The following is a 57,671-nucleotide window of genomic DNA, read 5'->3' on the forward strand; positions in this document are numbered from 1 at the left end:
CGGGCGTGTCGCCCGAAACGCCGAAGGAGAGACCGTGGTGGCAGGAAGTGTCGACGAGACCCGCGGGACGATGCCCGCGCAGCTTCTCAGGGGCCAGAAGGCGCTGGTGACCGGTGCCAACTCCGGGATCGGCCTGGCGACCGCCGTTGCGCTGGGGCGGGCCGGAGCGGATGTCGTGGTGAACTACGTCGTCGGTGCGGACGAGGCCGAGAAGGTCGTGGCGCAGATCAAGGAGTTCGGGGTCCGCGCCTACGCCCACCAGGCCGACGTGTCCGACGAGGACCAGGTGGTTGCGATGGTCGCGCGGATGGTCGAGGAGTTCGGCACCATCGACATCATGGTGGCCAACGCGGGCCTGCAGCGGGATGCGCCAGTGACGGAGATGACGTACGCGCAGTGGAAGAAGGTGATCGACGTCAACCTGACCGGCCAGTTCCTCTGCGCGCGGGAGGCCGCCAAGGAGTTCGTGCGGCGAGGCGTGGTGGAGGAGGTGTCCCGGTCGGCCGGGAAGATCATCTGCATGAGCTCGGTCCACCAGATCGTCCCGTGGTCGGGCCACGTGAACTACGCCTCCTCCAAGGGCGGTGTGGGCATGCTGATGCAGACCCTCGCCCAGGAGCTGGCCCCCAAGGGCATCAGGGTCAACGCGGTGGCACCCGGCGCCATCCGCACCCCCATCAACAAGGACGCCTGGTCCACGCCCGAGGCCGAGGCCGACCTCCTGCGCCTGATCCCCTACCGCCGCGTGGGTGATCCTGACGACATCGCCAACGCGGTCGTCGCCGTGGCGTCCGACCTGCTCGACTACGTGGTCGGCGCCACGCTCTACGTCGACGGCGGCATGACGCTCTTCCCCGGCTTCGCCACCGGCGGCTGATCTCCTGGGAACAACCGGCAGCGGCGCTCGGCCGGTTCACGCTGCGACGGAGCCGGCGGCGGGTGGCACGTCCACCCGCCGCCGGCTCTCGCCGTGTGCGACACCCCGTCAGCGCAGCCGGGCGGCGATGTGGTCGCCGACCCGCAGGGCGTTGGCGATGGCGGTCAGTGACGGGTTCACCGCGCCGATGCTGGGGAAGAAGCTGGTGTCCACGACGTAGAGGTTGTCGAGGTCGTGGGCCTTGCAGTTGACGTCGAGGGCCGAACTCTTCGGGTCCTCGCCGAAGCGCACGGTGCCGGCCTGGTGGGCGGTGGCGCCGATCGGCATGCCCTTGTGCAGGTAGATGCTGTGTGACAGGAGGTGGTGCTCGTGCATGCCCAGGTGCCCGAGCATCCCCTGCAGCTTGTGCTGGAGGCGCTTCAGCCCGGCGATGTTGTTCTTCTCGTCCAGGGCCAGGTGGATGTCGCCGTTGTCGTCGAGGGTGACGCGGCTCTCGGGCAACGGGAGGTCCTCACCGCACAGCCAGAAGTCGACGGCGTGGTGGGCCAGCGTCTCGAACGGCATGTCGGGTGAGACCGAGCCGGCCCAGCGCGGTGCTTCGCCGTGGATCTGGTCGGCGTCGGATTTGCCGAGCATCTGGATGCCGCCGAGCGGGTAGTCCCAGTCGTCCGCGCCGAGGTACCAGTCGTGCAGGGCCAGGGTCTTCTGGAACCTGGTGGGGTTGGGCTCCTTGGAGACCGCCATCAGCGCCAGGTTGTTGTGCCGCATGTAGTGGCGTCCCACTACGTCGGAGCTGTTGGCAAGGCCGCCCGGATGCTTGTCGTTCGCCGAACGGAGCAGCAGGACGGCCGAGTTGACCGCGCCGCAGGCGACCACGACGATGTCGGCGGCGAACCCGGTGGTGGTCCCGTCCGTCAGCTCGGCCACGACCCGGGTGACGGTGCGTCCGGTCGGGTCGGTCTCCAGCCGCCGCACGTCGGCGTTGGTGATCATCGTGACGTTGTCGTGCTCCAGGGCGGGGTCGACGCAGATCACCTGGGCGTCGGACTTGGCGCCCAGCAGGCAGGGGAAGCCGTCGACCCGGTCGCAGCGGATGCAGGCGCTGGTGCGGGTGGCCCGGCCGTCCTCGTCCTGGGTGAGGTTCACGCCGATGGGCAGGTGGAAGGGGTGCAGTCCCTGCTTCTCCAGGTCGTCGCTGAGCTGCTGGATGCGCGGTTCGTGTTCCACCGGGGGGTGTGGGTACGGGCCGCCGGCCGGGCCCTCGGTGGGGTCTTCGCCGTGCCGTCCGTGCACGAGATAGAGCTGCTCGGCCTGGGTGTAGTACGGCTCCAGGTCCTCGTAGCGGATCGGCCAGGCGGGGGAGACGCCGTCGTGGTGGCGCAGCTCGCCGAAGTCCTCGGGGCGCAGTCGGAAGAGCGCGGCGCCGTAGAACTTGGTGTTGCCGCCGACGTAGTAGTTGACCTCCGGCGGGAACTGGTTGCCGTGCTTGTCGTACCAGAACTCGGGAGCACGGTACTTGCCCTTGACGAACACCGCGGTGGAGTCCCAGTTGTCCCGCTCGCGCGGCAGGTAGCCCCCGCGCTCCAGGATCAGGATCCGCTTCCCGGTGGGAGCCAGTCGATGCGCGAGCGTGCCGCCCCCCGCGCCCGTACCGATGATGATGACATCGTAGTGCTGGTCGTCAGCCACGCTGGACCCCGTTCCATTTCCAGGACATTCACTGCCAATACGGAAGCTATCGGGCAGTCCTGGTGGCGGCGACCGAGCGAAGGCTGAACGCGGTTGCGTTCACCCCATCGCCCGCACGGCTCTCAGCGCATCCTCGACGATCGTCTGCGGAGCGGCCGTCGCGTCGACGGTCAGGCCGGGTTCGTCAGGCTGCAGGGGTTCCAGGGTGTCGTACTGGGAGCCGACCAGCCGCGCGGGCATGAAGTGGCCCAGCCGTCCCGCGACCCGCCGGTCGGCGGTCTCCCGGTCGAGTGTCAGGTGCAGGAACCACACACCCGCGCCGGCCAGGCGGAACTGGTCCCGGTACGTGCGCTTGAGAGCCGAGCACGCCATCACCCCGCCCCGGCCGGTATCGGCCGCCTCCCGGATCCAGTCGGCCAGGGACCGCAGCCACGGCCGGCGGTCATCGTCGTCGAGCGGGTGGCCGGCGGCCATCTTGGCGCGGTTCGCGGCCGGATGCAGGTCATCGGCCTCGACGAAGGGCACCATGAGCCGTTGCGCGAGCAGTCGGCCCACGGTGGACTTGCCCGATCCGGAGACGCCCATGACCACCACGATCGTGGGCGCCCGGGTGGCTCCCGCCATGACGTTCCTCCCGGCGTGGTGCGCGGCCGACGTGAGCCGACGGTACGTCAGGGATCCGCCCGGCCGGCACCGTGCCGCTCCGCACGTCCTGAACGAAGCCCCCGTACCACCGAACGGGCGGCGGCCGAATCGGTGGACCCGGTTTACCGCAACCTCACCTGACCTGCGCTTTCACGGGGGAGGCCGACAGCTCGGTGAGAGTGCTCCCCGGTGAGTCGATGCCGACGTGCTTGCCTGGGCGGAGATCATCCCGGGATCCGGGGCCGCCCTGGTGGCATCGACGCTCACGGATTGGGAGCAGAAATGAGTCAGCTCGACCTCGCCCGGCTGCAGTTCGCGATGACGTCGATCTACCACTTCCTGTTCGTCCCCGTCACCATCGGCCTGAGCTTCCTGACCGCGCTGCTGCAGACCGCGTGGCACCGTACCGACCGCCCGGAGTACCTCCGGCTGACCCGGTTCTTCGGGACGCTTCTGGTGATCAACATCGCGGTCGGCGTGGTGACCGGCCTGGTCCAGGAGTTCCAGTTCGGCATGGACTGGTCGGGGTACTCACGCACGGTGGGAGACGTCTTCGGCGCCCCGCTGGCGATGGAGGGGCTCGCGGCGTTCTTCCTGGAGTCGACCTTCCTGGGGCTGTGGCTGTTCGGCTGGGACAAGCTGCCGAAGCGGGTGCACCTGGGGACGATCTGGGCCGTGGCCGTCGGCGGCGCGCTGTCCGCGGCGTTCATCATGGCGGCCAACTCCTGGATGCAGCACCCGGTCGGATACACGATCAACTCGTCCACCGGCCGCCCGCAACTGAACGACGTCTGGGCGCTGTTCACCAATCCCGTGTTCCTACGCGGCTATCTGCACGTCCTGCTGGCCTCGCTGGTCACCGGAGCGATGGTCATGCTGGCGGTCTCGGCCTGGCAGCTGCGCAAGGGGGCCGACCCCGAGGTGTTCCGGCTGTCGGCGAGGTTGTCGCTGGTGCTGCTCGTCCCCGCGCTGCTGTTCGCCATGCTGGTCGGGAGCGAGCTCGGGGTGACCGAGGGCAAGTACCAGCCGATGAAGATCGCCGGCGCGGAGGCCCAGTGGCAAACCTGCCAGCCGTGCTCCTTCTCCATCTTCCAGGTCGGCGGCGGCAAGAACGACCAGACCCCCACGAAGATCATCGCCATTCCCCACCTGCTCTCGCTGCTGGCCACCAACCACTGGAACGGCCAGGTGCTCGGGCTCAACGCCGTCCAGAGCCAGTACCAGCAGCGTTACGGGCCGGGCGAGTACGTGCCCGACATCTTCATCCAGTACTGGTCGATGCGCGTGATGGCCTATCTCGCCACCATCGCCCTCCTGGTCGGCCTCTGGGGGCTCTGGCTGCTCAGACGCAAACGGCTCGCCGAGTCACCCTGGTTCCTGCGGGTGGCCGTCTGGTCGGTCGTCCTGCCCTTCCTGATCAACACCGCCGGCTGGCTGCTCACGGAGAACGGCCGTCAGCCATGGATCGTCCAGGGCATCCAGCTCACCAGGAACGGGGTGTCACCGTCCGTCAGCACGACCACCGTGGCGATCAGCATCCTGGTCTTCTTCCTGCTCTATGCAGCACTTGCCGTCGTCGCCGCCGTGGTGATGACGCGCTACGCCCGCAAGGACGCCGCCGAGGCTCCGAGCGAAGACCAGCCCGTACCGGCCGTGACCTACTGAGGTCCCGAATCACTCCGAGGTCGCGATGGCACTCGCCGTCTTCTGGTTCATCCTCATCGCCGTGCTGTGGACGGGCTTCTTCGTCCTGGAGGGATTCGACCTGGGCGTCGGCATGCTGCACGCGGTGCTGGTGCGGGACGAACCCGGGCGCCGGGCCGTGATCAACACGATCGGGCCGCTGTGGGACGGCAACGAGGTGTGGCTGATCACGGCCGCCGCCGCCATGTTCGCGGCGTTTCCCCCTTGGTACGCGACGCTCCTCTCCGGCTTCTACCTCGCAGTCGTCCTGCTGCTGGTCGGGCTCATCATCCGCGGGGTCTCCTTCGAGTTCCGCGGCAAGATCGACAGTGTCCGCTGGCGGCGGACCTGGGACGTGCTGCTGACCGCCGGAAGCCTGATCGTGCCGCTGGTGATCGGGATCGCCCTGGGCGACCTGCTGCACGGCGTCCCGATCGGGAGCGACCAGGAGTTCGCGGGGAACTTCGCCGACCTGTTCACCGGCTACGGCGTGTTCACCGGTATCACCCTCGTGGTGCTGTGCGTCCTGCACGGGGCGACGTTCATCGCGCTCAAGACCACCGGCGGCGTCCGCCGCCGGGCCGGCCTGCTGGCGCGCCGGGCGGCCCCGGTGACCGGTCTGGTGGTGCTGGCCTTCGTGACCTGGACACACTCCACAGCCGGCCGGGGCATCCTGATCAACCTCGCCGAACTCGCCGCAGTGCTGGCCGTGTTCGCCGCCGCATGGCTGATCGCCACCGGGCACGAAGGGTGGGCCTTCGCCGCCACCACACTGGCGATGGCCACCACCGTGGTCTCGATCTTCGTCGAGCTCTACCCGCGGGTCATGGTGTCGAGCACCAACTCCGCGTTCGACCTGACCGTGCACAACACCGCCTCGGGCCAGTACGCGCTCAAGGTGATGACCATCGTCGCCATCGTCCTGCTCCCGGTCGTACTCGCCTACCAGAGCTGGACGTACCACGTGTTCCGGCTCCGGCTGACAACCGAGCACTTCCAGGGTCCCGAGGGCTCCGGTGGCTCGGGAGCGTCGGTGGCCCCGCAGCCCGAGGCCTGAGCCGTCACAGGACGGCGATCGGATTGACCGGTGAGCCGGTGGCGTCCGGCAGCCTCAGCGGGGCGATCACGCACAGGAACGACCAGCGCCGCTGGGCCTCGCAGAGCGGCGCCAGGTCCTCGAACTGCAGGTAGTCCAGCAGGTGCAGGCCCATGGCGTGGATCGCCAGTACATGCACGGGGAAGTCGACGCCTTCCGTGGAGCTCGGAGCGGTGTCGTTGTTCCCGTCGCCGCCGAGCACGGCGACCCGCCGGTCGGCCAGGAACTCCAGCGCCGACGGGTGGAGCCCGGCGCGCGTGCTCGCCGCGTGCCAGGCTCCCCGTTCGGCGCGGCGGCGTCGGTGGCCGACTCGGACGAACAGGAGGTCGCCCTCGGCCACGCGGACCCGCTGAGCGGCTTCGGCCGCAGTGAGGTCGTCGGCGGTCACGTGGTCACCCGGTTCGAGCCACGGCACGCCGCGCAGCCGCGGGATGTCCAGCAGTACACCGCGCCCGACGATCCCGTTGTGGGCCGCCTCGATGGAGAGTGCCGTGGCGCCGCCCGCCGTGACGCTGCTCGCCGGCACGCCGCCGTGCAGCGTGCCGTCGTAGATCACGTGGCACAGGGCGTCGATGTGGCTGTCGGCGTCGCCGTGCACGTTCATCGCGAAGCTGTCCATCGCGAAGTGCAGCCCACTCGCGGTGTCGTCGCCCTCCCGCTGCCCGCTCATCCGGTGTCTCGCGGGCTCCGGATTGTCCGGACCGGGCAGCGTCTCCACCGGCGCGGCGAGAGTGACCGTCCGGCCGGTCCGCACCTCGCGGGCGGCAGCCAGCACTCGGGCGGGGGTGAGGGCGTCCAGCGCACCCCGGTCACCCGCGGCCCAGGCGGCGCGCGCGAGCAGGCTCCGGTACAACGCGCCGAACTCGTCCCTGGTCAGCCGTGGCGGTCCCGCCGGACCGGCATGCGTGACCATGGGTCAGCGCCCCTCCTCCGCGTCGAGTGCCCGGTCGAGGGTGGTGGCCGCCATGATGAGCGACAGATGCGTGAACGCCTGGGGGAAATTGCCCAGTTGCTCGCCGCTCGGACCGACCTCCTCGGCGAACAGCCCGACGTGGTTGGCGTAGGTCTGCATCTTCTCGAAGGTGTAGCGGGCCTGGGACAGCCGCCCCGCCCGGGCCAGCGCGTCGACGTAGAGGAAGGTGCACAGACTGAAGGTGCCTTCCGAACCGCGCAGCCCGTCCGGCGATGCCGCCGGGTCGTAGCGGTAGACGAGGCTGTCGGAGACCAGCTTGCGGTCCATCGCGTCGAGCGTGGACAGCCAGGTGGGGTCTCTCGGAGAGATGAACTGGACCATCGGCATGAGCAGCAGCGAAGCGTCCAGGACGTCGCCGTCGTAGTGCTGGACGAAGGCGCCCTCCTTCTCGCTCCAGCCGCGTTCCATGACCTGCTCGAAGATGGCGTCCCTGGTGTAGCGCCACTTCTCCAGATCGGCGGGCCGGTGGAAGTGCTCGGCCAGGGTGAGCCCGTGGTCGAAGGCGACCCAGGCCATCACCCGGCTGTAGGTGAAGTCCTGGCGGCCGCCGCGGGTCTCCCAGATGCCCTCGTCCGGCCGGTCCCAGGAGTCGGCGAACCAGTCCAGTGCCCTGGTCAGTGCCTTCCAACCCTGGTAGGTGGCCTGCTGCGCGAGCTCGCGGCCCTGGGACACCGCGTAGATTGCCTCGCCGTAGATGTCCAGCTGGAGCTGATCGGCGGCCCCGTTGCCGATGCGGACGGGGTAGGAGCCGCGGTAGCCCTCGAAGTGTTCGAGTGTCTCCTCCGGCAGGTCGGGGTCGCCGTCGATCCGGTACATCGTCTGGAGCGGCTCGTCCTCCTTGCCTTCGCGCTCATGCAGCCTCTGCACGAGCCAGTGGACGAAGGCGATGGCTTCGTCGGCGAAGCCGAGGTCCAGCAGGGCCCGCACCGACAGCGCGCCGTCGCGCACCCAGGTGAACCGGTAGTCCCAGTTGCGCTCCCCGCCGACCTGCTCGGGCAGGCCCGTGGTGGCTGCCGCGATCAGGGCGCCGGTGGGGGCGTAGGTGAGGAGCTTGAGGGTGATGACCGAACGGTGCACGCGCTCGGGCCAGCGGCCCCGGTAGCGGGACTGGCGCAGCCAGTTCTGCCAGAACAGGCCGGTCTCCTCGGCCTGTCTGGCGAGGCTGTCGACCGAGGGGGGTGTGGGCGCCTGGCCGCCGGACGCGCAGACGGTGAACACGGCGCCACCGGCTTCGCCGGCGCTCAGCGTCACCCTGCCGCGTACGTCCTGGCCGTCCCGCTCCAGCGGGAAGGTGGCCTGCAGGTGCGCGTCCATCCCCGGGGCCCGGAACAGGCCGCGGTTCCCGTCGAGTTCCAGCTGGTGCTCCGCCCGGCCGTAGTCGAAGCGCGGCCGGCACTCGAGGGTGAAGTCGACGGTTCCCCGCACGGCACGCACCACCCGTATCAGGGTGTGGCGGTCGGTAGCGGTGCGGGTCCGGTCCGGCGGCATGAAGTCCACCACCTCGCCCACGCCGTCCGGCGACATGAATCGGGTCACCAGCACGGCCGTGTCGGGGTAGTAGAGCTGCTTGCTGGTCCCGTCGGGGCTCTCGGGGGCCAGCCGCAGGTACCCGCCGCGGTCATGGTCGAGCAGGGCGGCGAAGACGCTGGGCGAGTCGAACCGGGGAGCAGCGAACCAGTCGACGACGCCCTGCGACGAAACGAGCGCCGCGGTCTGCAGGTCACCGACCAGGCCGTGCTCGGCGATGGGAGGGTAGCGGTCCATGGCTGCTCCGAAATCTCGGAAGATGCCCCCGTCTCCACTATCCGATGGGTCGCCAGTCCCCGCCACGTTGCAGCGGTCGATGGCCGCTCGCCCAGGGCCGGCCGCGACGGCGGCCCGCGGACCTGCGCCGATGCGACCGTGACCGCTGGCGCCGAGTGCCGCACTCGGCTTGCCGACGGCACTGCCGGCGGGCGTTACTGACTGGGTCGGCCGGGCAATGGTGCGCGGGCACCGCGGGGCCTGGGCGCGGCCGCCGGCCGGGCGATGGAGGTTGTGCATGGAGATGATCCACGTCCGACTGGTGAGCCCTGCTGATCTCACTCCCCGGGCAGTCGGGCTGCTGACCGCCGACCGCTACGTCTTCAACCTGGTCGTCCTTCCCGACCTGGTGCGCAATCCCGACGGCGACGCGGTCGAGTGCGACATCCTGGCGGGTGCGGCCAACGCCGTGCTGCACGGTCTGCGCGAGCTGGAACTCGACCGACGCGGATCCATCGTCATCGAGCCGGTCGAGATGGCCTTCTCCGGCCAAGCGGCCGAGGCCGAGCAGCAACAGCTCGGGGCGCTCGCGCACGCGCCGGTCTGGGAGGAGGTGGAAGCGCGCATTCGCGCCGAGGGCACCTATCTGCCGAGCTTCTACGTCTACCTGGTCATCGCCGGCGTCATCGGGGCGGTGGGAATCATCACCAACTCCCAGATCCTGATCGTCGCGGCCATGGTCGTCGGACCGGAGTACGGCGGCATCACCAGCGTCGCGCTGGGCATCGACCAGCACAAGGGCTCCAGGATCCGGCAGGGCCTGTTCGCCCTGACCGCGGGATTCCTGCTGGCCATCGTGGTGACCTTCCTGTTCTCGTGGATGGTCCGGGGCCTCGGCCTCCAGCCCAGGGCATTCGACCTGGGCATCAGGCCGGTCTCCAGTCTGATCGACGCCCCGAACTTCTTCTCCGTCGTCGTTGCGGTGCTGGCCGGCATCGTCGGGATCGTGTCCCTGACCCAGGCCAGGACCAGCGCGCTGCTCGGCGTCTTCATCTCGGTCACCACCATCCCGGCCGCCGCCGACATCGGCGTCTCCTGCGCGTTCTCCAGCTGGCACGAGGCGCGCGGATCCCTGGTCCAACTCCTGCTCAACATCGTGCTGCTGATCGCGGTGGGGGTGCTGATGCTCAGATTCCAGCGGGCTGTCTGGCGGCGCATCGGCCGGCGGCGCGGCCGCTCGGCCGGCCGGTGAAGCCGTCGTCCCGCCCGGAAGGCGGGGGAGCGCCCGGGTGCCGACCGGGGGGTGGGGCGCGGGCGCGCCGATGGCTGCTGCCGTGGCCCCGGCGGGCGAACCCGCCGGGCGATTCCACCCCCGGGAACGTGTCGCGCTTGACCGGGCCGGTGCGGGGCCGCACGCTCCCGGTGAGGAGGCCGCACCGCAGGCCACCACCTCGGTCCGCGTCCGAGGACGCCGACCGGGCGGACCGAGGAGGCCACGCGTGCAGGAGAGACCCACCGGACGGCAACTGTCCCTGCGTCACGGCGCGCACAGTGCCGTCATCGTCGAGCTGGGCGCGGCGCTGCGGTCGTATGCGGTCGGTGGACGTGCCGTGGTCGACGGATTCGCCGAACAGGACCGGATCACCGGGGGTCGCGGCCAGCTCCTGGTGCCGTGGCCCAACCGGATCCGGGACGGCCGGTACCGCTGGGACGGGCAGGACCTGCAGCTGCCGCTCACCGAGCCGGCCGGCGGCAACGCGATCCACGGGCTGCTCCGGTGGGTCGCGTGGCGGGTCGTGGAGGCGAGCGGCAGCCGGGCGGTCCTGGAGGTTCCGCTGTGGCCGCAGCCGGGCTACCCGTTCCACCTCCACGTCCGCGCCGAGTACGCCCTCGGAGAGGGCGGGCTCGAGGTCGCCGTGACCGCGCGCAACGTCGGCATGGGCGCCGCACCCTACGGCTTCGGCCAACATCCCTACGTCACTGCGGGCACCGCGGTGGTCGACCAGGCGGTGCTGACCGTCCCCGCGCGGACCTGGCTGCGCACCGACGAGCGCGGCCTGCCGGTGGCCGCGGAGCCGGTCGCCGGGACGGCGTACGACTTGCGCACGCCACATGCTGTCGGGGCGCTCCGACTGGACACCCCGTTCGGCGACCTCGACCGGGGCACGGACGGGCGGGCCGTGGTGCGCCTGGCCCACCCGTCGGGTGCGTTCGGTACGGACGTGTGGCTCGGTGAAGGCGCCGACTACGTACAGCTCTACACCGGCGACACCCTCGCACCGGGGGAGCGCCGTCGCGCGGTCGCCATCGAGCCGATGACCTGCCCGCCGGACGCCTTCCGCAGCGGCACCGGCCTCGTCAGCCTCGGCCCCGGCGAGCAGCACACGGTCCGCTGGGGGATCGCGCCGTGGGGCGACTGACGGCGGCATCGTGATCGTCGCCTGGCGCTCCTCGGTGCCGAGTACCGCGGCGACGCCATCACCGGACTGGCGACCGGAACCCTGCAGCTTCACACGTACGCCACGGGAAGATCGCTACTAGGGCTGTCACGCCGAGGGCTCCACGGTCTCTGCCTGCAGCCGGCCGGTTGTGACCGCGTCGAGGAGCGCCTGATGGTCGCGCTCGTTCTGGTCGGCGTAGGACTCGGCGAAGGCCGCAAGCGCGCGGTCGAAGGAGTCACGGCGGCCGAGGTAGGCGGCGATGGCGATTCGGTCGCCGGACCTGGCGTGCGCGCGGGCCAAGGTGGCGCCGCACAACTCGCCGAACGCTCGCATGCCCTCCGGCAGCATCTCCTCCGCCACGGCGATGCCCTTCCAGTCGCGCAGTTGGCGGATGTAGAAGTCGCGGCGCCGGCCGTCGATGCCGTCCACCCGCTCCCAACCGAGGAAGATGTCGCTCGCGGCCTGCATCAGCCGCTGGCCGGAGACCACCCGCTCGCCCTGGTTGCGGTACCGGCTCGCCCCGACGTGGGCCGCGAGCACCGAGTCGTCGGCCTCCTTGGCCTGCAGGAACAGGGGGTCCTGGCCGTCCCGGCCGAGCAGCAGCAGGATCCAGCACCGGGTGCCGACACTGCCGACCCCGACGACCTTCCGGGCAATGTCCACGAGGTGGTACTGCTCCAGCAAATGGCGCCGGTCCGAGGCCAGGGTGCGACTGTAGCGTTCGACCAGGCCGTGGATCTCCTGTTCCAGTTCGCCGCGGGTCACGTCGGGGAGCAGGTCGGAGAGCGGTACCAGCAGCGGCGGGTCGGCGGCGATGCGGACCTGGTCGTCCACGCTCTCGGTGAGCTTCTCGAAGGCCTGGAGGCTGTCGCGGGTGCGGGCCTTGGCCAACTCGCGTGCGAGGGCCTTCCGGCCGTGCTTGTGGATCCGGCTCGCGGCGAGCTCCTGGAGACGTTCCGCGTCCATGCGCGCATACCAGACGTCCAGGTTGCGCATCTGCGCGAACCGGGCCATCGCCTCGCGGTACGACCGCACAGTGGCCCGAACGATGTCCGCTCGCACGGCGTCGTCGAAGCCGTTCGCGCGCCCGGCGATGACCAGGCTGGCCGAGAGCCGCTTGACGTCCCACTCCCAGGGCCCTGGCAGGGTCTCGTCGAAGTCGTTGATGTCGAACAGCAGTTGCCGCTCCGGGGAGGCCAACAGCCGGAAGTTCAGCATGTGCGCGTCGCCGCACAGTTGGGCCCTGAATCCGGAGTCGGGCGAGCCGGCCAGGTCGGAGGCCATGATCGCGGCGGCGCCCCGGTAGAACCGGAAGGGGGACTCGCTCATTCGGCCGTAACGGATCGGCACGAGTTCCGGGACCCGGCGGGCGGACTGGGCCTGAAGGATGTCCACGGGGTCTGGCCGGTCCTTCGGCGGCCGGTACTCCGCATGGCTCGACCGGGGCACGCGGCGACGGGCATCCCGGCCGCGTGCCGCGCGCTCCTCGGGAGGGACGTGCACCGCCCGGCGCGGGGCGGCGGCTGTCTCCTGCGGCATCCAGGGCCTCCTGACTGACTGGTGACCGGAACGGACAGAGCACCTGCTCTCCAGGCCGATCATCGCGGCCCTGGCCCGATCCGGCATCACGAGATGGCTGAGCCGCGAGGCCGCCGGGTCGGCGCGGCCTCGGGAGGCGCAGGTGCAGCACCCGTCGCACCGACGCCCGCCGGGCAGCGGGCGGCAGGGGCTCCACAAAACCCGGTTCGGCTCATAAAGTGATCATCGGCTCGCCCGTCCCCGGCAGTTGACCACGGCTCAGCACGTGCCGGGTCGGTTCGCAGACCACCACCCCAGGAGTCGCACCCATGACCACACCTGAAGCCGCCACGGAACGGGAGACGTTCGAGGCCTTCCTCTCCTCCCTCGGCGCCGACGGACCTGCGGCCGGACCCGAGTGGCTCAGGAGCGTGGGCGAGGCGCTCTTCGAGGCGATGGAGGCCGACGCGGGGAGGGACTGGGCGCGCCGGATGCACCGTGAGCTGGTGCGGCTGGACGGGGAGGTGCCCTTCAGCGTCGTCCACGACTGGCACCACCTCAGCGTGCGGCCGGTCCTGGCCGAGGCGAGCGAGCGGCGCGGCGGGGTCCCCGCTGGGCACCAAGCCGTGGCAGCCCTGCACGAGCGGGCGTCCAACGGCGAGCGGATCGGCGAGCCGGCCTGGACCGCCGCGCTCGGGCCCGCGCTGCGGGAGCTGTACGGGTACGCCTACCCCTATGCCGACGCCCATGCCGCGGCCGCGTCGGCGGCGGGCACCTACGCGTTGGCGAACGGTTACGGCGAGGCCGAGGCCGCCGCGTACGGCGCGAGCTATGCCGAGCTGAACACCGAGGCCAACGCGCGGGCCCACGCCGACGCGAACGCCCTCGCGAACGCACCGGCCGTGGCGCGCGCGTTGGCGGCCACGGACCCGGTGGCCTACGCCGCCACGTACCCGGCCGCGCGGGTCCGGGCCGTCGTCCGGGCCCACGCGGAGCAGGACCGGACGAGGACGAGGGATGTTGGCGCGCGGCTGGCCGAAGGCCTCGCCGACAGCCTGGCCCGAGTCGCAGCGGCCTGACGGCGAGCGGCGGACCGAACCCGCCCGAGCGGCCTCAGCCCTTCAGCGGGCCGCCGTTGATCGCCACGCGCTGCCCGTAGCGCGTCAGGGGGTGGTAGTCGTACGTCGCGTGGTGCTGGACGCAGCGGTTGTCCCAGAAGACCAGCGTGTTGGGGGTCCAGCGGACGCGGCAGTGCAGCAGGGGGCGCTCGGATATGACCTTGAAGAGCATGTCGAGCAGCGCCCTGCTCTCCTCGGCCGACAGCTGCGGAATGCGGCCGGTGTAGGCCCGGTTGACGTAGAGGACCTTGCGGTCGGTCTCCGGATGGCGCACCACCAGCGGGTGTTCGCTCTTGGGGATGACGTAGTCGGCCGGCGGGGTGTAGCCCTGGAGGGCGATGCGGCCGTCGTGCACGGCGGTCAGGCCGTCCAGCAGCTCCCGCATGGTCGGCGACAACATCTCATAGGCCAGGTGCATGTTGGCGAACAGGGTGTCGCCGCCGCTGCCGCCCTCCGGGACGCGGGTGATGTAGAGCATCGACCCGAGGGACGGTTCCGCGTCGGCGGTGCCGTCGGCGTGCCAGCCGTTGCCGGCCACGTTCTCGGCCTCCGGGCTGGTGCTGATCTCCAGGATGTACGGATCGGCGTCCACCGGGGGCGGGTTGACGGGGCGGAGCTCGCCGAAGTGGGCGGCGAAGCGCTTGTGATCCTCGGGCGTGATGATCTGGTCGCGCAGGACCAGCACGTGGTGGTCGAGGAAGGCGGACTTGAGCTCCGCCAGCTGCTCCTCGGGTAGTACCTGCGAGAGGTCGACGCCGGTCACCTCGGCGCCGATGACCGGGGTGAGGGACCTGACCTCGATGGTCCGGTACTTCCGCGCCGGCCTCGTGGTGAGCTGCTTGACGGCGTCGAGTTCGTACTGCTCCATGGGGTCCTCCTGGGCGGGGTGGGGGGATTCGGATCGGGAGGGCAGAACTACAGGCCGTGCTCCAGCAGTTCGGCCAGGATCAGGCGGCCGAAGGCGAGATTGCCGTGGATCGCGTCGTCGGGTTCGCACAACTCGGGCCGCTGGAAGCCGTGTTCGTCGGTCGTCCGGGCCCGCAGATCGACCATCTCGACGCCGAGGCCGGTCAGCGCCTCCCGGATGACGTCCTGCGCCGCCATGAAGACCAGCGGGTCGGCGTGCGCCGGTACGCGTTGCGGTGGCATCACGGCCAGCACCCGCAGGCCCAGGCCGAGCGCGTGGCGGTAGAAGGCCAGCGCCGCGCGGACCGAGGCGCGGACGATGTCGCCGAACAGCGCGCTGGACAGGAAGCCGGGCATCAGACCGTTCGGGCCCCGGTAGATCTGCCAGTTGTCGGCGGTGGCGACGAAGTGGGCGCTGAGCCCGAGGGTCGAGACCACCGGCACCGCAATTGCTCCGAGTTCCGTCACTTGCAACCCGCGCAGGAAGCCGCGGTAGTGCTGCTCCGCCTCGGGCCCGCGGAACACGACGTCCGCGTCCCGTGGTTCGAAGAAGTCGTCGGTGAACTCCCGTCCGGCGCCCAGCGGTCCGCCGTCGAAGGGCAGGCCGGCCGCGCGAGCGGCCCGTCCGATCGGGCCGGCGTGCGAGTCGCCGAGCAGCAGGAACCTAGCGGGAGCGGTAGTAGTCGAGGACGGCGTCTTCACAGGGGTCTCCTCCCGGTTCTGCGGTGGGGGTCGGTGACGGTCGCGGCCCGGGGCCGGGCGCGCCGAACGCGGCCAGGAAGTGGCGCAGGACGAAGTCGACGCCCTCGGCTGTGACGGTCCGCAGATTCGGCTCGTACCAGGAGCCCTTGAAGGGAGCTCCGGTGACGAGCTCGTACGACGGGAAGTAGTCGACGTGGGCGTGGTCCCGTGCCAGCTGCCCGGCGACGGCGCGCAGGACGGACTTGGAGTGGCTGTTGGCGCTCAGCACGTGCTCACCGGTCGCGGTCGCGGTCAGTGGGACCGGCGAGACCGTGAGCAGGATCCGCAGGTCCGGATTGGCTGCGCGGGCCACGGCGATGGCCGCCACCAGGTCGCGGTGCACCTCGTCGAAGGTGGCGTGGTGGAAGACATGCCGCTCGGCGTCGAAAGTGCCGCGTACGGTGCCGGGGCAGACCGGGTACGTCGTGCCGTCGGTGCGGTCCCGCCACGCCTCGGTCAGCCCCAGGGTGAAGACCAGGCAGCTCGCCGTGGTGATGCCACGGTGGATCGCGGCGAGGGTCGCCTCCCGGGCGCCCAGCATCTCCTCCTCGGACGCCCAGCCGTCCGGCTCGACGGCCGGGCGGTAGGGGTCGTAGTACCGGCCGTCCTCCAGCCAGGCCGTGCGGGGCGCGGGGGTGTGGCCGAAGGCCCAGGACAGCCACTGGTGCAGGACGGCAGGGGTGTAGATGTTGCCGGTGCGAAACGAGAACAGGCCGTAGTGGCGCTTCCTCCGCTGCTCCCCGGTCAGCCCGGGAGGGGCCGGTTCGGCGTCGTGCCAGTTCATGCCGCGCTCCAGCAGGGCGCGACCGAGGTGGGCGGCGAAGCAGGAGCCGGCGGTCAGGACGGGATCGTCCTGGCCGAGGGCGAACTTCGGCGTCCAGAGGCCGTCGATGGCGAGCGGGTCGGGCTCGGCCACGGCAGGGCGCCAGAAGGAGCGAACCGGCAGTGACCGGTAGGGGTTTGCGGGGCTCACGGCAGTGCGCCTTTCGATGGTGGGGCGGCCGGGCGGGGGCAGGTGCGGACGGTGGGCCGAGGTCTCATGAGGACTCGGTTAGCTGGTCCAGGGCCGCGTTGATCGCGGCCGTCACCGCGTGCACGTACGGCGGCCGGACGACGCCGTAGTGGGTGGTGGCGAGCCGGTGCCGACTGCTCGCTGCCGGGAAGTGCCGCTCCCACAAGGCCAGTTGCTCGTCCGGCGTGCCCTGTCGCGGGAGTCCCGCCACCGGCTGCTCCGCCAGCCACAACTGGCCCGGCGTGGCGGACAGGTGCGGCAGCTCGTGGTCGGCCATGCTCGCCAGGTTGGCCCGGCAGCACTGCGCGAGCCGGTCGGCGTAAGCCCTCGCCTCATCGGTGAACGCGGCGCCGCCGTCGCCGAGTTCGTGGGCGAACACCGCTTCGAGCTGCGCCTCGTCGTAGCCCTGGAACAGCGGCCCTGAGCCGGGTGCGGGAGGGTCGAGCAGGTAGAGCCCCTGCGCCGGCCGGCCGGCTGCCTCCGCCTCGGCCGCCATTCCCATCGCCGCCCAGGCGCCGAAGGACCAGCCCGCCAGGTACAAGCGCTGCCCGCTGTCGGCGAAGTGATCGCGCAGGGCGGTGTGGTAGCGGCGGGCACGTTCGGCCAACGACCAAGTGGGCGGGGCGGGTTGGTGCGGGCCGGTCCGGCGCAGGGCGGGGTCGGCGATGAGGCAGACGGTCAGCCGCCGGTCGAGCGCGGACACCAGGGAGCGATACGCCTGGATGTCGCCACCGACCGGGTGCACCAGGCACAGCACGTCGCGCCCGGTACCCTCCTGCCAGATCTCCACCGTCACGTCGTCCGACTCGCCCGCCCCGCGCGGGGTGGCCTCATCGAGCCGGGTCAGGATTTCGTTGACGGAGACCTGGTGGCTCAGTCGGGACAGTTCCAGCTCGACCCCGAAGTGCTGTTTGATCGCGCCGATCAGGTCGAGCATGGTCAGCGAATCGGCGCCCAGGTCGTACAGGGCGGCATTCGGATCGATCCGGTCGACGCCCAGCCACTCGCAGAGGCGGCCGGTGAGGAGGGCGGCGGGGGAGAGGGCATCCTCGGCCGTCGTGGCGGGCTGCGGGGCCGGAGCCGGGGCGGGCGCGGTGTAGAACACCCGGGACTCCTCGATATCCGTGGTGGAGACCAGGAGTTGGGGAAGCTGGAGAGCCACGGCCCGGGCGAACACCCGCTTCCCCTCGTCGATCGTCAGACCGGTCGCCAGATGGGCAAGGTGGCGGGCGTCCGTGGACGGCACCCGCACGGCCATGCCCGCCTGGCGCCACACGTCCCAGTCGATGCCGAGCCGCGCGGTGGCCTGCGGACCCGTGTCGGTGCCGCCGGCCCGGTGGTGGGCGAAGCCGTCGAGCAGGCCGTTGGCAGCGGCGTAGTCAAGCTGGCCGACCCCGCCCAGCAGGGCCGACATGGAGGAGCAGTAGACCGCGAGCGCCGGTGCGTACCGCTCGATCAGCCGCTCGACCAGCAGCGCGCCGTTGAGCTTGGCCGCCTGGCTCGTCGCTGCGGCGTCGCGTCGGACGATCATGCTGCCGGTGCCGACACCGGCGGCGTGGACCACACTGTCGAGCCGCGCGGTGCGGCTGCCCACCCGCCGCAGGATGTCCTCCACTCCGGCGTCGTGGGCGAGATCCCCCTCGATCAGGTCCACCCGGTCCGCCCAGCGCGCCAGTTGGGCCGGCAGTTGCGGCCGTCTGGCCAGCAGCAGCACCCGACCCCCGGTCTGCTCCAGCAGCCAGGCCGCCACGCTCGCGCCGATACCGCCGGTACCGCCCAGCACCAGGTGGACGCCGTCCCCCCGCGGGATCACCGGAGCAACGGCCTCGTCCAAGGCCACCGGCGAGACGACCTGCTGCCACCAGTACCCCTGCCGCAGGGCCAGCTGCCTGATGCGCCCGGCGCCGTCCCCGGTGAGCAGGGCGGTCAGTGCCACCGCCCAGTCGGCCAGGACGGCGCTGGGCAGATCCACCCAGCGACCGTCCACGGGGGTCTCCTGCGGAGCGACCTCGCTGATCCCGGTGAGCAGGCCCGACTCCGGCCGCTCGACGGCTCCTTCGACGGGCCTGGCTCCGTACGACAGCCACCACAGGCGCGGTCGGAGCGCTCCTGGCATCCCGGCCAGCGCCTGGACGAGGGCGGCGGGCGCGTCGACGCACGCCCAGCGGGCCTGCTCCAAGGAGCGCCCTGTGACCGGGCCCGCTATGCCCAGGGGCAGCGCGTGCAGCCAGTCGACACCCCCCTGCCCTGCCTGCGCGGTCACGGCGTCGAGCAGTTGGAGCAACGAGGCGGGGTCGGCCGCATCGACCTCGAAGACGTCGTCCCCGTGCCGGACGAAGGCGTCTGCCGCGCTGACCCGCACGACCCGGGCGTAGGCTGCCTCGAACACCCGGATCGCCGCAGCGGGCGCCGGGCCGTCCGTGACCACCACCAGTACCGCCGATCTGCGGGCACTGCTCGCGGTGTCCGCGCGGCGCAGCCGTACCCAGTGCGGCTGGCTCAGCCAGTCGCACTCCGCGAGCCGCTGCGGACCCTCGGCGGTGACCGGTTCGGGGCTGGCCGCCATGGCCGTGGCACGCTCGAAGTCGTACTCCGCCAACTCGAAGGCCGGCGGCGGAAAGTCCCACGGCGCCTGTGCCGGCCCCTGCGGCCAGTCGATGTCGCACCCGTCCACCCAGGCGGCGGCCAACTCGGCCGCCGTCCGACCAGCCGTGGACACGGACACCTCGTCCGGTCCCACCGGCGCGACCGGTACGGCTGTGCGCAACCACCGGACCGCGGCCGACGCGTCAGGGCAGACCGCCGCCAGGCGCCACCGTCGGGCGGGTCGGCCGGCCTGCAGGTGCCGCACCACCCCGTCGTAGGCCTCGGGGCGGGCCGTCAGGTAGTCGGCGATGCGTGCGGCGTCGGTCCGCAGGGCAGCCGCACTGCTGCCGGACAGCACGAGGCAGCCGGGCGGGGCCGCCGCCGTGGCGCCGGGCTCCGGGACCGTCGGTGTGACCGCCTCCAGCACCACATGGGCGTTCGTGCCGCCGATGCCGAAGCTGCTGACCGCCGCCACCCGGGGACGGTCGGCGGGCCAACTGCGCGCCGTGGTGGGGATGTAGAAGGGAGTCGGGTCGGCGGCTATGTGCGGGTTGAGAGTGTGGAAGTCGACATTGGGCGGGATGACGCCGTGGTGGACGCTCAGGGTGGCGCGGATCAGGCCTACCACGCCGGCGGCGGCACCCAGGTGGCCGATCTGGCTCTTGACCGAGGTCAGCGCGCAGCGGCCGGACTCGGCGATGTCGAACGCCTGCCGCAGGGCGTCGACTTCGACCGGGTCGCCGAGGCGGGTGCCGGTGCCGTGGGCCTCGACGTAGGCGAGGTCCGCGCCGGTGCGACCGCTGCGGCGCAGGGCGGCGCGGATCACCTCACGTTGGCCGGCGAGCGAGGGCGCGCTGTAACTGAGCTTGTCGGAACCGTCGTTGTTCAGTGCGGAGCCGGTGATCACCGCGTAGACGGTGTCGCCGTCGCGCTGCGCGAGCCGCAGTGGCTTGAGCACCACCACGCCGACGCCGCTGGCACCGATCGTGCCGGTCGCGTCGTCGCTGAAGGGCCGGCAGTGGCCGTCCACGGAGAAGATGTGCTGCGGCTGGTAGCGGTAGCCGCCGGTCAGGGTCGGGTCGGCGAGCACACCTGCGGCGAGCATCACCTCGGCGTCGCCCTGGCGGAGCAGGCCCGCCGCGAGATGGACGGCGACCAGCGAACTCGCGCAGGCGGCCTGGGCGGTGAAGGCCGGGCCGGTCAGCCCGAGGTGGTAGGCGGCCTTGGTGGCGAGGAAGTCCTTCTCGTGGTGCAGGGCCAGCCGGAAGCCGTCGGGCAGCCACTGCGGGTCGGCCTCCCGCAGCATGGTCTGGAAGTACGTGTTCTCGCCCGCCCCGGCGATCAGGCCGACTCGCGGGCCCGACGACGGATCGTGGATGCCGGCGTGGGCCAGCGCCTGCGTGCAGGCCATCAGCAGGTGGCGCTGCTGAGGGTCCATCAGCCGGGCGTCGTAGCGGCTGATGCCGAAGTGGTCGGGGTCGAAGGCCAGCAGTCCGTCCAGCTGGCTTCGCGCCCCGACCAGGCCGTCCGCCGCGTCGAAGTGCTCGATGCCCCGGCCCGCGGCGGTCACCATCTCCCAGAAGGCGGCAAGGTCCGGGGCGCCGGGGAGGCGGGCGGCCATGCCGATGATCGCGATCGGTTCGTCACCCGCGACGGCGTCGGCCTGAGCGCCCGTGGTGGCGACGGTGCTACTGGTCGAACGCACCGGCCCGTTGAGGAACCGGGCCAGCCGCCGTACGGTGACGTGCTCGAACAGCTCGGCGACCGTGAAGCGCAGGCCCAACTCCGTTGTGCAGAGCAGGTGGTAGCGCATCAGCGTCAGGCTGGACGCACCCGCGTCGAAGAACGACTGGTCGGGCGTGATGACCGCACCGGTCACCGCCTCGAACGCCTCGGCCAGTCGGGCTTCGCGCTCCGACAGCACCGGGGTGCCGCCCGCCCGTCCGCGCAGCTCCTCGCCCAGGGAGCGCAGGGCCCCCGCACGGTCGAGTTTGCCGCTGGGGGTGCGGGGCAGGGCCTCCAGCCGCCGGAAGCGGTCGACCCGTACGTGGGCGGGCAGCAACGCGGCAAGGTGAGCGCTGAGTTCCCCGGCCGTGGGTGTTTGGCCGCGAGACTGGAAGCAGGCCACCAGCAGCTCGCCGTCGCGTGCCACCACGGCGTTGACGACCTCAGGGTGCCGCAGCAGGGCCACCTCGATCTCGCCCAACTCCAGCCGATGGCCACTCAGTTTGATCTGCTGGTCGTCGCGGCCCAGGTAGTGCAGCAGACCCTGCCGGTCGAAGCGGGCCCGGTCGCCACTACGGTAGAACAGGCCCAGGCCCGGCAGTTCGACGAAGCGCTCGTCATTCAGTCCGCCCTCGCCGAGGTAGCAGCGCTCGGCCATCGTGCCACCGATGAGCAGGTCGCCGGGGCAGTCGGCCGGGACGGCTTGGCCGGCCTCGTCCACCACGCGCAGCACCGCACCGGCCACGGGCCGGCCGATGGCGGGGCGATCCGGCCAGCGGGCGGGGTCGCCTTCGAGGCACAGGCTGCTCACCACGTGCGTCTCGGTCGGGCCGTAGTGGTTGAACAGACGGGCGCCCGACAGGCCCGCGAACCAGCGGCGGATGGCCTCTGTGCAGACCAACTGCTCGCCCGCGGTCACCACTTCACGCAGCCGAGTGGGATAGCGGCCGAGGTGGACGGCGTGTTCGGCGAGGAGTTGCAGGGCCACGTAGGGCATGAAGACGCGCTCCACGCCCGCTGATTCCAGCTGCGCCAGCAGGGCGGGCCCGTCCTGCCGCCAGCCGGGCCGCACCAGGTGCAGGCAGCCGCCTCCGCAGAGCGTGCCGAAGATCTCCTGGAAGGAGACGTCGAAGGAGAGCATGGAGAACTGCTGGGTCACGGCGGGCGCCCCGAGGCCGCCCGCCTGCGCCTGCCACTGGAGCAGGTTGCACAGGGTCCGGTCCGACACCTGGACGCCCTTGGGAGTCCCGGTCGAGCCCGAGGTGAAGAGGGCGTACAGCGGCCGGGTGCCGTCGTGCGGCGGGAGGGCGGGAACGGGCTGGAGCACCGGTGTGAGCACCGGCGCCAGCGTGACCGGGTGGCGTGTCACGCCGCCCGGGTCGACAGCGTCGAACGCCGCTTCACCGCCCGGCGGCAGCAGGACGCACAGCGGCTCCGCCTGTTCGAGGATCAGCCGCAGCAGGTGCGGCGGGTAGGACGGGTCGAGCGGCACGATCGTCAGGTTGAGGCGGGCGAGCGCCAGCAGTGCCACCACGTGCTCGACGCAGGGCTCGAAGTAGAGCGCGACGCGGCGCGGGCGGTCGTCCACGTCCGGTGCCGGGTACGCCGACCGCAGTTCGGCGGCGAGCGCGGCCGCGTGGGCGTCGAGTTCGGCGTAACTCAAAGTACGCAGACCGTCGTTCAGGGCGTCCGCAGCCGGGGTCCGGGCGACCTGCCGGGCGAAGCCCTCGGCCACGGTCCGGTACGTCAACTCCGACGCCGGGCCGACGCCGTGCTGCGGCAGGCTGTCACGGTAGGGAACGGCCAACTCGGCCACGGTGACGGGCTCACCGGCGGCGAGCAGGTCCAGGCCGCGCCGGAACACCCCGGCCATCGCCTCGACCTGGGCGGCGTCGAAGTGGTCGGCGGCGTACTCCCACAGGCAGTCCAGGTCGCCGTCGCGCTCCACCACGAACAGGGTCATGGGGCACTTGGCCTCGGCCGGCGCCCACCACAGCGGGCGGGCGGCGCAGGACGGCAGGGCCAGCGCCCCGAAGTCGGTGTTCTCCTGCACGAAGAGGACGTCGAACGGCGACGACCCCGCCGCCGGGCCCAGGTCGGCCAGCACGTCGGAGAGCATGACGTCCTGCCGGTCCAGCACCTCGCGCACTCCGGCGCCCAGGTGCCGCAGTTGGCCGCGCAGCTCCTCGCCGGGCGTGAGGGTCAGCGGCAGCAGCACGGTGTTCGCGAACATGCCGACGCTCGCCTCGAACTCCCGCACCGGCCGGTTGGCCACCGGAGTGGCCACCCGCAGTCTGGTCCGGCCGGTCACGGCGTACAGGCTCCAGGCGAAGACGCCCAGCAGCAACTGGAAGCGGGTCAGGCCGAGTTCGGCGCAGAGCCGGTCGATGTGGGAGCGGCGCACGACGTCCAGCGTGGTGTGCAGCAGCCGGCCCTCGGAGAACGGGCGGGCGGGGCTCGGCTGCAGCGGCTCGGCGGCTTCGTCCAACCCGGCGTAGTGCGCGTGCAGTTCGGCGCGCTGTGCGCGGTACCCCGGGTGGGTGGACCACTCGGCCTGCCAGTGCGCGTAGTCCAGCGGCGTGAGGGCGGGCTGTTCTGGACGCGGTCCGTGCTGGCCGCTCAAGGCGTGCTCGTACCCGGCCGACAGGTCGCGGAAGAGCACGTTGAGCGACCAGCCGTCGACGGCGATGTGGTGCAGGTGGAGCAGCAGGACGCCGCCCCCGTCCTGCGGCAACCAGCAGGTGCGCAGCATCCGCGGCCGGGACAGGTCGAAGGGAAGGGCGAAGAACTCCTCGGCGAAGGCCTGTGGGCCCCTCTCGTCGTCGGGCGTCGCGGTGCCGGGGTCGGTCCAGGGGTCGTACGGCTCGCCCACCGTCTGGCGCAGGCCCTCGGGCGTCGCCTCGAACCCGGTGCGCAACGCCGGGTGTCGGACCACCAGGCGCCGTAGCGACTGCCGCAGCGCCGTGGCGTCCACCGGGCCGTCGATCCGCACGGGGCAGGTCACGTCGTAGGCGCGGGAGCGTGGCGAGCGCTGTTGGAAGAGCCACAGCCGCTGCTGCTCGCTGGTGGCCGGCGCGGTGCGGGCCCCGATGGGCCCGGCCGGTACGGGGTAGTGCGCCTGCCCGGCGGCGCGGGCGGTGGCGACGGCCTCGGCGAGCGAGGCGAGGTCCCCCCGCAGAACCGAGGACTGCGGCAAGTCGCAGTCCCAGCGGCGCCTGACCTCGAACCGCAGCCGCAGCGCCTTCAGCGAGTCGCCGCCGACCGTGGTCCAGCCGTCGTCGAGCCGGGGGTCGGGTATCCCCAGCACCTGCGCCACCAGCTCCAGCACCTCACGCTGCCAGGCGGTGGCGGCGGGGCCGGTGCCGGTCGTCGGTCGCCAGGGCTGGTCGTCGCGGGCCAGCAGCGCGGCCTGGTCGACCTTGCCGTTGGCGTTCAGCGGCAGCGCGTCGAGCAGGTAGAGGTGGTGGGGCCGCATGTAGGCGGGCAGCCCGCTCGCCAGGTGACGGTCGAACTCCTCGAAGGTCAGCTCGCCGTCGGGCACGAGGTAGGCGAGCAGCTCGTTCGGACCGTACTCGCCGTCGCGGCGGGTGCAGACGTACGCCTGCCGCACGGCCGGGTGCTTGACGATCTGCCGTTCGAGCTCGCCGGGTTCGATCCGGAAGCCGCGGACCTTCACCTGGCGGTCGGCGCGTCCGACGTACTCCACGACGCCGTCGGCATCGGCGCGGACCAGATCGCCGGTCCGGTAGTGGAGCTCACGGCCGTCGTCGTACCAGGGCAGCCGGACGAAACGCCGTCCCGTCTCCTCGGGCAGGTTGCGGTAGCCGGCTGCCAGACCGGCTCCGGCCAGGTGGAGTTCGGCGACCTCGCCGGGTACGGCCTGCCGGTCGGTACCCGCTGCGACGAGGACGGCCCGGGTGTCGGGCAGCGGGCGCCCGATCGGGACGACATCCGCGCCGAAGTCCCGGGGGATGGGGTGGCACAGCGCGAACGTGGCGGTCTCGGTCGGGCCGTACACGTTGTGCAGACGGGTCGGGCTGTCCGCGTTGTGCCGGTACCAGCGGCGGATCACGCGGGCGTTGAGCTGCTCGCCGCCGACCAGCACCTGCCCCACACCGGCGAAACAGTCGGGGACGGCGTCCACCACGGCGTTGAAGAGCGCCACGGTGACGAAGAGGGTGTCGATCCGCTCGCGCAGCAGAGCCGCCGCCAGTCGGTCCGGGGTCTGGACGTCCGCGTCATCCAGGATCACGCAGCAGCCGCCGGTCAGCAGCGGCGCCCACACCTCGAAGTTCAGCGCGTCGAACGCGGGGTTGGACATGCAGGAGTAGCGGGCGCCCTGCTCCAGCTCGATGTACCCCGGGCGGGCCAGCCGCAGCACGCCGCTCTCCGTCACCTCGACTCCCTTGGGGAGGCCGGTGGTTCCGGAGGTGTAGAAGAGGAATGAGACCGGCGATCCGGTGAACGGGGCCTCGGGAGCGGCTCGGTGGGCGAGTAGGGCGGCCAGCGGGAGGGCCCGTACGCCGTCCGGCAGGCCCTCGGGCGCGGTGTCCGCGTGGATCAGCGCCACCGCGGCGGAGTCGGTCAGGATGTGACCACGGCGCTCCGGCGGGCTCTGAGCGTCGAGCGGCACGACCACGGCGCCGAGGCGGAGGATGCCGAGCATGGCGCAGACCAGCTGCCAGGAGCGGGGGAGGTGGACCGCCACCGCCTGGCCGGGCCGGACTCCGCTGCGGCGCAGCCCGTCGGCCACCGCCGCGCCGGCCGCGTCCAGGGCGGCGTAGTCGAGCCGCTGGTCGCCGTCGGCCAGCGCGAGCGCGCCGGGGGTCCGCAGCGCCCACGTGTGCACACCCTGGACGAGGCCCGTGACGGGCGGTACGGCGACGGGCTCGGTCGTGGTTCGCATCACGCCTCCCGCGCGGCGTGCAGGCCGCCGGTCGAGGCGCGACGACGGTGGCGTGGCGACGGCAGGGGGGAGGCCGGGTCCGGCACCCGTAGCAGTTCCGCCGCGATCAGCTCGGCGATCCGCGGCACCGCGTCGCTCTCCAGCATGTCCCAGTGCCCGCAGCCCACCGGCTCCACCAACAGGCCGCTGCCGGCCCGCCGTTGCCAGAACGCGCGGGCTTCGCGCTCCACCGCCTCGTCCCCGCCTCCCTCGGATGCCTGGACGAACACCAGCCGGGCCGGTGACGGCGGAACGGGATAGTCGCGGGCCGACATCCGGTTGTGGTTGTAGATCCGGAAGTACCGGTCGATCTGGTCGTCCTCGATGCCCGGGTACATCCCGTTGAACCTGACCAGCTTCTCGCGGAAGTCCGCCGCCTCGACGGGCTCGATCGCGGCCCGCTCCTGCGGGTCGTCGGTGCCACGCGTGTCGAGCAGGACCACGCTGAACCGCGGGTGTCCGGCCTCGGCCAGCAGCCGTCCCATCTCATGGGCGACCAGTCCGCCGTAGGACAGCCCGCACAGCACCAGGGACTCGTCCGCCTGCGGTCCGACCAGCTCCAGGTAGTGCCGCGCCATGGCCTCGACGGTGGGCAGCGGCGTTTCGCCCGGGTCCAGGCCGGGTGACTGGATGCCGTACACGCCGATCTCCTCCGGCAGTGCGGCGGCGAGCGACAGGTAGCAGAAGGCGGTGCCGCCGGCCGGGTGGACGCAGACCACCCGCCGGCGTCCGTCGCCCGCACGGAACTCGATCAGGCTTCCGCTCCGCTGCCGGGCCGCGCCGGTGCGCAGGCGCTCGGCCAGTGCCTCGATCGTCGGGTGCGCGATGACATCACGGATGGGCAGGCTGTCGCCGAACTCCTCGCGGACGGCATCCGCCACCTTGATGGCAGAGATCGAAGTGCCACCGATCTCGAAGAAGTTGTCGGTGATGCCGATCGCGGGGCGCAGCAGCACGCGCTTCCATATTCGGTAGAGGGCCATCTCGACGTGGTCGCGCGGGGTGGCCGTGTTGACCTGCTGGGGAACGGCCGCCCGGGCCTGCCGCAGCAACTCGGCGCGGTCCAGCTTGCCGCTGCGGCCCCGCGGCAGCGCGGGCAGTTCGACGAAGATCGCGGGAACCATGTAGTCCGGCAGCCGCTCGGCCAGCGCGGCGCGCCACTCATGCGGCTGTCGCGGCCGGGCACCGCCCTGGCCGACGGCGGCCACCAGGCGCAGTTCGCCGGCCTCGTCGCGGTCGGCGAGGACGGCCGCCTCGCGCACACCGGGCACGGCCAGTAGCGCCGCCTCCACCTCGCGGGGCTCGATCCGGAAGCCGCGGAGCTTGACCTGGTCATCACGGCGGCCCAGGAACTCGGCGTTGCCGTCCGGAAGCCGACGCGCGAGGTCGCCGGTGCGGTAGATGCGCCCGCCCGGCACGAAGGGGTCGGGGAGGAACCGTTCGTCCGTCAGGTCCGGCCGGTTCAGGTAGCCCGCGGCGAGTCCGGCGCCACCGGTCCAGAGCTCGCCCGTGACCCCGGCGGGGACGGGCTGGAGCCGCTCGTCGAGCAGGTAGAGGCGGGTGTTGCCCAGCGGTCGGCCGATCGGGCAAGGCCGGTCGAGGGGCTGCGGGTCGGTGTAGGACGTGCAGTACAGCGTGCTCTCGGTGGGGCCGTACCCGTAGCAGATCCGCAGGCCGGGCAGCACCTGCGTCATGCGGTGGAGCGCGATCTCCGGGAGGGACTCCACGCCGGTCAGCAGCTGGCGCAGGGCCAGACCCGCCAGGCGCTCCTCGGGTGCCTCGTCGATCCACCGGATGTACGCCGGGGGCAGGAAGGCCTGCACGACGCGGTGCCGGCGCAGCCAGCCCATCAGCGCCTCGGGGTCGGCGCGCACGTCGTCGGGGACGACGTGCAGCACGGCACCCGTGGTGAGCGGCAGCAGGATCTCGTGAATCGTCGCGTCGAAGCCGATGCTGGACCAGGCGGAGGTCGCCTCGCCCGGCGTCGCGCCGAACCGGGCGAGCCAGGTGTCGAGCAGGTTGAGCACGCTGCCGTGCGTCACCGCGACGCCCTTGGGGCGGCCGGTGGAGCCCGAGGTGTAGAGCACGTAGGCCAGGCGCGACGGGCTCACCGCGACTGCGGGGGCGTCGTCAAGCACACCCTCCGCCTCGACCGTGCGAAGGTCCTGCCAGCCGTCCACAGCGCCAACGGTGCTCACGACCAGGGCCGGCGCGGCGTCCGCCACCATGGCGGTCAGTCGCTCGGTGGGCTGGCCGGGGTCGAGCGGGAGGAAGGCGGCACCCGCCTTGAGGATGCCGAGGACGCCGACGACCAGTTCCGTGGACCGCCCGGCGTGCAGGCCGACCACCTGGTCGGGTCCGATCCCACGCGCGATCAGCGCGTGCGCCAACCGGTTGGCGCGGCGCTCCAGCGCCGCGTAGTCGGTTCGCTCACCGGCACAGACGAGCGCCGGTCCGTCCGGGCGGGCCAGTACCTGCGCCTCGAAACGCTCGATCAGGCCGCCGAGCCCGGAGGGTGGCACGGCTTCGGCGCCCTGGGTCGCGTCCCAGTCCGTGAGCAGCCGGTGGCGCTCGTCCGCGTCCATCAGCGCGAGATCCGCGACCTGCCGGTCGGGCTCGTCCGCCATCTGGGCCAGCACCCGCCGCAGGTAGCCCGCGTAACGTTCGGCGCTGGCATGGTCGAACAGGGCGGTGGCGTAGTCGAGATGGCCGACCAGACGGCCGTCCTCCTCGGCCAGCGACAGCGCGAGGTCGAACTTGGCGGAGGCGAACGGGATGTCGAGGGGCTCCGCCTCGACATCCGGCAGGCCCAGCAGGCCGCTGCGCGACGGCTGCCAGGCGAACATGGTCTGGAACAGCGGTGAATGGGCAATGCTGCGCGGTGGGTTGACCAACTCCACCACCCGCTCGAACGGCAGGTCCTGGTGGTCCAACGCCCCACGGACGGCGGCACGCGTCCGGTCCAGCGCGGTGGAGACCGTCGGTGCACCGGACAGGTCGACGCGAACGGCGAGGGAGTTGACGAAGAATCCGATGAGCCCGGCCAGGTCACGGCTGCGGCGGTTCGCCGTCGGTACGCCGACCACGATGTCGGTCTCCCCGGCCAGCCGCGACAGCACCAGGGACCAGCCGGTCAGCGCGGCGACGAAGAGGGTGCCGCCGTGCCGCCGAGCGAGCGTCCGCAGGCCGGCCGTCAGCTCCTCGTCCAGGCCGATCGCCACCCGGCCGCCACGATAGTCCTGCTCGGGCGGGCGGGGCCGGTCAGTCGGCAGTTCGAGCAGGGGCGGGGCGCCGGCCAGGTTCTCCTGCCAGTACGCGGCCTGGGCCGCCTGCTCCTCGCCGTCCATCCACGCGCGCTGCCGGCGGGCGTAGTCGGCGTACTGGAGCGGCAACGGCGGCAGAGGGTCGCCGCCACCACGGATGAACGCCGAGTAGAGCGCGGTGAGTTCACGCATCATGACGTCCATGGACGTTCCGTCGAAGACCGTGTGATGCATCGTCAGCAGCAAGGCGTGATGGTCCGGGGCCAAGCTGACCAGGCGGCCACGGGCCAGCGGGCCGCTGCCCAGATCGAAGGGCGCGGTGGCTTCCGCGTGTTGCAGGGCGGCCAGCCGTGCTTCGGGATCGGGAACACCGGTCAGGTCGTCCGTCAGGAGCGGAAACCCGACGTCCGACCGGTCGATCCACTGGCGCAGGTCGCCGTCCGTGGGGACCAGGCGGGTCCGCAGCACCTCGTGCCGAGCGACGATCGCGTCCAGCGTCCGGGCCAGCGCACCACGGTCCAGCGGCCCGCGCAGCCGGTGGACGACCGACTCGTTGTAGGCCTCGCCGGCCCCGGTCAGCTGAGCCAACGTCCAGAGCCGTTGCTGCGCGAATGAGAGCGGCTGCGGTTCGTCCGGGCGGGCCGCCGCCGATCCGTCGGCGCCATGCCGAGGCCCGCGGTGGTTGCTGGTGGTCGCAGGGGAGGTGGGTGTCGTCGGCAAAACCAGCTCTTTCCTCTGAGCGGAGGACAGTTGTCGGGAAGGCGTGAGAAAAGAACTCACCGGCCCGGCGGCGGGCGCGAGGGATTGATGACTATTCGACGGGTGCCCTGCTCGAACTTCGGACACCTGGTGTGTTTCTCAGCGGTGCGCCCACGAACGGGTCACCGGACCGCTCTCCGTTCAGGCGGATTCAGCGCCTGCCGACGGGCGGTGACTGCGCATGGCCGGCGCGGGCAGAACGGCCGCCTTCTTCTTCCCCGCGTGCCCCTCGGTGGAGCGGACTTTCGGCACGGCTTGTATCCACCATCTCACCCACCGCGTGCTCATCTCCTGGCAGGACATTCCTTTAACGGCCAACTGTGCTGAGCGGGAGAAAGGTTGGTTGGTCTTCCGATCCAGCGTTTCGCATGATGATTGGTCATGTCGCCGGAGGTGTCAATGCCTGATCTCCTCCGCAAGAACAGCACGGTTTCAGCTGAACCTTGCGAGGAGCCCCAGACGTTAACACTGGGGGAATTGCATCCTCGATCCGGAGGTGCGGAGCGCCGACGGGGAGTAGCGGTGTCGGCAGCAGCGCCTGAATTTCGCTCGGAGCCGCAGTTCGCGCAATGCGGCATCACGTACCGCATGGGGGTGTCAGCTGCCGATCGCCTGCGGGTAGCCGAAGAAGCCGGTCGGGTCGTAGGTCCGCTTCACGCGGACCAGGCGGTCGTAGTTCGTGCCGTAGTAGGCCCGCTGCCAGTCCTTGAGCGTCGGGTCGGGAAAGTTCTGATACGAGTGCTGCGGTGGCCTGCCACGGAAGATGTCGTCGTAGAACTCCTCGAGCCACCGCAGGTTGGCGTCGGCGACGCCGAAGGGGTCGTAGTCTGCCCAGGAGGTCTCGGCGGCGAAGACGAACAGGCCGTTGCGGTGCACGAATGCGGTCGCATCCGGCGATACCCGGTTGATCTCGCCGCCGAGGGCGAACATCGCGAACCCGGCTCCGTCCTCGTTGCCGCTGCCCGGCCAGTCCAGCAGGCGCTCGGCTGCCGCGCTGACCTGCTGGTCGGTCAGGAGTGCGCGGGAGTCCAGGATCGCTGACTTGGCGGCGAACCGATCCACCGGTGTGGTAGCGCTCAGCAGCACGCTCGCCTCGCCCGGTGTGACGGCTCGGATCGACGCGCGGTTGCGGGCGCGCTCCTCGGCGGTGCCGATGTCCAGCAGCGGGGCGAGGATGGCACCCAGTTCCTCGACGGTGCCGTAGTACTGGCCGATGGCGTTGACGTTGGCGTTCTGCTGGATCTGCGGCCTGGTCTGTCCTCGAGTCCCGATGCCGAGGCGCAGATGGAACCGCTTGTCGTCCACGGTGTCCTGGGCGATCTGCTGTGCGGCGGTGATCACCGGCAGGACGGAGTCCAGGCTCCAGCGGAACCGGTAGATGCCCACGGTGCCCTCGAACTGCTCGTACCGGAAGGTAAACGACGTGTGGACACCGAAGTTGTTGCCGGCACCGCCGCGGCAGGCCCAGAACAGGTCGGGGTACGAGTCCTCGCGGGCCTCGACCGTTTGCCCGTCGGCGAGCACGACGGTCGTGGCGCTGAGCCGGTCGCAGGTCAGGCCGAACATCTTGTCGCTGAAGCCGATGCCGCCGCCCAGCACCAGTCCGGCGACCCCGACGCTGGGGCAGCGACCGGTGGGCACGAAAGTGCCGCGGTCCTCCAGCAGGGGATGCAGGTCGCCGTTGGTGACGCCGGCACCGACGGTGACGGTACCGGCGTCGTGCACGACCCTCATCGGCCCGTACACCCGGGAGCGGGCGCTGCCCGGCCGCGGTGTGGCGGTGATGCTCCTCATCCGGGCCATGTTCAACAGCAGGCCGGTGGTGGTGGAGTACCCGGCGTAGTTGTGCCCCAGCCCGGAGCGGGGCACGGCGGGCAACCCCACCGAGCGGGCCCAGCGGATCGCCTCGCGGACGTCCCCGGTGGTGGCGCAGGCGACGATCCCGGCCGGCTGGACCGCGTCATACCGGTGGTTGAACGGGAGGGCCAGCGACGGGTAGACGGAGCCGCACGGCCGGTAGAGCGTGGAAGCCGGGGACAGCGCGCCGGCCAGCCGTTCCCAATCCCGAGGACCGACATGCTCCGCTGACTCGGGTACCGCGGCCGCACTCGTCGGCACCTGCGGGGCCACCGCCCCCGCTCCGATGGCACCGAGCACGCCCGTGCGCAGCGCGTCTCGCCTGTTGAGCACCGTGGCCTACTCTCACGAAGCGGTCGCGGGCTCGCCTGTGGTCCCGCCGACCAGTCCCATCGACCATTGATCGGTGCCGCGCTGCCGATTCCTGTTCGCCGGACCCGCCACACGAATGGGGGAGCGATACCCACCGAACAGCCCAGGCGCGCCGCGGCCGGAGACGGAGGAGTGGTTGCCGCAGCTGATGACTGCAAGGCTCGCTGTCTGCTATCTGAACTCCGGCCTCGTCAAGGCCCGAGTGGACCCCGTCGATCCCAGTCAGACAAATGATCACCCCAGCGGTTCGCGAAGCCGGGGGCCACGGATGCTCGATGCCCGGCCGCCTGTCCTGCTTGCGCCACGTGCTGACCAACGAAACAGGGCCGGGGCCCGCGCCATCATGCGCGAACCCCGGCCCTGGTGGTAGCGGGGACAGGATTTGAACCTGCGACCTCTGGGTTATGAGCCCAGCGAGCTACCGAGCTGCTCCACCCCGCGTCGGTGAGATCAGCTTAGACGGTAGTCGCGCCAGCGCGAAATCGGTTCCGGACGGCGGGACGGTGGGACGGCGGGACGGCGGGACGGCGGGACGGCGGGACGGCGGGACGGCGGGACGGCGGGACGGCGGGACGGTGGGACGGCCGCGACGGGTGCGGGCGGACAAGGTGTACGCGTCCCGCAAGAACCGCGCCTACCTGCGGTGTCGCGGTATCCGCTGCACCATTCCGGACAAGGCCGCCGACCAGGTCCGCGTTGCCGGCATCAACGAGTGGTTGTGACGTACTGGTCCGACGACAACTCGTACACCCGTACTCGCCGACCGCTGGTGGGATTGACGGTCTCACGGACCGGACGCATCCCCAGTTTGGTCATGATCCGTTCGGAGGCGTCGTTGCCCACCTGAGCGATGCTGACGATCCGCTCCAGCCCTCGCTCTTCGAACGCGAACCGTACAGCGGCCGCAGCGGCCTCGGTGGCCAAGCCCTGCCCCCAGTGGGAACGTCCCAGCCGCCAGCCGACCTCAACCGCCGGCAGTACCTCCGGCAAGAAGGCGGGCACCGAGAGGCCGGTGAACCCGGCCAGCTCGCCGGTGGACCGGATCTCCACGGCGAACAGGCCGAAGCCCTGTGACTCCCACTCGCTCTCCCATGCCTGGATCCCGCCGCGAGTCTGCTGTTCGTCACGGACGCTGCCGTCACGGATCCACCGCATGACCTCGGGGTCGGCATTGACGGCAGCCATGGGCGCAACGTCTTCCTCGCGCCAGCGACGCAGGATCAACCGGGGAGTCTCAAGCGTGACCATCCGATAATTCTGGATCACAGATGGGCTCTCCGCCATCCTCGCCAGGCACTTTTGATACACGCCCCAGCCGTGACACGCCATCAGGGAGCACTGCCGGAACTGGCCAACCGCCGTGCGCGACAAGGCAGGCCGGCATTGCGAATGGTGGTCTCGAAGGAGCCGACCGCCCGCAGTCACCCGAGTGCTGCGGAGCCTGAGAAAAACCGGCCGCCACGTCAGCGGGGCCCTGTCGTGAACAAGCGGGACCCGCAGTTGTCCGGCCTTCACTCGCCCCGGGGCGCGGTTCGGTGGTCAGCTGCGCGGAAGCAGCCGTGCAGATGGTCGTTGATCACACCCACGTTCTGCATGAACGCGTACACGCTCGTCGGACCGACGAAGTGGTACCCCTGGGCCTTCAACTGCCTGGCGAAGTCCGCCGCCTGCGGCGTCGATGTAGGCAACTCGGCGTAGGACCGGGGAGCCCGCCTGCGGGTCCTCCCGTAGGACTCCGCGAGCACCAGCATGCCCGGCGACGCGGACAGCATGACATGCGCATTGCCGATGGTGGCCTCGATCTTGCTGCGGTTGCGGATGATCGAGGCGTCGTCCATCAGATGCTCGACATCGACGTCCGTCATCGCCGCGACCTCGGCGACGTCGAAGCCCCGGAACGCTTTCCGGAACGCGTCCCGCTTGTTGAACACGACCTTCCAACTCAGCCCGGCCTGGAAGACGCCGAGGGTGAGCGCTTCGAACATCGCCGACTCGTCACGAGTGCGGGTCCCCCACACCTCGTCGTGGTATCGGCTCAGCGCGGTGTCGTCGGCGCCCGCCCACTCGCAGCGCGGCTTCCCGTCGTATCCAATGATCACGTCGTTGCTCATCCGGCCCTCCAGCCTTTTGCGCTGCGCCTGATGCCGACCCCTGTTGACGCGACAGCCGGGAGCGTGAGCCGATCACTCACCGCGCAGTCACCGGCGAATCGCCAGGGTTGGCGGCCAGGATCGGTGCGGCGCTGCCGGGGATCGGCTGTGCGCGTGGCTATGGGACCACCTCCTCAGTCGAGGCTGGATACCTGGTAGTGGCGGATGTACCAGCCGTCTGCCGCCTGGTTGACCACCAGACTCAGGTACACCGTGAGCGTCGGCCGGTCGGCGAACGAGAAATCGACACTCATGTAGCCGAGCACCAGGCCATCGGCCAACTGCCTGGTTTCGAGAACCTGGTAGTCGGCGGTCATCCCGAGCGGCTGGGAATCGTAGTAGTCGGCAATGCCCTGCCGGCCGACGCTGTACGGATGGAGGCCCTGGAAGATCGCGTCGTCCGTGAAGTAGGAGGCGACTCGCTCGGGCTCATGCGCATCGACGGCTGCCTTCCACTCGTCGAGGACACCACGAAGGATCTTCTCGTCGTCTGCTGTGCTGTTCATCGGGTCCTTCCCAGGTGAGCGGCGTCGGCGCCGAGTCAGCGGGCCGGGCGGGTGGGATGGCTGCGGGAAGGTCGGTCCTACCGATCCCGCGGAGCGGATGTGTGCTGCTCGGTCAGCTGCGGGCGTGGTCGGGGTCATTCGGGTGAGGAGACAGCGGGGTGACCTCATCGGTGCGCCATACACGCAGCGGCATCGAGGCCAGGACATCCTCCAACTGGCCGCTGTCGTCGGCTGCGAAGAGTCCGAGTGTGCGCCACTCACTCGGTTGCAGCGGAGGGCGCCACAGGCGGAGCAGGTGTCCCTGCGCCGCGAGTTCACGTGCCCGCGCGGCCTCGCGGGCGCGGATCTCCTCGACGGCTTGTTCCGAGGTCCCGTCCGGGACGCGGGTGGTCATCGTGACGAGGTATTCCATCATCATCTCCCGTCTGCGGCGCGGCAGCACCCGTCCGTCCGCAGCTGTCCGGCCGATGGCCGAGGCGAGCCGGATGCCTTCCCCGCGTGCCTCGTTCCCATGGTCCCATCAACGACTCAGTTGATTGCCAGGAGACGACCCAAGGGCGGGGTCGGCCTCCTGATGCAGTTCGAGGGCGGTCCTGGCGGCTCCGGGCCCCGGGTCCTGATGCGGTTCGGGGGTGGTCGTGGGAGGTTGGTCTTTCGGGGGCGGACTACCGCGCAGAGTGGCCGTCCGGGGGCGCGGCGGCATAGCAGACGCCGTGTCGTCGAACCGGTTCGGAGGTGCCCGATGACCGTGCCGATGGGAGTCGAGGAGGAGTTCCACATCGTCGATGTGGAGACTCGGATGCTGGTGGCGCGCGCCCGTGAGGTGCTGGACCGCTTACCAGACCGCGGCTTCACCACCGAGTTCCTGCAGTCGGTCGTCGAGTCCAACAGCGGTGTGCACGCCTCGCTGGACGCTCTCCAGACCGACCTGGTCAGGTCCCGGCGGGCCCTGGACGACGCGGCCGCCCCGCTGGGGCTGGCGGTGGTCGCGGCCGGGACCGCGCCGCTGGGCCGGATGGGGGCGGTGGACGTCACCCCGCAGCCCCGGTACCAGCACATGGCCGACGAGTACCGCGTGGTGGCCGACGAGCAACTGATCTGCGGCGCGCAGTTCCATGTGGACGTGCCCGACCGCGACACCGCCGTCCGCGCGATGTGCGTGGTCTCGCCCTGGCTGCCGACCCTGCTGGCGCTGTCCGCCAGCTCGCCCTTCTGGCTCGGCGCGGACACGGGTTACGCCAGTTGGCGCACCATGCTGTGGCAGCGCTGGCCCACCTCCGGGCCGGTCGGGTGCTTCGGCTCGGCAGCGGCCTACGACGCGGCCGTGACCGGGTTGATACGTTCCGGCGTGATCAGTGACGCGGGGATGGTCTACTACGACATCCGGCCCTCCGCGCACCGGCCGACCCTGGAGCTGCGGGTGTGCGACGCCTGCCCCCGGGTGGAGACGGTGGTGCTGCTCGCCGGGCTGTTCCGCGCGCTGGTGGCCGATGCCCGCGAGATGGTGCGGCGATCCGACGGCTGCCGGCACTCCCGGCAGCCCTGGCTGCGCGCCATGACCTGGCGGGCCGCCCGCTCGGGGCTGGACGGCCGGCTGATCGACCCGGCCACCGGCCAGGAGAGGCCGGCCGGTGCCGTGGTCCGGTCGCTGCTGGCGCGGCTGCGGCCGACCCTGGAGGAGTTTGGCGACTGGGAGACCGTCTCGGGGCTGGCCGAGGAGGCGCTGGGGCTGGGCGACGTCGCTCAGCGGCTGCGGCGCGTCGCCGCCGAGGACGGCATGACCGCGGCCGTCGACTTCCTGGTCACCCGGACCCGGGCGCACCCCGTGGCAACCGGCCCCCGCGCGCGGATCGACCGCAGAGGCCTGTCCGCCCGCTGCCGGCAGAACCAGGCCGCCCGGCTCGCGGCCCATCGATCGGGCGCCCTGCCGCGCCGGGCGACCCGGGCAGCGGCCGCGGACCGCCAGCCGTTCGCAGGCGGCTTCGACCCGACGACCGCCACCGTCCTGCGGCCGGCCCCGCGCCGCCGCTCGAACGGGAGGTGAGCCAAGCATGTGCGGGCTGACCGGAGAGATCCGCTTCGACGGCGGGCGCCCCGACCTGGCCGCCGTGGAGCGCATGACCGACCGGCTGGAGGCTCGCGGGCCGGACGGCCGGGGGTTGTGGTCGCAGGGCGCCGTGGCACTCGGCCACCGGCGTCTGAAGATCATCGACCTGTCGGAGCGCGGCGCCCAGCCGATGACCGACGTTGAGAGCGGCCTCACCGTCGCCTTCAACGGCTGCGTGTACAACTACCGGGAGCTGCGGCAGGAGTTGGAGGGCCTGGGCCACCGCTTCTTCTCGACCTCCGACACCGAGGTGCTGCTCAAGGCCTATCGGCAGTGGGGCACGGCTTGCGTGGAACGACTGTTCGGCATGTTCGCCTTCGCCGTGGCCGAGTTGGACACCGGTCGGCTGGTGCTCGCCCGCGACCGGCTCGGGATCAAACCCCTCTACCTGGCACGGCGGGCGGACCGGCTGCGCTTCGCCTCCTCACTGCCCGCCCTGCTCGCGGGCGGCGGGGTGGACACCTCCATCGACCCGGCCGCACTGCACCAGTACCTGACCCTGCACGGCACGGTCGCGGCCCCGCGCACCGTGCTCACCGGCGTCCGCAAGCTGCCGCCCGCCACCGTGCGGGTCGTGCAGCCGGACGGCGGCCAGCACGACGAGTGCTACTGGCAGCCGTCCTACAGCCGCCGGCCGGAGCACGCGGGCATGGACGCCGCCGACTGGAGCGACGCCGTGCTCGACTCCCTGCGCACCGCCGTCCGCCGCCGCACGGTGGCGGACGTACCGGTCGGGGTGCTGCTCTCCGGCGGCCTGGACTCCAGCCTGATCGTGGCGCTCCTCGCCGAAGCGGGCCAGGACGACCAGGCCACCTTCAGCGTGGGGTTCGAGGCGGAACGCGGCGAGCAGGGCGACGAGTTCATGTATTCGGACCTGGTGGCCCGGGAGTTCGCCACCGACCACCACCAGATCATGGTCCCTTCGGACCGGGTGCGGGGTGCCCTGGACCGGGCGGTGGCGGCCATGAGCGAGCCGATGGTCAGCCACGACGTGGTCGCCTTCCACCTGCTGTCAGAACAGGTCTCCAAGCACGTCACCGTCGTGCAGAGCGGGCAGGGCGCCGACGAGATCTTCGCCGGATACCGCTGGCACCCCGCCCTGGCGGCCGTGTCGCGTGAGCGGGAGCCCGAGACGTTCGCCAAGGTGTTCTTCGACCGGTCGCATGCCGATCTCGCTCGGATCCTCCAGCCGGAGCTGCTGGCGGACCACGACGCCGCCGGCGAACTGGTCCGCGCACGCATGGCGCCCGCGGGAGCCGAGACCGCCCTGGACGCCGCCATCCGGCTGGACACCCACGTGCTGATGGTCGACGACCCGGTCAAGCGGGTGGACAACATGACCATGGACTGGGGGCTGGAGGCACGCGTGCCGTTCCTGGACCACGAACTGGTCGAGCTGGCCGCCGCCTGCCCGCCGCAGTTCAAGCTCGCCCACGGCGGCAAGGGGGTCCTCAAGGACGCGGCCCGCAAGCTGCTGCCGCACGAGGTCATCGACCGGCCCAAGGGCTACTTCCCGGTACCGGCGATCCGCCGGATGGCCCCGCCGGTGCTCGCCCGGATCCAGCAGGCCCTGGCGGCCCCCGAGGCCCGGTCCCGGGGGATCTTCCAGGAGGCGTACCTGGCCGAGCTGCTGGCCGCACCGGACACCCATCGCACGGCGCGCGGGGCGAACGCCCTGTGGCAGGTGGCCCTGCTGGAGATGTGGCTGCAGTCCCACGGGATCGACTGAACGGGAGGCGGACCGTGGTGGACCAGCGTTCCGACCCCGTGGCCTCGCCGCCGGCGGCCCCCCTGGCCGTGGTCCTCCCGGACGCCCACGACACCCGGGAGGGCCACAGCCCGGTGACCGCCCACGGCTGCTGGTACCCGTCGGCGGACCCCACCGGGGGTCAGGTGGCCTTCATCTGCAACCGCGGCGGCGTACCGCAGCTGTGGACCGGATCGGCCGACGGCGACGACGTGCACCTCCTGGACACCGGGCTCGACCCGGTGATCGAGGTCTCCTGGTCCCCGGACGGCCGCTGGATCGCCTACACCACCGCCCCCGGCGGGGGCGAGCACACCCGGGTGCTCTGCGTCCGGCCGGACGGCGGGGACCGCCGGATCCTGGCCGGCGCAGTGGCGGGCAGCACCGCCTATCTCGGCCGCTGGACCCGCGACGGTTCGGCCATCGCCATCACCACCACCGATCCGCTGGTCGGTCTGCCCGTCACGGAGCTCGGCGGCGCCGCGCCTTCCGAGCCGTACCAGGAGGTGCGTGCGAGTGAGTGGGCCAGCCGCGACGGGCCCGCCGTGCTGCTCGGCGGCGGGGGAGAGATCGGGACACCGCTCCCGGGAGCCGGTCCGCCGGGGGCACCGGCGTCGACCGTGCTGCGCCCGCCGACGCCGGCCCCATACGAACCCGCCCCCGAGCCGCATCTCACGGGCGGGGGCCTGGCCGCCTACCTGACCGATCCGGCCGGCGTGCGGCCCCCCGAACTCCTCGCCACCGAACCGGCGGGCGCCACCCTGCGCGTGTGCGACACCACCCCGGACGGCCGGCTCGTCCTGCTGCTGCGCGGGCCGCGCGGCGGGCGTGAGGCCGTGGTGCTGCGGACCGACCGCGGCGAGACGGCCTGCAGGGTGCCGGTGGCCGACGGCGATCCCTGGATCGGCCGGTTCTCGCCTGACGGCCGGATGCTGTACCTGCGCAGCGACGCCGACCGCGAGTTCGCGGCCCTGGTCGCCGTCGAGCTCGGGCCGGACGGCGCCGGGCGGCGTCGCCGGGTGATCGCCCAACGCGACGGCGTCGACCTGGAGTTGCTGTCCGTCCGGGACGACGGCCGCAGCGCCGTCCTGGCGTGGAACGTGCGCGGCCGCACCGAGTTGGAGGTTCTCGCCCTGCCTGTCCCAGTCCGCCGCCGGGCCGGCGACGGCGTCGGGGCCAAGGTGGACGGCGGGCACGCACCGCCCGAACTCGCCCCGCGTTCACTGCCCTTGACACACGAGGTGGTGACCCGGATCAGCCCGGCGGGCCCGCGGGGCCTGGCGCTGGCCGTCTCCGGTTCCGTCCGCCGGCCCGGCATCTGGCACGGGGCCGACGGCGGGTCACCCGTCCGTACGCCGTGGTCCTCGCGTGACGAGGACGCCGTCGCACCCGGCCGCCCGCCGGAGCGGCCCGAGCACCTGCGCCTGCGGGCCCGCGACGGGCTGGAGTTGGGCGGCTGGTACTACCGCGCCCCCGGGCGCGACCCCGACTACCACGCTCCGTGCGTCGTCCATCTGCACGGCGGCCCGGAGCAGCAGGAGCGGCCCGTCTTCGATCCGCTCTACCACGAGCTGCTCGGCCACGGCCTGGACGTCTTCGCGCCCGACGTACGCGGCTCGCTGGGTGCGGGCCGCTCCTTCGTCAACGCCGACCTCGGAGCCGGGCGGTTCGCGGCGATCGACGACGTCGCGGACTGCGCGGTGCACGTGGTCACCCTCGGACTCGCCGACCCCAGGCGGCTGGCCGTGATGGGCCACTCCTACGGCGGCTACCTGACGCTGGCCTCGCTGGTCTGGCATCCGGAGCTGTTCCGCACCGGTGTCTCGGTGTGCGGCATGTCCGACTTCCTGACGTTCTTCGCCGGCACCGAGCCGTGGATCGCGCGATCGGCCGCCGTGAAGTACGGCCATCCCGAACGCGACCGGGACCTGCTGCACACGCTCTCTCCCATGAGCCGGATCGACGAACTCCGGGTACCGCTGCTGGCCGTCCACGGTGAGCACGACACCAATGTGCCACTGGGCGAGTCCGAGCAGATGGTCCGGGCGGCCCGCCAGCGGGGATTTCCCGCCGAACTGCTGGTACTGCCCAACGAGGGCCACGAGTTCAGGAACACCCGCAGCCGGGTCCTGTTCCGCCGTACCGCGGCCGCCTGGATCGAACGCCACCTCGCCGCCTGAGCGCGGTGCCGGTGGCGCGAGGCCCGGCTGGGCCCGGCGGGGAAGATCTACTCCCTCGAACCCGGCTGACATATCATCAGCGCATGACTGACCTGGCGATGATCAAGCCTGGTGGCAGGGAACGGCTGCACGCGCCGGCCGGGTCGTATCTGGTCCACCTGTCGGGGGAGCAGACCGGTGGTGCGCTGGCCGTTGTGGAGTACAGCTTTCCGGCCGGGGCGGTCGGGGCCGCGCCGCACATCCACCACGGCCATGCCGAGCACTTCCACATCCTCGAAGGCGAGGTGACCTTCGACCTGCCCGACGGTATGAGCACGCTCGGCGCGGGCGGGACGGTCTCCGTGCCGATCGGCCTGGCCCACGGATTCCGCAACACCTCGTCCGCCGTGGCCCGTTGCCTCTTCCTCCTGACGCCGGCCGGGTACGAGGACTACTTCCGCGACGTCCACCGCGCCCTCGAGGCCGGCGAGCCGCTCGACCCCGAACGGCTCGCCGCGCTGCGCGCCAAGTACGCGACCGAGACGTTGTAGACCTCGGACGGGCTCACGGCCCACCCGCTCCTCAGTCGGCGAGGGCGCCCATCGGGTCCCAGGCGGGGAGGACGATCGGCGGTCGGTCGAGGGCGGCAGCCAGCTCCGGGGGCAGCGCGGAGCGCCGGACCGCGATCTCGAAGACGTGTTCACCGAACCATGAGTCGTTCATGGTCCAGAAGCCCTTGTCGGCCCGCTCCTCGCCCCAGCTGTTCTCCACCCGCCAGCGGCGCGGACTGCCGTCCACCACGTCCACGCCGGTGAACAGCATCGCGTGGGTCATCCGCGTGTCGTGGTGCAGCAGCCGGGCGGCCTTGTCCATGGTGAACCGGGTGTCGTAGACGGCCGCGTAGTCGAAGAGCTCGGCGTCCCAGACGCCGACGTCCGCGCGCATCATCTTCTTCACGTCGCAGCCGAACCACACCGGCTCGCCACCCGTGATCGCGTCCATCGCCAGCCGCTTCAGCAGCTCCATCGGCACATTGAGATAGACCACGGGCGGCGCGTCCACGACATTGCCCAGGTACTCGACGGTGAAGGTGCGGCCGACCGGGCTCGACTCCCGCGGATCGTGCACCAGGCAGACGTAGTCCTCCAGCGGGAGCCGCACGTACGAGGCGGCGAACTCCGCGGGGGTGAGCCAGCCGTCGCGGTGGAACTCCTTGTTCTCGTCCCGCCACTGCCACAGGAACCGCCGCGGCGGCGTGCCGAGGTGGATGCTGAGCACCCGGTGGACGGCGGCCAGCACCTCGCGCTTGCGCTCCCGCTGCGCCCCGACCCCTTCACAGGCCAACTCGCGCAGGTCGCGGGCGCCTTGGCGGAGCAGGGTCTTCAGGGCCCGGTTCATCGCCCGGGTCGCGGAGGAGCTGTCGGTCTCCGGCATGGCCGACTTGGGCACCAGGCCGTGCTTGGCGACCAGCGCCACGAACATGTTCCACTGCCCGCCGTCACCGATCGGGCTCTCCAGCAGGTGCGCCACCGTGCGGTCGTCCACCTCCCGGTCCGAGGTCTCGATGACCGCTTCGAGGAAGTGGTTCGCCCGCTCGAATTTGTCCCACCACAGCAGGTAGTTCTGGGAGAACTCGAAGTCCTTCACACCCAACTTCCGCGCGGCGCCGACCCGGAGCAGGTTGAGCCCGGCGAACATCCAGCAACGCCCGCTCTGCTTCTGGTTGGTGGCCCTCCAGGCGTCCAGGTGGTGGGAGACCGAGCGGTCGATGCCGGTGAGGATCCGCCGGTCCAGGGCGACATCGTCCACCGGCGACTGGGTGACCGCGTTCTGCATCAGCCGGTTCACCGGCCGGGCGGCGAAATCCTTCTCGAAGTAGTCGAGCTGATCCGGCGTCAGACCGCGGTCCATGGCCTGGCGGGAGTGATCGGTGCCGAACGTCACAGCGGTATGCCTCCAGTTCCCAGGGGTTTCCTCAGGGGCGCCTCCTCACCGTCGCACGGCCGTCCAGCAGCCGTCAACGGAGGGTGTGCGCGGGGCTCATGGCCACCGAAGCGCTCGAGCTCGGCTTGACGCAGGGCGGCCAGCATCAGTCGGGAGTAGGGGGTTAGCACCCGTACGGGATGGGTGCTAGCCCCGTTCTGCGGGTCCGCCCGCCGAACCAGACTCTTGGGCATGCCCACACTTCACCAGACGACAACCGTCACCCCTGCTCCCCGGCCGGCGCCAGGCGGCAGCGACTTCGCCCAACTGAGCCGCCGAATATCCGCCGCAGGCCTGCTCGACCGGCGCCCCGGCTACTACAGTGCCCGTGCGGGCCTGGTGCTCGCCGCCTACCTCGGCGGCTGGTGGGGCGTGTTCGCGCTGGGCGACACCTGGTGGCAGCTCGGCCTGGCGGCGGCCATGTCCGCCGTCTTCGCCCAGGTCGGGCTGCTCTCACACGATCTGGCGCACCGTCAGGTGTTCACCCGGCGGCTGCCGAGCGAGATCGGCGGCCGGATCGCCGCCAACCTGCTGATGGGGATGAGCTACGGCTGGTGGATGAACAAGCACACCCGCCACCACGCCAATCCCAACCACGAGGAGCGGGACCCGGACGTCGCCCCCGACCTCGTCGTGTGGTCGCAGCGCCAGGCCAGTCAGGCGAGCGGCCTGGCCCGGTTCATCGGGCGCCGGCAGGCGTACCTGTTCGTCCCGTTGCTGCTGCTGGAGGGCCTCAACCTCAGCTTCAACAGCTTCCGTGCGCTGCGCAGTCCCGCCGTGAAGCGCCCGTGGCTGGAGGGCACCCTGCTGGTCGTCCACTTCGCGGCCTACCTCGGCCTGGTCTTCGCCGCTCTCCCGGCCGGCAAGGCGGTCGCCTTCCTCGCCGTCCACCAGGCGCTGCTGGGCCTCTACCTGGGCTGCGTCTTCGCCCCGAACCACAAGGGGATGCTGATGGTGACACCCGAGATGAAGCTCGACTTCCTGCGCCGCCAGGTGCTCACCTCGCGCAACGTCCGCGGCAACCCGTTCCTCGACACCCTGATGGGTGGCCTCAACTACCAGGTGGAGCACCACCTCTTCCCCAACCTGCCGACCCCCGCCCTCGGCCGGGCCGCGCGGATCACCCGCGAGTTCTGCCGGGAGCAGGGCATCGCGTACTACGAGACCGGCCTGCTCCGCTCGTACCGCGAGATCTTCACCCACCTCCACCGCACCGGCGAGCCGATCCGCGCACGCGGGTGACCACGGGTACCCCGAGGACGCGACGGTCGTCGCCTGCGGCATCAGTGGGTGATCCCCTCCGGGGTGCGGAGGTCTGCGTCGCGGGTCGCGGCGGCGGTGAGCAGGGCGCGTAGGCCGTGGGCGACAGCGGTGGCGGCGGGGAGCGCGGGCTTGCCCTGGTCCCTCGGCGCACGGGTTCCACGAGCCGTTCCCGCGCCGGAACCAGGTGCTCGCCGGACTGCTGGAGTCCGGCGAGATCGACGACGCCGAAGTCGAGTTGACCCAGATACCTGGACGACGCGCGCACGGTGATCGTCAACGCCGTGGCGGAGAAGGGGCAGTGACGGTGAACCGGCGGTGTTCCCGGGGCAAGCGCAGCTGATCGGCCGCCGTGGTCAGCGCCCGGGCGGGGCCACGTAACCGCGGCCCGCTATCTGCTCGAAGATCAGGTTGGTCCGGGTCTGCGCCACCGCCGGGTGGGTGGTGAGGTTGTCGACGACGAAGTCGCGCAGCGCCTCGGGGCCGGCGACGCCGACGTGCAGCAGGTAGTCGTCGGAGCCCGCCATGTGGAACACGGCCAGGACGCCGGGCAGATCGGGGGCCGTACTGCGGAAGCTCGCGACCTGCTCACGGGTGTGGGCCCGGAGCCGGACCGAGATCATCGCCTGGAGCGGCAGACCGATCGCGGCTGGGTCGACCTCGGCCCGGAAGCCGCGGATGATCCCGCGCTCCTGCAGCGAGCGGACGCGGGCCAGGCAGGTCGAGGGGGCGATGCCCACCGCCTCGGCGAGGGCGTTGTTCGGGAGCCTGGCATTGTCGGCCAGGGCGCGGATGATCGCCCGGTCCACCTCGTCGATGGACGCACCGCGAGCCTGCGGATTATTCGACATGCTTCCCATGATCGCCGCTGGAACCGCCGATCTGCAAACCAAACCGGATGTCGGCCGAATCTTGTTCGGCTCGGCTTCCATCAATCGTCGAAAGGTTCCATCCTGGGCCCGCGAGTGGCCAGCGCCTGCCACCGTTCCCAGCCCGGCGTACCGGCCGGCCAGCGTCCCCGGAGTTTCCGTGTCCATCAGCTCGAGCCCGCTCGACATCCTCGCCGCCGCGTCCGCCGTCGACTCCGGGCCCGCGGTCGACCCCGGGCCCGAGCTGGACTGCCGCGACTTCGAGCTCCCCGCGAGCGGGTTGGACGACGCCCGGCGGCTGCACGTCCTGGACACCGTGGACGAGTACCTGACCAGGAAGCGCCGCCACCTGGTCGGCTACCAGGCCACCCAGGACATGCAGGGCTGCGCGCTGGATCTGGCCCGGTTCATGCCGAACAACATCAACAACCTCGGCGACCCGTTCCAGAGCGGCGGCTACAAGCCGAACACCAAGGTCGTCGAGCGCGCGGTGCTCGACTACTACGCGAAGCTGTGGCGCGCCAACGGCCCGCACGACCCCGCCGACCCCGAGTCGTACTGGGGCTACATGCTGTCCATGGGCTCGACCGAGGGCAACATGTACGCGCTGTGGAACGCCCGGGACTACCTGAGCGGCAAGGCGCTGATCCAGCCGCCGACAGCCCCGTTCGAGGCGCTGCGCTACGTCAAGGCCAGGCCCGACCGCAGCAACCCGAACGCCCACCGCCCGGTGGCGTTCTACTCCGAGGACACCCACTACTCCTTCGCCAAGGCGGTCCGGGTGCTCGGCGTCGAGACCTTCCACGCCGTCGGCTGGGAGCTGTACCCGGACGAGTGCCCGCTGGTCGACCCGGCCACCGGGCGCCGGGAGTGGCCGATCGAGGTGCCGTCCAGCCCCGGTCCCTCGGGCACCTCCTGGGACGGTCCGGGTGAGATCGACGTCGACTCCCTTGCGGTACTGGTCGAGTTCTTCGCCGCGAAGGGCCACCCGATCTTCGTCAACCTCAACCTGGGCAGCACCTTCAAGGGCGCCCATGACGACGTGCGGGGCGTCTGCGAGCGGCTGCTGCCGATCTTCGAGGAGCACGGCCTGATCCAGCGCGAGGTGGTCTACGGCACGGACCGCCGGACCGGTGAGCCGCTGGTCGACCTGCGCCGCGGCTTCTGGATCCACGTCGACGGTGCCCTCGGCGCCGGCTACGCGCCGTTCATGCGGATGGCCTCCCAGGACCCGGCGGCCCACGGCTGGACCCCCGACGTGGAGCTGCCCGAGTACGACTTCGGACTCACCCTGCCCACCCGGGAGTTCGGCGACCTCGACATGGTCTCCTCGATCGCGATGAGCGGCCACAAGTGGCCCGGCGCACCGTGGCCGTGCGGCATCTACATGACGAAGGTCAAGTACCAGATCTCGCCGCCGTCCCAGCCGGACTACACAGGCGCGCCGGACACCACCTTCGCCGGCTCCCGCAACGGCTTCTCCCCGCTGGTCATCTGGGACCACCTGTCCCGCCACTCCTACCAGGACCAGGTGGACCGGATCCGCGACGCCCAAGCCCTGGCCGACTACTTGGAGTGCCGACTGCGGGCCATGGAAGGGGAGTTGGGCGTCGAGCTGTGGCCGGCCCGCACCCCGGGCGCGGTCACCGTGCGGTTCCGCAAGCCCAGCGCCGAGCTGGTGGCGAAGTGGTCGCTGTCCTCCCAGGACGTGCTGATGGTCCCGGGCGACGAAATGACCCGCCGCAGCTACGTGCACGTCTTCCTGATGCCCTCGGTGGACCGGGCCAAGCTGGACGCCCTGCTGGCGGAGCTCGCCGAGGACCCGGCCATCCGCGGCCTGCCCGCCCGGTCGGCCTGACGGGCGGTCGCCGCCCGGTGCGAGAGGCGGGGGCTCCTGATGCGAGGGGTGGGGCTTCGGAAGCGGTGGTTGGGGGAATCCGTCCGGAGGCGGAACCGCCCTGGTGACGGCCCGCCACCCTCAACTCCGTTGCACCGTGAGGAGATCAGCCCGTGCATTCACCTCGCGCCACGCTCAGATCGTCCCTGTCAGCCGGCTTCTGTGCGGGGATCGCCGCACTCGCCTTCACGGCGAGCCCCGCACTGGCCGCACCGGCACCCGTCAACGCCGTCACCGCCGCGACCTACACCACCAGCACGCCGTCGGACATCTCCGGATCCTGCGCCGGGCAGAACGCCGAGACCATCGAGGCCACCGATCCGGCCGCGAACGCCGTCTACGAGGAGTGGATGGGCTGCAAGGGCATCGGAGTCGCGGCCTCGCTGAACGGCGGTGCCGGCTTCGGCACCCCGCTCACCCTGCCGGGCAGCGTCGGCCAGAAGGGCGGCCGGTCCTGGGATCCGGCGATCACCGTCGCCCCGAACGGCACCGTCTACGCGGCGTTCATGGTCTCCCGCGCCGGCCTGACCTATCCCGTCATCGACGTCAGCACCGACCACGGCGCCTCCTTCACGACCGCCGGCGTGATCACCCCGCCGGACTCCGACAACTGGGGCGACCGCGACTTCATCACCGTCGGGCCGGACGGCACCGTCTACCTGACCTGGGACTACGGACCGAGCGCCGCCGCCATCACCACCATCTGCGCGTCCAACGGCAGTTGCGCGTTCGCCACCGGCGACGTCAACGCCGTCATGCAGAAGTCCACCGACGGCGGCCGGACTTGGAGCGCGATGTCGCACATCAGCCCCGGCTACCCGAACAGCGGCGGCGACAGCGCGCCGATCCTGGTCGAGCCGGACGGCTCGCTCGACGTGGTCTACCAGGGCTACACGGTCACCGACATCCCGACCGACGACCTGACCGTCGCCTACACCTACGCGGCGCGCTCCACCGACGGCGGCGCGACCTGGTCGCAGCCGGTGCGGATCGGCCCGGACGCCGGCTCCATGAACAACAGCGAGTGGTGGATCGACGGCAGCGAAGCCCTCGGCCCGGACGGGACCCTGTACGCCACCTGGGACACCCAGGGCACCAGCACCGACACCGGCTGGCTGGCCTACTCCAAGGACCACGGTGCGACCTGGTCCACGCCGGTCCAAGCGCCACCGGACACCCTGAACGTGCCGCACATCATGCAGGTCGTCGCCGGACCTCCCGGCATCGCCTACGTGGGCTGGCTGGGCTCCAGCGACCCGCGCGGCTACGCCCAGTACCTGCGCACCTTCTCCACCACCCAGGGCTGGCTCTCCGCACCGGCCCAGATCTCGCAGAGTTTCGGCACCACCACCGTCTGGCCCGGCGACACCTTCGGCTTCGCCACCCTCTCACCGACCCGCCTGGCCCTCGCCTGGGGCAGCGCGGTCGCCCCGACGGCCTCGACCGACTCCATCTGGGCCGCCACCGTGGGGGTGACGCTGCCGTAACGCCCCTCGCCCCTCGCGGGCAAGCGCAGGGCGGCCGTTCGGATGATTGGCGGCCCTGCGTCGTGCGCCCGCACAACCCCGCCGGGTAGTCCTCCGCCCACGAACTCCGGACGGACAGCAGGCACGAGTGTGAGGCGGAAGCGGCTGACAGACACCGGCAAGGCCCCCAGGACGCCACCGGGAGGCTCCCGATGACCACCGGAGTGCCGCTGACCGCCTCGCCCCTGGTGAGTGCCGGCCTGCCCGAGGCACCGCTGCCCGACCTGCCCGACCTGCCCGACCTGCCCGCCGCCGATGTCGAGCAGTTCGTGGCGCTGTCCGTCGCGCTCACCGGATTCGACAGCTTCGAGCTCCGCGGCACCGGGATGGCCGCGCGCTACCTGCACGCCGTCGTCGAGGAGGTCGGGGAGCAGGCGTACCGCGACTTCCGGGCGGCCCTGGAGGAGGTCGGGCTCGACCCGGAGCGGCTCCGGGGCGAGGCCGACCAGGACCTCGCCCGGGTCATCGCCCACCTGTGGTACCTGGGGGTGTGGCCGCCGCTCGCCGCGCCGGCTTGCCGGTCGACTGGACCGCGGCCCACCGCATCGACCCCGAGGCCAAGGTCGCCGACTACCCGCCGGGCACCGAAGTCCGCACCGCCGCCGACCTCTTCAACCGCGTCAACGCCCGCCTGCTCTGGCTCCTCGACCGCTCCTTCAACGGCGAGCCCGAGCAGCTCCGAGCAGCCGTCCCGGTGATGCTCGAACTACGCGACCTCGCCTGGCAGTTGTACGCCAACCCACACCCCGACCCCCGCAAGGCCGCCCACGGCATCCACGCCAGCCCCACCTTCGAGATCACCCGAATCGAGCTGGCCCACGCCAAGGCCGACCTGGAGGCTGGGGCCGGTTCGGTGATCCTGGCGGGGCTGAGGTGATTGGTCGCCAACTAGTGTTCTACGTCTTTAAGTTCGCTTAGTGTGTGCCGCGATTCATGCGCGCCCCGTCAGCGGAGCGGCAGATATCCATCGAACTCACTAACCAGTGCCGTGACCGCATAGCTCCGCCGGGTTGGCGCTGGTGGGCCCTCGGCCGGTTGGATGTCGCGAGACGTTCAACTCGGAGGGGCGCGATGGCAGGCCGGTCAGGGTCCGCAGGCTCACGGACCGGGAAGGCCGGCAGTTACAGAGGATCGTGCGGCGGGGCAGCACCATCTCGGTGCGCTACCGGCGGGCGGAGCGCCACCAGGAGATCAACCACGTAGCTCTCCTCCACCTCCTCGCGGGGAAAGAGCCTGCCCAGCCGCTCACGCTCATCGACGAAGAACGCATGACGGGCGGCCTCTTCAAGGACGAGGAATGCCGACCGGCTGCCAATGTTGGCGAGATGCATGTCCAGCGAGACGGCGCGGCTCCAGCGCACCTGCCGGCGCACAACCCGCAGCCCCGTCAGCCCCGCCAGCCGGATGGCATCGCTGTCCGAAGGGCGCACCGCAGACCTCGGCTTCACCCCGCAGTGGCGCGCGATGCGCCCGTGCTGCTCGCGGATCCACGGCACGTCGAAGGCCGTGGTGTTCCACCAGATCGCCAGCGCACCGCCCGCTCCCAGGACACGCAACGCCTCCGGGACGGACCGGCCGGGATCGGTCCACTGCCAGGACTGCGCATACGTGATGAGGTCACAGGAAGCTGACGCCAACGGCAGAGCATTACCGTCACCCCTCACGATCGGCACGCCCGGGAGTGCCCGGCGGAACTCACCAGCCATGGCCTCACCTGGCTCCACAGCGATCACATCCGCTCCCCGCTCCCGCAGCAGCACGCTGGCGATTCCGGTACCCGCGCCGACATCGGCAACCCGGGCACCCGCCAAACCACGGCCTGCGAACTCCTCGATGGAGTCAAAGAGCTCGGCTGGATAGGAAGGCCGACTCGCCGCGTACTGAGCTGCGGCTACATCGAACGACTGGGCGCGAGAGCTAGCGGTCATACCCTCATCATCGCCCCCCGCACCAAACATTCGACCACCGCCGACCCGGTGATCGTTTCCGATCGCAGCACCTAGCTGCTCAGTTCAAGATCATTAAGAACCGCGAGAGCCGGCCCCCAGCACATCATCACGGTGTAGTGATCAGGCTCTACCCCGCGCTCCTGCTGATGGCGGATGTGCACGAAGTTGCGGTACTCGCGGACGATGTTCATGAAGTCGTGGGCGTCGATCTGGATCCATGATCGTTCCTTGGCGATGTTGAGAAGCTCCGCGAGACCGGGGCGCCAGGGTTGCGGGGGTTTCCCCGGCTTGGGCTTGGCGGATTTCTGGGCCAGTGCCGGCTCCCGCTTGGTGACGACGTCCAGGAGAAGCCCCTCTGTGAAACTGCCGATGCCGATGACGGCGAAGACATAGGCGCCGTGGTCCGCGCAGATCTGGGTCTCGGTGACCCGCTGCATGAGCTGCCGCACCACGTCCTCGCCGCTGACCAGCGGACGCAGGCGGGTGGCGAGGTCCTCGGGCAGCGTGAAGGTGGTCGAGCGCCCGTCTGCTGCCAGGATGCCCACCACGGGGTGGCCACTGACGTAGGTGACCGACAACCGCTCTGCGGCGAGGATCTGGTTGAGTCCTTGGCGGACGATGTCCGCGGTAGCCATCCCGTCGTCGTACTCCAGCGGGTCACAGATGCGGCAGAGGAGTCGCCCGACGGCGGGCTCGTCAGCGGCGGCCTCCCCGATGGTCTCGGCGAGCCAGGTCACGCGCGCCGTACCGTCGTATTCGACGGGCACCGGCCAGCCTGACCGCCCCAGCAATTCGGCGAGTTGGTAGCCTGGGCGTTCGAAGGGTCCGTCCACATCCACGATGAGTCGTGCGACACGTTGGATGGTGGAGGGGTCGAGCTTCGGCATCAGGTGAAACTCCCGTCTGTGAACTGCTGGGCGTGGTTCAGGGTTCGAGTGAGACGGTCGACGATGTTCCGTCCGCGTTTGCGGAAACCCAGTTCGGTCATGAACTGTCCGAGCCGGGTGTCCAGGTCGAGCTGGTATCCGTCGCTGAGGATCCATTCGGCGAGTGAGCGAAGCTCTGCGTCGGAGTAGTCGCTGATGCGGCGGCCCGGCGGCACCGGCGGCCGGTCGCCGCGCCGCGCCAACTCTCGTTCGCCCTGCCGCGGCACGAATGGCGGATCGGGGTCGACCGGGCTGACCGGAGGTTCGTCCGCCAGGCGCACGGCATCGCGCCAGGCGTCGACGAGTCGGGTCGTCTCTGCCTGCTGGTCGGTGAACCAGTCCGCGGCCCAGATCCGGTGGAACTGCCAGCCGAGCCTTTCCAGATGCGCCTGGCGCAGTCGGTCGCGGTCTCGCGCGCGTGCGGTGCGGTGGTAGCGGTCACCGTCCGTCTCGACGGCGAGCAGCATCTGGCCGGGCCGGTCCGGATGGGCGAGTGCGAAGTCGATGCGGTAGCCAGACACGCCCCACTGGGGGACGACGGGGATGTCTGCGTCCTGGAGGACCTCCAGCACTTGCTGTTCGAACGGGTTGAGCTCGTAGTGGTCTTGGCGGCGGCCGACTCGTCCGAGGTCGCCGTGGTGAGCGCAGTACTCGAGGTAGCGGCGAAGCAGTTCGGGGCCGCGGTTCTTCGTCGGCGCCTGCGGATCGAAGTCGTGGTGTGAGAACGAGCTGACCACGGTCATGCGCTGTCGGGCGCGCGTGATGGCGACGTTCAGGCGACGCTCCCCGCCCACGAGGTTCAGCGGTCCGAACCGGAGCGGAAGCCGTCCGTTGGCGGCCTTGGCATATCCGATGCTGAGAATGATGGCGTCGCGTTCGTCACCCTGCACGCGTTCGAGGTTCTTGACGAAGAAGCGCCGGCCCGGGCCGGCCTCAACGCTGAAGAACTCCTGCAGGTCCGGCTCGCTTTCGAGTGCTTTGCGCAGGGCGAGGTCGATCCGATCCGCGTGCTTCTGGCCCATGGTGATGACACCGAGACTGAGCTCGGGAGCGCGGCTCGCGTGGTCGAGTACCAACTCGACGACCCGGTCGACTTCCTGGGGCGCGGAGCCGTCCTGACCGGGTTGTGTCCAGCCGTCGACCACCTCCAGACGGATGGGACTCTCGACGGCGGTCCCGGGGAAGGTAACCAGGTCGTTGTTGTAGATCTCCTTGTTGGAGAAGGCAATCAGCCGTTCGTCACTGCTCCGGTAGTGCCAGAGCAGGGTGTGCACGCGCGGCAGCCGGCTGCTGAGCATGTCGAGGAGCGATTCGAAGACGCCGGGATCGTTTGCGTCCTCGCCGTTCTCATCGTCCAGGCTGTCCGCTCCGCTGAGTACGCGGCTGAAGAACGAGGTGGGCGGCAGTTGGTGCGGATCGCCCGCGACGACTACCTGGCTTGCCCGCATGATGGACGTGATGGCGTCATGCGGGAGGATCTGGCTGGCCTCGTCGAAGACCACCACATCGAAGAGGCGAGTGGCCGGCAGCACCCGGCTGACCACCAGTGGCGACATGGCCCAGCACGGCTTGGCGGCCAGCAGGACGTCAGAGGCCTTGGCGACGAGCTTGCGCAGCGGCAGGTGACGGGTCTTACGGGCCGCTTGGTCCTTTACCACGGCGTTCTGTTCGCGGTGGGCGTCCCGAGCCTTGCGCAGCCCAACGGCGACCGAGTACCGCACCCGGCGGGCGTTGGCGGCGAGGTGCGCCGCATCGATGCGGCGGAACTCGGTGACGGCGTGATCGTGGGCGCGGCCGGCAAAGGTGCGGACGTGCTCGGACTGCAGTTTGATCTCGTCGAGGACGGACGCCCACCAGGCGTACTGGAACCTGGCGACGCCCACATCGGGTGCGACGTTGTCATGGGCCAACTCGTCCAGCAGGGGGCCGAGGCCGGCCTCTTCCAGACGGGCGGTCAACTGGTTGAGTTCCGGCATCCGGTACAGCGTCTCCCGGTCGCCGTCCAGCTGTTCGACGATCTTCGCCACTTCATCGGTCGGTTGTGCCGCCCAGTCGGGCACACCGGCACAGAGCGCCACGGCGGCCAGCCGGTCCCGCAGCGCGGTGAAGTGCTTCAGGGTGTCGCCAAGGGCCGGGACCGCAGACGGAGGCGCCTGGTTGTGGGACGCGGCCTGCCAGCGGGTACGCAGTTCCCGCGCCTGCACCAGGAGCGTGTGCAGGGCTTGCTTGTCCCGGAGTCCGTTCCGGTGGATGCTCCGAACCGTGCGGACCAGGCTCCGGCGGTGCCAGAGGCCGACGGGCTGCTGATGTTCCTTGCGCCAAGTGCGGTCGGCGGTGGCGGCAAGGAACCGGTCGAGGCCCGGTCCGAACACCTCGTCGGTGAACTCCGCCAGGATGCCCGACACAGCGTGCAGCAGTTCGAGTAGCTGCTGCCAGCCGTTGATGTCCTGAGCCTGACGCAGTCCCGCCGCCGCCACGAGCGCCTCGATCTCCTGGCGAGTGTCCAGGAACGCCGTGCCGGCCAACTGGTCGAGTTGGTCCAGGACCGGACGGAGTTCCTCAACGCTGCGCACTGCGGCCCGCGCCCATGGGGACTCACCGCGCCGGATCCGAAGTCCCTGCCGATCGAGGAAGTCACGCAGATCTTGCTCGACTTGCCGCCGGGTCTCGCGGTCCATCGGCTTGAGGCGGCCGCCGCGCAACCGCCAGCGGGTGCGCTGCGAGGACGGGAACCCGGGGAGCGCTGTCAGTGCCTGGTGGGCGGTCACTTCCCATGGCGGGCGTGGCTGGTGGAACTCCGCGACATGCCGACTCGTCTGGCGGCGGTAGTGCTCCAGCTCGGAGTGCAACTGCTCGGGCTGCGGCCGTGGCTCTTGACCGGCCCGCTCCAGGGTGTCCAGGAGCTGCTGGGCGAGCTGGCGTCGATTCAGCTTGTTGCCGTGGAGGTCGAAGACGAGCCCGTCAAGGTCGACCGCCGCAAGCCGGTCGGTCACTGCTTCGATCGCAGCGCGCTTCTCCGCGACGAACAGGACCCGGCGCCCCTCGGCGGCGAGCGCGGCGATGAGATTGGCGATCGTCTGGCTCTTGCCGGTCCCGGGCGGGCCCTCGATGACCACATGCCGGCCGTTCAGTACGGCATCGATCGCCCGTTGTTGTGAGGCGTCGGCGTCGTGGACCAGGAACTCCGTCCGGGGCAAGGGCTCGGAGACGCTCATCGGAGACTCGTTGGTGCGGTCCTCGAATAGCGAGTGGGCCGCCGCAGTGTCGCCGGCGAGCGCCGCGATGACCGGGTGCTGAGCGAGCAGCGGGCCGGAGTTCCGCAGATCGTTGACCATGGGGAGCCGATCGAAGCTGAATGCTCCGGCCACGATGCGTTCCTCGAACGACGCGGACAGACCGCTGCTGGTCAACGCGGTGGCGAGGAGCTCGTACACGGCCTGGACCCGGTCCACGGGGTCGGTGTGCTCCTCTAGCGCGCCGGTGACCTGTTCGATGAGCTGATCGATGACGGCGTCCATGCCGTAGTGCCGGTCCAGCGCATAGAGCAGGACGGGGTTGATCTCAGGCTCGCTGCCCACCTCGAGCACGTAGTCGTTCTCGGTGGAGGTGCGGGGCTGGATGGTCAACGGGAGCAGCACGAGGGGAGCGCGCAGTGGGAGGACGGCCGCCGTGCCACGTGTCGTGGGTGGATCGACACGAAGCAGGCCGTGCCCAAGACGTCCCGCCTCGACCCCCTGTTCCTCATCGAGCTCCACGATCCGGCGGCGCACGTTGCGCGCGCGGAGGCAGGCGGCTTTGTGCTCGGATCGATCCGGGAAGAGGCTCGCAAGTCGAACCTTGCCGCCGGTTAGCAGCGCACGCCCGCCTACGGCGGTGCAGCTGGTCAGGTCGAGAGTCCCGGTCTTGGTGTCCTTGAAGTGCAGCAGCGTGTTGTGAGGCCCGAAATCGATGAGTTCGTCGGCCCAACGCTGGGCCTGGGAGGCCACCGTGTCTTCCCGAGCGCGACCGGCAGTGCCGTCCACCTGTTACCCCTCCGGTCCTGGTCGTCGTCAGCAGTTCGCCGCTTAGTTGGCGAACGCACCAGCGTACGGTGAGAGTTGAGGCGAGCAGGAGAAAACTGCCACCTGATCGAGGATGTCCTGGAGCGCGTTGGAGCGCGGCGAGCAATCTGCGCGCCCCCGCGCGCCCGTGGATGGCAGGTGGGTGGAAGCCCGGCCGACAAGTGATGTAGACCTGTTGACGCCCTCCCGGGCCGCTCCTACGCCGCCTCGCGCCCGACGTCCCCCACCGTCCAGCTCTCCACCTCCCAGGCCAACCTGGAGCGGATCATCGACGGAGCGCTCGCCCGGATGCCGGCCGGCTTCGGCCTCAGCATGGCCCCCGTGAAGGCACTCCAGGGCCGCTGATCGTCCCCGGCCACGTCCCAGCCGGCCCGGCGCCCGGGCGGCCCCCGTGCTGATCCGCACTGCCTTCCGGGGGCGCCGGGGCACTGACAGCGCAGCGGCAACGCAGCGCGGCTACCCTGGACGAGTACACCGACCCGCCAGCGCCAGGACAGCGACTCCAAGCCCCGGCACCTCACCGGTGAGCAGTGCGCCGCCGGGTCGATGAAGACGGTGCCGGCCTGAGGAGGGATCGGCCGATGGAGGCTCGAACCCTGCACGGCGAGCAGGTGGTGCTCCGCCCGGCGGAGGCCACCGACATCCCCGCGCTGGCCGCGATCCGCGCCACCCCCGAGGTGTACCAGCGCTGGCGCGGCGGCACCGACCTGACGGCCGCCGTCGCCGAGGACCTGGCCGACCCGGGGGACGAGACCTTCACCGTCCTCCACCGCGACCGGGTGATCGGGGCCATCCAGTGGTCCCAGGAGACCGAGCCCGACTACCGGCACGCCGGCATCGACCTCTACCTGGACCCCGCCGTGCACGGCCGGGGACTGGGCACCGACGCGGTGCGCACCCTGGCCCGCTACCTGGTCGAGGAGGTTGGCCACCACCGGCTGACCATCGACCCGGCTGCCGACAACGCCGCCGCCATCCGCTGCTACAGCAAGGTGGGCTTCCGTCCGGTCGGTGTGCTGCGCAAGTACGAGCGCGGTGTGGACGGCGACTGGCACGACGGTCTGCTGATGGACCTGCTGGCCGAGGAGCTGCGCTGACCCGGGCACCCGACTGTTCGGCTCCTGTTCGCCGGAGCTAACCTGCACCACGAACCAACAGCAGCGACGTCGGGGGTGGTTGTGGTGCGGGATGACGACTACGAGCGAGGGGACGGCTCCACCTACCGGGCACCGGAGGCCTGCCCGCTGTGCGCGGGTGAGTTGCGGCCGGTGCAGGTGGTCTTCAGCAACCAGGTGGGCGGCCTGATGGTGAAGGTCCACGTGGTCGGCAGGATGTTCGCCCGCAAGACCTATGTCGAGGCCCTCGCCTGCCGCAGCTGCGGGCACCTGCTGAGCTTCATGGCCAACCCCGAGATCATGGACGAGCCCCCGGCCAAGACCCGCCGCGGTCGCGGCCAGTAGCCAACAGGTCGGCTGGAACCTGTGCGCTGTACGGCTAGGAATTGAACCCCACGTGCACATGGTCGTGGTGGGTGTCGTCGGTGAAGAACTGGTTCGGCGTGGTGCCGCCGGTCAACTGGCGCGGCCCGCCGACGTTGTAGGAGCCGGCCGCGGCGGCGGCGCGCATGAAGCCGTCGACCAGGTCGTGCGGGGTGGCGGGGTCGACCACGGCCAGGCCGTTGATGCGCCAGACGTCGAAGGCGCGTCCCAGGGGATGGTCGCTGGGGCGGGTGGTGCCGAACACGTCGATCGGGTGGCCCGAGCGGACCACGCTGATGCTCATGGTGTACGTCTGAGCCAGCGTCAGCATCGCCTGGAGTGCGCTGTCGTGCACCTGGCCGCTGCGGACGTCGGCCAGCGCGGCGGGCGGGAGTTCGATGTGCGGGGAGCCGAGCACCGCCTGCGCCGCGGTGGACAGCGAGGCGGCCGCGGGGCCGGGCGCGGCGGGGTGCAGCGCGGTGACCGTCCAGCGCGGGCCGGCGGCGCTGAGGCGCACATCGACCGTGGTGCCGCCGGCGCCCTGCGGCGTCCACTGGTCGCAGACCACCAGCACGCTCGCGGAGTCGGTGAGCAGGCCGCCGTACTGCGCGTAGATCACTTGGAGCGCCGCTTGATCGGCGGTTGACAGGAGCGGGCCTGCCTGGTTCACCAGGCCCGGGTCCAGTCCGCCGAGCGCGGCGACGCGGCCTTGGGCCGCCGCCGCGCCGGAGCCGCCGGGCGGCCAGTTGCCGATCGCCTCGACCAGCTGCGTGGCCCGCGACTTGACGTCGGGTTGGAGCTCGCCGGGTCCCGGACGCCAAGGGGAGGTCGCGGGCAGTGCGGTACCACCCGACGTAGGCGAGGGCGTAGGCGAAGCCGAAGGCGCGAGCGACGACGACGGCGCATGCGAAGGTGCTCCGGATGCGGTCGCGGCCCGCGAGGGTGCCGCCGGGTGCCCGCCCCCGCCGCAGCCCGCGAGCGCACCGACCGCCGCCGTCAGCAGCACCCGCCGACTCACCGCCCCGGGCACTCGTTCAGCTGTCATGCCCCACTCTGTCCCGGGCCGCCGTCCGGCGCGTGCGCACCGCGCCGGACGGCGTGCGG

At 71.1% G+C, this 57,671-nt stretch carries 40 protein-coding genes and 1 tRNA gene; 19 read left to right on the forward strand and 22 right to left on the reverse strand.

Translation table 11 applies throughout. The features are described from left to right. Positions 1-70 precede the first annotated feature (70 nt). Positions 71-877: an SDR family oxidoreductase gene (locus P3T35_RS10490; protein WP_101384448.1), complete on the forward strand. Its 807-nt coding sequence runs from the start codon at positions 71-73 to the stop codon at positions 875-877. A 108-nt stretch (positions 878-985) separates the two neighbouring features. Here P3T35_RS10490 and P3T35_RS10495 read toward each other — a convergent pair whose 3' ends face one another. Beyond that, the gene (locus P3T35_RS10495; RefSeq protein ID WP_101384449.1) at positions 986-2,566 is read right to left on the reverse strand and encodes a GMC family oxidoreductase; all 1,581 of its coding nucleotides are present in this window, start codon (positions 2,564-2,566) and stop codon (positions 986-988) included. Positions 2,567-2,665: 99 nt separating this feature from the next. Continuing rightward, positions 2,666-3,190, reverse strand: coding sequence for a gluconokinase (locus tag P3T35_RS10500; RefSeq protein ID WP_101384450.1), 525 nt, complete (start codon positions 3,188-3,190; stop codon positions 2,666-2,668). A gap of 303 nt (positions 3,191-3,493) precedes the next feature. Between P3T35_RS10500 and P3T35_RS10505 the strand changes: the two genes are divergently transcribed. Both P3T35_RS10505 and cydB read left to right on the forward strand, forming a co-directional pair. After that, on the forward strand, positions 3,494-4,876 hold the full coding sequence (locus tag P3T35_RS10505) for a cytochrome ubiquinol oxidase subunit I (RefSeq protein WP_101384451.1): 1,383 nt from the start codon (positions 3,494-3,496) through the stop codon (positions 4,874-4,876). 25 nt (positions 4,877-4,901) lie between these two features. Further along, positions 4,902-5,951 (forward strand): cytochrome d ubiquinol oxidase subunit II, encoded by a 1,050-nt coding sequence (cydB, locus tag P3T35_RS10510; RefSeq protein ID WP_101384452.1) that lies wholly within the window; start codon positions 4,902-4,904, stop codon positions 5,949-5,951. 4 nt (positions 5,952-5,955) lie between these two features. On the opposite strand, the gene P3T35_RS10515 is transcribed toward cydB, so the two are convergent. After that, positions 5,956-6,903 (reverse strand): cyclase family protein, encoded by a 948-nt coding sequence (locus P3T35_RS10515; protein WP_101384453.1) that lies wholly within the window; start codon positions 6,901-6,903, stop codon positions 5,956-5,958. Between the two features lie 3 nt (positions 6,904-6,906). Then, the gene (locus P3T35_RS10520; protein WP_101384454.1) at positions 6,907-8,727 is read right to left on the reverse strand and encodes a glycoside hydrolase family 15 protein; all 1,821 of its coding nucleotides are present in this window, start codon (positions 8,725-8,727) and stop codon (positions 6,907-6,909) included. Positions 8,728-9,004: 277 nt separating this feature from the next. On the opposite strand from P3T35_RS10520, the gene P3T35_RS10525 reads away from it, so the two are divergent. Both P3T35_RS10525 and P3T35_RS10530 read left to right on the forward strand, forming a co-directional pair. Continuing rightward, positions 9,005-9,958 carry a DUF389 domain-containing protein gene (locus tag P3T35_RS10525; RefSeq protein ID WP_101384455.1) on the forward strand — a complete coding sequence of 318 codons (954 nt, stop codon included), beginning with the start codon at positions 9,005-9,007 and terminating at the stop codon, positions 9,956-9,958. A 247-nt stretch (positions 9,959-10,205) separates the two neighbouring features. After that, positions 10,206-11,126 (forward strand): aldose 1-epimerase family protein, encoded by a 921-nt coding sequence (locus tag P3T35_RS10530; protein WP_218976750.1) that lies wholly within the window; start codon positions 10,206-10,208, stop codon positions 11,124-11,126. Positions 11,127-11,252: 126 nt separating this feature from the next. Here P3T35_RS10530 and P3T35_RS10535 read toward each other — a convergent pair whose 3' ends face one another. After that, on the reverse strand, positions 11,253-12,686 hold the full coding sequence (locus P3T35_RS10535; RefSeq protein ID WP_101384456.1) for a DUF2252 domain-containing protein: 1,434 nt from the start codon (positions 12,684-12,686) through the stop codon (positions 11,253-11,255). 308 nt (positions 12,687-12,994) lie between these two features. Here P3T35_RS10535 and P3T35_RS10540 point away from each other — a divergent pair, with 308 nt between their 5' ends. Then, positions 12,995-13,744, forward strand: a complete 750-nt coding sequence (locus tag P3T35_RS10540) for a SpcZ (RefSeq protein WP_101384457.1) — start codon at positions 12,995-12,997, stop codon at positions 13,742-13,744. Positions 13,745-13,778: 34 nt separating this feature from the next. Here the strand turns inward: P3T35_RS10540 and P3T35_RS10545 are convergent, their stop codons facing one another. The 7 genes from P3T35_RS10545 to P3T35_RS10575 form a co-directional block, all read right to left on the reverse strand. Beyond that, positions 13,779-14,651: a TauD/TfdA family dioxygenase gene (locus P3T35_RS10545; RefSeq protein WP_101384458.1), complete on the reverse strand. Its 873-nt coding sequence runs from the start codon at positions 14,649-14,651 to the stop codon at positions 13,779-13,781. 47 nt (positions 14,652-14,698) lie between these two features. Further along, the gene (locus P3T35_RS10550) at positions 14,699-15,391 is read right to left on the reverse strand and encodes a hypothetical protein (protein WP_180356816.1); all 693 of its coding nucleotides are present in this window, start codon (positions 15,389-15,391) and stop codon (positions 14,699-14,701) included. Beyond that, the gene (locus P3T35_RS10555) at positions 15,354-16,403 is read right to left on the reverse strand and encodes a GSCFA domain-containing protein (RefSeq protein ID WP_101384459.1); all 1,050 of its coding nucleotides are present in this window, start codon (positions 16,401-16,403) and stop codon (positions 15,354-15,356) included. Before P3T35_RS10555 ends, P3T35_RS10550 begins: the two co-directional genes overlap by 38 nt. A 64-nt stretch (positions 16,404-16,467) precedes the next feature. After that, positions 16,468-25,659, reverse strand: a complete 9,192-nt coding sequence (locus tag P3T35_RS10560) for a non-ribosomal peptide synthetase (protein WP_101384460.1) — start codon at positions 25,657-25,659, stop codon at positions 16,468-16,470. Continuing rightward, on the reverse strand, positions 25,659-29,540 hold the full coding sequence (locus tag P3T35_RS10565) for an amino acid adenylation domain-containing protein (protein ID WP_280705712.1): 3,882 nt from the start codon (positions 29,538-29,540) through the stop codon (positions 25,659-25,661). Before P3T35_RS10565 ends, P3T35_RS10560 begins: the two co-directional genes overlap by 1 nt. A gap of 777 nt (positions 29,541-30,317) precedes the next feature. After that, on the reverse strand, positions 30,318-31,910 hold the full coding sequence (locus tag P3T35_RS10570; RefSeq protein ID WP_101384462.1) for an FAD-binding oxidoreductase: 1,593 nt from the start codon (positions 31,908-31,910) through the stop codon (positions 30,318-30,320). A gap of 403 nt (positions 31,911-32,313) precedes the next feature. Beyond that, a tRNA-Met gene (locus P3T35_RS10575) sits at positions 32,314-32,390 on the reverse strand. Positions 32,391-32,524: 134 nt separating this feature from the next. Between P3T35_RS10575 and P3T35_RS10580 the strand changes: the two genes are divergently transcribed. After that, positions 32,525-32,671 carry a hypothetical protein gene (locus P3T35_RS10580; protein ID WP_280705490.1) on the forward strand — a complete coding sequence of 49 codons (147 nt, stop codon included), beginning with the start codon at positions 32,525-32,527 and terminating at the stop codon, positions 32,669-32,671. Here the strand turns inward: P3T35_RS10580 and P3T35_RS10585 are convergent. The 4 genes from P3T35_RS10585 to P3T35_RS10600 all read right to left on the reverse strand — a co-directional run bounded on the left by P3T35_RS10585 (position 32,655) and on the right by P3T35_RS10600 (position 35,020). After that, entirely contained in the window at positions 32,655-33,197 is a 543-nt protein-coding gene (locus P3T35_RS10585) for a GNAT family N-acetyltransferase (protein WP_101385569.1), read from the reverse strand. The two genes, P3T35_RS10580 and P3T35_RS10585, sit on opposite strands and share 17 nt — an antisense overlap. A gap of 263 nt (positions 33,198-33,460) precedes the next feature. Next, positions 33,461-34,060, reverse strand: coding sequence for a DNA-3-methyladenine glycosylase I (locus P3T35_RS10590; RefSeq protein ID WP_101384463.1), 600 nt, complete (start codon positions 34,058-34,060; stop codon positions 33,461-33,463). Positions 34,061-34,233: 173 nt separating this feature from the next. Beyond that, a complete protein-coding gene (locus tag P3T35_RS10595; RefSeq protein ID WP_101384464.1) occupies positions 34,234-34,605 on the reverse strand; it encodes an SgcJ/EcaC family oxidoreductase in 372 nt (123 codons plus the stop codon). A 112-nt stretch (positions 34,606-34,717) separates the two neighbouring features. Then, positions 34,718-35,020, reverse strand: coding sequence for a muconolactone Delta-isomerase family protein (locus tag P3T35_RS10600; RefSeq protein ID WP_218976840.1), 303 nt, complete (start codon positions 35,018-35,020; stop codon positions 34,718-34,720). A gap of 327 nt (positions 35,021-35,347) precedes the next feature. Here P3T35_RS10600 and P3T35_RS10605 point away from each other — a divergent pair, with 327 nt between their 5' ends. From P3T35_RS10605 to P3T35_RS10620, 4 genes are all read left to right on the forward strand, one after another. Beyond that, on the forward strand, positions 35,348-36,649 hold the full coding sequence (locus tag P3T35_RS10605; protein ID WP_101384466.1) for a glutamate--cysteine ligase: 1,302 nt from the start codon (positions 35,348-35,350) through the stop codon (positions 36,647-36,649). A 7-nt stretch (positions 36,650-36,656) separates the two neighbouring features. Then, entirely contained in the window at positions 36,657-38,441 is a 1,785-nt protein-coding gene (locus tag P3T35_RS10610) for an N-acetylglutaminylglutamine amidotransferase (RefSeq protein WP_101384467.1), read from the forward strand. A 17-nt stretch (positions 38,442-38,458) separates the two neighbouring features. Further along, positions 38,459-40,639, forward strand: a complete 2,181-nt coding sequence (locus P3T35_RS10615) for an alpha/beta fold hydrolase (RefSeq protein ID WP_280705499.1) — start codon at positions 38,459-38,461, stop codon at positions 40,637-40,639. An 83-nt stretch (positions 40,640-40,722) separates the two neighbouring features. Beyond that, on the forward strand, positions 40,723-41,169 hold the full coding sequence (locus P3T35_RS10620) for a cupin domain-containing protein (protein WP_101384469.1): 447 nt from the start codon (positions 40,723-40,725) through the stop codon (positions 41,167-41,169). Positions 41,170-41,200: 31 nt separating this feature from the next. On the opposite strand, the gene P3T35_RS10625 is transcribed toward P3T35_RS10620, so the two are convergent. Next, complete coding sequence (locus P3T35_RS10625) at positions 41,201-42,562, reverse strand: C1 family peptidase (RefSeq protein WP_218976751.1); 1,362 nt, start codon at positions 42,560-42,562, stop codon at positions 41,201-41,203. Positions 42,563-42,793: 231 nt separating this feature from the next. On the opposite strand from P3T35_RS10625, the gene P3T35_RS10630 reads away from it, so the two are divergent. Continuing rightward, positions 42,794-43,843 (forward strand): acyl-CoA desaturase, encoded by a 1,050-nt coding sequence (locus P3T35_RS10630; protein ID WP_101384470.1) that lies wholly within the window; start codon positions 42,794-42,796, stop codon positions 43,841-43,843. Positions 43,844-44,217: 374 nt separating this feature from the next. Here the strand turns inward: P3T35_RS10630 and P3T35_RS10635 are convergent, their stop codons facing one another. After that, positions 44,218-44,712, reverse strand: coding sequence for an Lrp/AsnC family transcriptional regulator (locus P3T35_RS10635; protein WP_101384471.1), 495 nt, complete (start codon positions 44,710-44,712; stop codon positions 44,218-44,220). A 178-nt stretch (positions 44,713-44,890) separates the two neighbouring features. Between P3T35_RS10635 and P3T35_RS10640 the strand changes: the two genes are divergently transcribed. From P3T35_RS10640 to P3T35_RS10655, 4 genes are all read left to right on the forward strand, one after another. Beyond that, a complete protein-coding gene (locus tag P3T35_RS10640) occupies positions 44,891-46,588 on the forward strand; it encodes a histidine decarboxylase (protein ID WP_101384472.1) in 1,698 nt (565 codons plus the stop codon). A gap of 152 nt (positions 46,589-46,740) precedes the next feature. After that, a complete protein-coding gene (locus tag P3T35_RS10645) occupies positions 46,741-48,114 on the forward strand; it encodes a sialidase family protein (RefSeq protein WP_101384473.1) in 1,374 nt (457 codons plus the stop codon). A gap of 191 nt (positions 48,115-48,305) precedes the next feature. Then, entirely contained in the window at positions 48,306-48,851 is a 546-nt protein-coding gene (locus P3T35_RS10650) for a hypothetical protein (protein WP_143677030.1), read from the forward strand. Next, the gene (locus P3T35_RS10655) at positions 48,851-49,030 is read left to right on the forward strand and encodes a hypothetical protein (protein ID WP_143677031.1); all 180 of its coding nucleotides are present in this window, start codon (positions 48,851-48,853) and stop codon (positions 49,028-49,030) included. Before P3T35_RS10650 ends, P3T35_RS10655 begins: the two co-directional genes overlap by 1 nt. Before the next feature lie 244 nt (positions 49,031-49,274). Here P3T35_RS10655 and P3T35_RS10665 read toward each other — a convergent pair whose 3' ends face one another. The 3 genes from P3T35_RS10665 to P3T35_RS10675 form a co-directional block, all read right to left on the reverse strand. Next, the gene (locus P3T35_RS10665; RefSeq protein WP_180356817.1) at positions 49,275-50,081 is read right to left on the reverse strand and encodes a class I SAM-dependent methyltransferase; all 807 of its coding nucleotides are present in this window, start codon (positions 50,079-50,081) and stop codon (positions 49,275-49,277) included. A 71-nt stretch (positions 50,082-50,152) separates the two neighbouring features. Continuing rightward, positions 50,153-50,989, reverse strand: coding sequence for a hypothetical protein (locus P3T35_RS10670; RefSeq protein ID WP_101384475.1), 837 nt, complete (start codon positions 50,987-50,989; stop codon positions 50,153-50,155). Further along, positions 50,989-54,654 (reverse strand): AAA domain-containing protein, encoded by a 3,666-nt coding sequence (locus P3T35_RS10675; RefSeq protein ID WP_143677032.1) that lies wholly within the window; start codon positions 54,652-54,654, stop codon positions 50,989-50,991. The genes P3T35_RS10670 and P3T35_RS10675 overlap by 1 nt, the downstream gene beginning before the upstream one ends. An 81-nt stretch (positions 54,655-54,735) precedes the next feature. On the opposite strand from P3T35_RS10675, the gene P3T35_RS10680 reads away from it, so the two are divergent. The 3 genes from P3T35_RS10680 (at position 54,736) to P3T35_RS10690 (ending at position 56,549) form a co-directional block, all read left to right on the forward strand. Next, positions 54,736-54,879 (forward strand): hypothetical protein, encoded by a 144-nt coding sequence (locus P3T35_RS10680; protein WP_180356818.1) that lies wholly within the window; start codon positions 54,736-54,738, stop codon positions 54,877-54,879. A gap of 791 nt (positions 54,880-55,670) precedes the next feature. Further along, the gene (locus P3T35_RS10685) at positions 55,671-56,186 is read left to right on the forward strand and encodes a GNAT family protein (protein ID WP_101384477.1); all 516 of its coding nucleotides are present in this window, start codon (positions 55,671-55,673) and stop codon (positions 56,184-56,186) included. 84 nt (positions 56,187-56,270) lie between these two features. Further along, complete coding sequence (locus tag P3T35_RS10690; protein ID WP_143677033.1) at positions 56,271-56,549, forward strand: hypothetical protein; 279 nt, start codon at positions 56,271-56,273, stop codon at positions 56,547-56,549. 34 nt (positions 56,550-56,583) lie between these two features. On the opposite strand, the gene P3T35_RS10695 is transcribed toward P3T35_RS10690, so the two are convergent. Continuing rightward, positions 56,584-57,612: a hypothetical protein gene (locus tag P3T35_RS10695; protein WP_280705515.1), complete on the reverse strand. Its 1,029-nt coding sequence runs from the start codon at positions 57,610-57,612 to the stop codon at positions 56,584-56,586. Positions 57,613-57,671 lie beyond the last annotated feature (59 nt).

The organism is Kitasatospora sp. GP30, from assembly GCF_029892145.1.
Classification (GTDB): domain Bacteria; phylum Actinomycetota; class Actinomycetes; order Streptomycetales; family Streptomycetaceae; genus Kitasatospora; species Kitasatospora acidiphila.

What these genes read in the sequence shown, in the direction of transcription:
- P3T35_RS10515 (WP_101384453.1), bottom strand. Translation starts at nt 6,903, where the DNA reads ATGGTCACGCATGCCGGTCCGGCGGGACCGCCACGGCTGACCAGGGAC.
- P3T35_RS10630 (WP_101384470.1), top strand. Translation starts at nt 42,794, where the DNA reads ATGCCCACACTTCACCAGACGACAACCGTCACCCCTGCTCCCCGGCCG.
- P3T35_RS10600 (WP_218976840.1), bottom strand. Translation starts at nt 35,020, where the DNA reads ATGATGGAATACCTCGTCACGATGACCACCCGCGTCCCGGACGGGACC.
- cydB (WP_101384452.1), top strand. Translation starts at nt 4,902, where the DNA reads ATGGCACTCGCCGTCTTCTGGTTCATCCTCATCGCCGTGCTGTGGACG.
- P3T35_RS10490 (WP_101384448.1), top strand. Translation starts at nt 71, where the DNA reads ATGCCCGCGCAGCTTCTCAGGGGCCAGAAGGCGCTGGTGACCGGTGCC.
- P3T35_RS10590 (WP_101384463.1), bottom strand. Translation starts at nt 34,060, where the DNA reads ATGAGCAACGACGTGATCATTGGATACGACGGGAAGCCGCGCTGCGAG.
- P3T35_RS10605 (WP_101384466.1), top strand. Translation starts at nt 35,348, where the DNA reads ATGACCGTGCCGATGGGAGTCGAGGAGGAGTTCCACATCGTCGATGTG.
- P3T35_RS10500 (WP_101384450.1), bottom strand. Translation starts at nt 3,190, where the DNA reads ATGGCGGGAGCCACCCGGGCGCCCACGATCGTGGTGGTCATGGGCGTC.
- P3T35_RS10520 (WP_101384454.1), bottom strand. Translation starts at nt 8,727, where the DNA reads ATGGACCGCTACCCTCCCATCGCCGAGCACGGCCTGGTCGGTGACCTG.
- P3T35_RS10670 (WP_101384475.1), bottom strand. Translation starts at nt 50,989, where the DNA reads ATGCCGAAGCTCGACCCCTCCACCATCCAACGTGTCGCACGACTCATC.
- P3T35_RS10540 (WP_101384457.1), top strand. Translation starts at nt 12,995, where the DNA reads ATGACCACACCTGAAGCCGCCACGGAACGGGAGACGTTCGAGGCCTTC.
- P3T35_RS10620 (WP_101384469.1), top strand. Translation starts at nt 40,723, where the DNA reads ATGACTGACCTGGCGATGATCAAGCCTGGTGGCAGGGAACGGCTGCAC.
- P3T35_RS10650 (WP_143677030.1), top strand. Translation starts at nt 48,306, where the DNA reads ATGACCACCGGAGTGCCGCTGACCGCCTCGCCCCTGGTGAGTGCCGGC.
- P3T35_RS10545 (WP_101384458.1), bottom strand. Translation starts at nt 14,651, where the DNA reads ATGGAGCAGTACGAACTCGACGCCGTCAAGCAGCTCACCACGAGGCCG.
- P3T35_RS10525 (WP_101384455.1), top strand. Translation starts at nt 9,005, where the DNA reads ATGGAGATGATCCACGTCCGACTGGTGAGCCCTGCTGATCTCACTCCC.
- P3T35_RS10635 (WP_101384471.1), bottom strand. Translation starts at nt 44,712, where the DNA reads ATGTCGAATAATCCGCAGGCTCGCGGTGCGTCCATCGACGAGGTGGAC.
- P3T35_RS10610 (WP_101384467.1), top strand. Translation starts at nt 36,657, where the DNA reads ATGTGCGGGCTGACCGGAGAGATCCGCTTCGACGGCGGGCGCCCCGAC.
- P3T35_RS10665 (WP_180356817.1), bottom strand. Translation starts at nt 50,081, where the DNA reads ATGACCGCTAGCTCTCGCGCCCAGTCGTTCGATGTAGCCGCAGCTCAG.
- P3T35_RS10560 (WP_101384460.1), bottom strand. Translation starts at nt 25,659, where the DNA reads ATGCGAACCACGACCGAGCCCGTCGCCGTACCGCCCGTCACGGGCCTC.
- P3T35_RS10655 (WP_143677031.1), top strand. Translation starts at nt 48,851, where the DNA reads ATGCTCGAACTACGCGACCTCGCCTGGCAGTTGTACGCCAACCCACAC.
- P3T35_RS10685 (WP_101384477.1), top strand. Translation starts at nt 55,671, where the DNA reads ATGGAGGCTCGAACCCTGCACGGCGAGCAGGTGGTGCTCCGCCCGGCG.
- P3T35_RS10595 (WP_101384464.1), bottom strand. Translation starts at nt 34,605, where the DNA reads ATGAACAGCACAGCAGACGACGAGAAGATCCTTCGTGGTGTCCTCGAC.
- P3T35_RS10695 (WP_280705515.1), bottom strand. Translation starts at nt 57,612, where the DNA reads ATGACAGCTGAACGAGTGCCCGGGGCGGTGAGTCGGCGGGTGCTGCTG.
- P3T35_RS10505 (WP_101384451.1), top strand. Translation starts at nt 3,494, where the DNA reads ATGAGTCAGCTCGACCTCGCCCGGCTGCAGTTCGCGATGACGTCGATC.
- P3T35_RS10535 (WP_101384456.1), bottom strand. Translation starts at nt 12,686, where the DNA reads ATGCCGCAGGAGACAGCCGCCGCCCCGCGCCGGGCGGTGCACGTCCCT.
- P3T35_RS10585 (WP_101385569.1), bottom strand. Translation starts at nt 33,197, where the DNA reads ATGGTCACGCTTGAGACTCCCCGGTTGATCCTGCGTCGCTGGCGCGAG.